A 56,952-nucleotide genomic window follows, 5' to 3' on the forward strand; every position below is an offset into this window, starting at 1 on the left:
TCGGCGCGGTTGCGGGAAGCTGGATCGCGGTGAAGACGCAGGGCACCGACGCCGGCGCCTGGGTGCTGCCGGCCATGCTCGTCCTCGCTGCCGCTGCGGGCGCGCTCTATGCGCTGATCCCGGCGATCTGCAAGGTGAAGTTCGGTGCCAGCGAGATCCTGACCAGCCTGATGCTGGTCTATGTCGCCGACCTCTTTCTCGACTATCTCGTGCGCGGCCCCTGGCGCGACCCCAACGGCTTCAACTTCCCGACCACGGCCGAGTTCGATCCGGTGGCAACCGTCCCGTTGCTGATCGAGGGCGGCCGGCTGCATCTCGGCTCGATCATTGCGCTTCTTGTCGTCGCCGCGGCCGCAATCCTGCTCGGGCGAACCATCAAGGGATTCGAGATCCGCGTTGTCGGCGCAGCTCCCCGCGCGGCACGGTTCGGCGGCTTCAACGCCAACCAGCTGATCGTCCTGACCTTCGCGGTATCAGGAGCGCTCGCAGGCCTCGCCGGCATCATCGAGGTGGCCGGTCCAATCGGACATCTCCAGCCTGGCATCTCCCCGGGCTACGGTTTTACTGCGATCATCGTCGCCTTCCTCGGCCGGTTGAACCCGCTTGGAATACTAATTGCAGGCCTTTTCCTTGCGCTGACTTTTATCGGCGGCGAGCAGGCGCAGATCGCGATGAAGATTCCATTGGATGTCACCAAGGTCTTTCAGGGCATTCTGCTGTTCTACGTGCTCGCCTGCGATTCCCTGATCCTGTATCGCTTCAAGCTGAGCTTCCCGAACCGTCAGGTGGCCCGTGGAACTCATTGAAGCCATCATCCTGGCCGTGCTCGCCGCGTCAACGCCGCTGCTGATCGCCGCGACCGGAGAGCTCGTGACCGAGCGCTCCGGCGTGCTCAATCTGGGCGTCGAGGGCATGATGATCGTTGGCGCGGCCTGCGGCTTTGCCGGCGCCTGGCTCACCGGATCGGTCTTCATCGGCGCGCTGTTCGGCATCATCGCGGGAACGATGATGTCGCTGATCTTCGCACTGATGGCGCTCGGGCTCGCCGTCAACCAGGTGGCGACGGGTCTTGCGCTGACCATCCTCGGCGTCGGGCTGTCCGGACTGATCGGCGCCGGCTTCGTCGGCGAGCGCATCACGCCGGCAGTCCATCTCGCCATTCCGGGCCTAACCGACATCCCGCTGGTCGGGCGCGTGCTGTTCGGCGAGGATGGCTTCGTCTACTTCTCCATTGCACTCATCGTCGGCGTCTGGTGGTTCCTGTACCGCACGCGGGCGGGATTGATCCTACGCGCCTGCGGCGACAACCACGCCTCCGCGCACGCGCTCGGCTATCCCGTGCTGCGCATCCGCACCTTCGCCGTGATGTTTGGCGGTGCCTGCGCAGGCCTTGCCGGCGCTTATCTGCCGCTCGCCTATACGCCGTTCTTCATTCCCGGCATGACCGCGGGCCGCGGCTGGATCGCGCTGGCGCTGGTGGTGTTCTCGTCCTGGCGACCTGGCCGGCTCGTGATCGGTGCCTATCTCTTCGGGGCCGTGACGATCCTGCAGTTGCACGCGCAGGGCTGGGGCGTCGGCATTCCCTCGCAATTCATGTCGGCGCTGCCTTATCTCGCGACTGTCATCGTTCTGATCCTGCTCTCCCGCGCGCGCAGCGGCGGCTCGACCGCCCCGGCCGCGCTCGGCACCGTGTTCGTGCCCGACCGCTGAATTTCATTTCCGCGGCGGGCGCGATGGGGCGCGCGCGTTGCGGATCGTGGCTTTCCCCTGATGTTTGGAGATCGATGATGAGGAAATCACTTCTTGCGCTGGCCGCCGGACTCTTGCTCGCCGGCAGCAGCGTCAGTGCAGCCTCCGCCGCCGACAAGCTCAAGGTCGGCTTCATCTATCTGGGTCCGATCGGAGACCTCGGCTGGACCTATCAGCACGATCTCGCACGGCAAGCGCTGGTCAAGGAACTGGGCGACCAGATCGAGACCACCTATCTGGAGAACGTGCCCGAAGGTCCCGACGCCGAACGCTCCATCGAGCAACTCGTCCGCGCCGGCAACAAGCTGATCTTCACGACGTCGTTTGGCTACATGGACCCGACGCTGAAGGTCGCGAAGAAATATCCGAACGTGCATTTCGAGCACGCCACCGGCTACAAGCGCAACCCGAACATGTCGACCTACTCGGCGAAATGGTTTCAGGGCCGCTACATCCAGGGGCTGATCGCTGCCAAGATGTCGAAGTCCGGCGTGCTCGGCTATATCGGCTCGTTCCCGATTCCGGAGGTCGTCTCCGGCATCAATGCGACGATCCTGGCGGCGCAGACCATCAACCCTGCCATCAAGGTCAAGATCATCTGGGCCAACACCTGGTTCGACCCGGGCAAGGAGGCCGACGCCGCCAAGGCGCTGATCGACCAGGGCGCCGACGTCATCATGCAGCACACGGACTCGCCAGCCGCGATGCAGATCGCCAGCGAACGCGGCAAGCTCGCCTTCGGCCAGGACTCCGAGATGATCAAGTTCGGGCCCAAGACCCAGCTGACCTCGATCCTCGACACCTGGGGCCCCTACTACATCGAGCGGGTCAAGGCCGAGCTTGCCGGCACCTGGAAGTCCCAGGACAGCTGGGGCGGCCTCGACAGTCACATGTTCGCGATGGCGCCCTATACCAACATGCCTGACGACGTGAAAAAATTGGCTGAGGATGCCCAAGCCGCGATCACTGCAGGCAAGCTGCATCCGTTCAAGTGCCCGATCGTTGGGCAGGACGGCAAGACGGTGGAGTGCAAAGGCGGCGATCACCTCGACGACGGCCAGATCCTCGGCATGAATTTCTACGTCAAGGGCATCGACGACAAGCTGCCGGGCAAGTAGCACGCTTCTTGCTTAGTCTAGATCACCTGCTCCTCCCGGAGGAGGTTCGGAGGGGGTGGCCAGAAGCACCCGGCACTTGTGGTCGCCCCCTCTTTCTATCCTGCCATGGCATTATCCGGCCCGCATGGCCTGCGCCGCCGAACTGTGGCGGCGGATGAGGCCTGCCACATCAAGGCCCGGGATCGCACCGTCGATCACGGCCCATTTTCCCGCCACCATCACCCGGTCGGCCCGGTGCGCTCCGCACAGCACCAATGCGGCCAAGGGGTCGCCATGACCGGAGAAGCGCAATTCGTCGAGCCTGAACAGCGCGAGGTCCGCAGCCTTGCCGACGGCGATCTCGCCGAGTTCCGGCCGGCCGACGCAGGCTGCCGACCCCTTGGTGGCCCAGCGCAACGCATCCTTGTGGCTGACCTTGGACACCCCGTAACGCGCCCGTTGCAGCAGGAACGCAGCCCGGACCTCCTGCATCAGGTTCGAGCCGTCGTTCGAGGCTGAGCCATCGACTCCGATCCCGATCCCGACGCCGGCCTCCTCCATCTCGCAGACCGGGCAGCAGCCGGACGCCAGCAGCTGGTTGCTGCACGCGCAATGGCTGATGGTCGTCTTGGCCTTGCCGAGCCGCTTCATCTCATCGGCGTTGAAAAAGATGCCGTGGGCGAGCCAGGTTCGCGCATTGAGCCAGCCGCATTGCTCGAGATAGTCGAGCGGACGGCAGCCAAACATCTGCTGGCAGAACTTGTTCTCGTCCTCGGTCTCGGCGAGATGGGTGTGCAGGCGCACGTCGAGCTTATCCGCGAGATCGGCGGTGGCGCGCATCAGCGACGTCGTCACCGAGAACGGCGAGCACGGCGCCAGCGCGATCTGCACCATCGCATCCTCGGCGCGCTGGTGATGCCTCGCCACCACGCGCGCGCTGTCGGCGAGGATCGTGTCCTCGTCCTGCACCACGCTGTCAGGCGGCAGGCCACCGTCCCGCTGCGACAGGTTCATCGAGCCGCGCGTTAGCAGCACCCGCACGCCGAGACGACTGGCGACGCCGACCTCGATATCGATGGCGTCTTCGAGGCCCGCGGGGAAGACGTAGTGATGATCCGTCGTGGTGGTGCAGCCCGAGAGCAGCAGCTCGGACATCGCCACGGTGACGCCGAGCTCCAGCGCATCGGGCGTCAGCCTCGCCCACACCGGGTAGAGTGCCTGGAGCCAGGGGAATAGCTCGCGGTCCATCGCCGCCGGCAGCGCCCGCGTCAGCGTCTGATAGAAATGATGATGGGTGTTGATCAGGCCCGGCAGCACGACGTGTGCGCTCGCATCGAACACCACGACATCAGCGGTCGCAGGCGTGGCGCCAGCCGGCACGAGCTCGACGATGCGGCCATCCCTGACCACGACCCCGCGCTCGGCACCGTCGGCCAGGATGGCCAGGGGATCCCTGATCCAGATCGGCTTTGCGTCGCTCATGATCCCGCTTCTCCCTCACATCCGCTGACAGGCCAGCCAGGTAAACGTGGCCCAGCCACCCTCGCACCACGACTTGTTTGTTGCGACTTGGCTCCGGTCTTGCAAGACTCGTCGGCGCGATTCACCCGGCGGAAGCGTTGGCGCAGCCATGGATTTGAATACCATCACGACAGTGGCCCGTCCGCAAACACGGACACAATTGCCGGCCTGGACCGCAGGGGACGCCTGGCTCGCGGGCGGCACGTGGTTGTTCTCGGAGCCGCAGGTCCATCTGAAGCGGCTGATCGATCTGACCGACCTGAAATGGCCGGCGCTGACGATCACCGACAACCATCTCAGCATCGCCGCCACTTGCACGGTCGCGCAGCTCGACGGACTTGCCTGCCCGTCCGATTGGCTCGCCGCACCTCTGATCAACCAATGCTGCCGCGCCTTCCTTGCCTCGTTCAAGATCTGGAAGACCGCGACCGTCGGCGGCAATCTCTGCATGTCCCTGCCGGCGGGACCGATGATCTCGCTCACCGCAGCGCTGGGCGGCGTCTGCACCATCTGGAAGGCCGGCGGCGGCGAGCAGAGGATTCCTGTCGTCGATTTCGTCACCGGCAACCAGCGAAATCGCCTGACGCCGGGCGACCTGCTTCGCCAGATCGATATTCCGATTGCCGCGCTGAAACGCCGCACGGCATATCGCCAGATCTCGCTCGCGCCGGTCGGCCGCTCGGCGGCGCTCCTGATCGGCAGCCTCGATGCCGATGGCACGCTCACGCTCACCGTCACCGCCTCGACGGCGCGGCCGATCCAGCTGTCCTTTCGCCGGGCCCCGGAGGCGAGCGTGCTGCGCGATGCGATCGTCCAGCAGATCACGGACGATCTGTACCACACCGACATCCATGGCCAGCCGCTCTGGCGCAAGCATATGACATTGCGGCTTGCCGAAGAGGTTCGCCGCGAGCTGCTGGAGGCCATGCCGTCATGAGCTTCGAGATCAACGGCAAGCCGTTTGCGCAGGAGCCGCGCGCCGGCCAGTGCCTGCGCACGTTCCTGCGCGAGCTCGGCCATTTCGGGGTGAAAAAGGGCTGCGATGCCGGTGACTGCGGCGCCTGCACCGTGCTGCTCGACGGCGAGCCGGTGCACAGCTGCCTGATCCCGGCGTTCCGGGCCGAGGGACGCGCCATCACCACGATCGAAGGTCTTGGCGGAGACCACGGCGCGCATCCGATGCAGCAGGCTTTCCTTGACGCGCAGGGCTTTCAATGCGGCTTCTGCACCGCCGGCATGATCCTGACCTGCGCCTCGCTGAACCAGGCCCAGCGGACCGATCTCGGCGCGGCGCTGAAGGGCAATATCTGCCGTTGCACCGGCTATCGCTCGATCGAGGATGCATTGCTTGGCAAGACCAATGTCGAGGCGAGCGTCGAGCCCGGAGCCGCGTTTGGCCGCAGCCTGCCGGCGCCCGCAGGCCCCGACATCGTGCGCGGCAACGCGCGCTACACTTTCGACACCACCATCGACGGACTGCTCCACGTCAAGCTGGTGCGTTCGCCGCATGCTCACGCCAGGATCGTCGCGATCGACAAGTCGGAAGCGCTGAAAGTTCCCGGCGTGCACGCGGTGCTGACGCATGAAGACGCACCTTCGATGCTGATCTCGACCGCGCGGCACGAGATGGACTGGATGGACCCCGAGGACACCCGCGTTCTCGACGACGTTGTCCGCTTCATCGGCCAGCGGGTTGCCGCCATCGTCGCCGAAAGCGAAGCCGCCGCCGAGGAAGCCTGCCGCCGGCTGAAGCTCGATTACGAGGTTCTGCCTGCGCTGATCGATCCGGAGCAGGCGATGGCGCCCGGTGCGCCCGTCATTCATCCCGATCGCACCACCGCGAACCGCATCGCCGACGCTCAGCGCAACCTCGCTGCGGAGACGCATGGCGAGTTCGGCGACGTCGCGGCGGCGCTCGCAACATCTGCTGTCACCTACGAGGCCATCTTCCACAGTCACCGCGTCCAGCATGCGGCGCTGGAGACCCACGGCGGTCTCGCCTGGCTCGATGCTTCGGGCGTGCTCAATGTCCGCACCTCGACCCAGGTGCCCTTCCTGACCCGGCGCGCGCTGTCGGATATCTTCAAGCTTCCTCCCGACAAGGTCCGCGTGTTCTGCGAGCGGGTCGGCGGCGGATTTGGCGGCAAGCAGGAGATGTTCGTCGAGGACATCCTGGCGCTCGCTGCGCTCAAGACGGGACGTCCGGTGAAGCTGGAGCTCACCCGCGAGGAGCAGTTCATCGCGACCTCGACGCGGCACCCGATGCGGGTCCACATCAAGGCCGGAGCGGACGCCGACGGCAAGCTCACCGCGCTCCAGCTCGACGTGCTCTCCAACACCGGCGCTTACGGCAATCACGCCGGCCCCGTGATGTTCCATTCGCTGTCGGAGTCGATCGCCGTCTACAATTGCCCGAACAAGCGGGTCGACGGCTACGCCGTCTATACCAATACGGTGCCGGCGGGCGCGTTTCGCGGCTATGGCCTGCCGCAGACGCTGATCGCGATCGAGGCCGCGATCGACGAGCTGGGCCAACAGCTCGGCATCGACCCCTACGAGATGCGCCGGCGCAACATCGTGAGGGATGGCGATCCCATGTTGTCGCCGCCGCCGTCCGAACTTCACGACGTGCTCTACGGCTCCTACGGGCTCGACCAGTGCCTCGACCTCGTCGAGCGCGCGATGCAGGCTGACGGCCCGCAGCCGGACCTGTCGCCGGACTGGCTGCTCGGCGACGGCGTCGCGCTGACCATGATCGACACCGCGCCGCCGGCGGGCCACCTCGCCGACGCGACGATCGCGCTCCGTGAGGACGGCGGTTTCGATCTCACCGTCGGCACCGCCGAATTCGGCAACGGCACCAGCACCGTGCACCGGCAGATCGCCGCGACCACGCTGGCGACCACCGTCGACAGAATCCGCTTGCGCCAGTCCGACACCGCCCACGGCGGCCACGACACCGGCGCCTATGGCAGCGCGGGCATGTTCGTCGCCGGCAAGGCGACGCATGCGGCTTCCATGCAGCTCGCGACCGAGCTGAAGGCGGCTGCCGCCGGCGCTTGGCTGTGTGACGTCGGAAGCTGCGTGCTCGAGGACAACGCCGTCGTCAGCGGCGTCCGGCGCATGCCTTTTGCGGAGCTGGTGAAGCTCGCGCGCGAGCGCGGGCAGCCGTTCGCAGGCAGCGGTAATTCCGGGGGAACACCGCGTTCGGTCGGCTTCAACGTCCAGGGTCTTCGTATCGCCGTGAACAAGGCCACAGGCGAGCTCAGGGTTCTCAGGAGCGTCCACGCCGCGGACGCCGGAATCGTCGCCAATCCGATGCAGTGCCGCGGTCAGGTCGAAGGCGGCGTCGCGCAAGCGCTCGGCGCCGCGCTCTACGAGGAGATGGTGATCGACGCGACCGGTCGGGTCACCAACCCGAAATTCCGCGACTACCACCTGCCCTCTTTCGCCGACGTGCCGCGCACCGACGTGTTCTTCGCCGAGACGTCCGACACGATCGGACCGCTGGGGGCGAAGTCGATGAGTGAGAGTCCGTACAATCCGGTCGCGGCCGCACTCGGCAACGCCATCGCGAATGCCACCGGCATCCGCTTCACCGCGCCGCCCTTCAAGCCGGACCGGCTGTTTCCGGCGCTGCACGCGAAGTTCGGCGACTAAAGCGCGATGCGATTAGGATGAATCGTCATCGCGCTTTGGGTGTTTACAGAAAACCGCTGCGCACTTTTTCCGGATCATGCTTTAGCTGCCGCGATAGGTCGAATAGCTCCATGGCGTGACCAACAGTGGCACGTGATAGTGCCCCTCTGGCTCGCTGACGGCGAAGCGCAGCGGGATCTCGTCGAGGAACGGCGGATCCGACAGCGGCACATTGCGCTCGGCGTAATATCTGGCAACGCTGAACTTGAGCTCGTAGCGGCCGATCGGCAGCGGGCGACCGCCGATCAACGGTTGATCAGTGCGGCCGTCCGCATTGGTGACCGCGCGCGCGATCACACGGCTCTCGCCGAGGCTTGCGAGCTCCACGAGCTCGATCGGGATCCCCGGCGCGGGCTTGCCGACGTGGTTGTCCAGCACATGGGTCGAGAGCCGGCCGTGCACCTTCAGCCTGTCATCGGCCATGACGAGCTGATCCAGCCGCAGCGCGGAGATGCGGCCGATCTCCTCGATCGCACGCCGCGTCTCGGTCTTTGCGATATTGCGCAAGCGCGTCTCGAAGTCGCGCAGCACGGAATCCCGGGTGTGACGGCGCACACAGACGATATAGGGGAAGCCGAACTTGTCCCGATAGGCGCTGTTGACGCGCTCGAACGCCGCGTATTCGGCCTCCGACAGCCTATCGAGGCCGGCGCTGTTCTGCTCGTCCGTCGATTCCACCGTCAGCCCCGCCGCGCGCTGGGTCTTGCTGGCGAGATCGGGATGCGCCCGGATCAGCGCCAGCTGGACGTCGGGTTCGGCGCTCTGGATCGCCGCCATCAGCGCTGCGTGCAACTGGTTGATGCCGGCGAACGGCCGCTTGTCGGCAAGCTGCTCAGCGATCCACGGCGAATATTCGACGACATTGGCGAGCGCCGCGACGAAGTCGGCCTGGCTTGCGGCATTGAGATCGGCGAGCGAGATCCGCGACATCGTCCTCAACCGATCTCGAACGCAGTGGCCGCGAGATGCGCATGCTTGTCGTGCCAGTGCTGGGCGATCTGCAATCGCGTCGGCACCCAGACGCGTTCGTGCTTGCCGATATAATCGAGGAAGCGCATCAGGCCCGCAGCGCGGCCGGGCCGGCCGGCGAGACGGCAGTGCAGACCTACCGACATCATCTTCGGCGCCGTTTCGCCTTCCGCATAGAGCACGTCGAAGGCGTCCTTCAGATAGGTGAAGAATTGCTCGCCTTCGGCAAAGCCTTGCGGGTTGATGAATCGCATGTCGTTGGCGTCTAGCGTATAGGGAATGATGAGCTGCTTGCCGCCCGCGACCTTGACCCAATAGGGCAGATCGTCGGCATAGGAGTCGCAGAGATAGAGGAAGCCCCCCTCCTCCATCAGCAGACGGTTGGTGTTGATCGAGGAGCGCCCGGTGTACCAGCCGAGCGGCCGCGATCCAGTGGCCTCAGTGTGGACACGGATCGCTTCTGCGATCTCGGCGCGCTCCTGCGCCTCGGTCATGTCCTTGTGCTCGATCCATTTCAGGCTGTGGCTGGCGATATCCCAGCCCGCCTCCTTCATGGCGGCGACGATCTCGGGGTTGCGCTTCAGCGCGGTGGCGACACCGAACACGGTGGCCGGCCAGTTGCGTTCGCCGAACATCCGCCAGAGGCGCCAGAAGCCGGCGCGCGAGCCATATTCGAACATCGATTCGATATTGGCGTGGCGCTGGCCCGGCCAGGGCTGTGCGCCGAGCACGTCGGACAGGAACGCTTCCGAGGCGCGGTCGCCGTGCAGGATGTTGTTCTCGCCGCCTTCTTCGAAATTGACGACGAACTGCACCGCGACCCGCGCATCGCCGGGCCACTCGGGGTGCGGCGGGTTGCGGCCGTAACCGCGGAGATCGCGCGGGTAGCGTGTGTCAGCCACTCAGACTTCCTCGAAGCGGATCGGCAGCGCGCCCTTCCACAATACGCTCTTGCCCAGCGTCGCCAGATTCTCCAGGCCCGAGGTCAGCGTGATGAAGTGGTTGCCGGCAAGCTGGCCCATCTTGCTGGCGAAGTGAACGCCGCCATAGGCCAGCAGGATCTCGGTCTCGCTGATGCCGCCGGGATAGAGGATGATCTGGCCCGGCGCGGGATAGCTGGTGTGGTTCTCGTAGCCGACGCCGAAATCGAGATCGCCGAGCGGCATCCACACGCCCTCGCCGCTCCAGCGCACATGGATGATGTGGCTTTCGAACGGCAGTGCCTTGCGAAAGGCGGCGACGGTCTTGGGTGCCAGTTGCTCCTCGAAACGGGCATCGAAGGTGAAGTCGCCGGCACGGATAACGAGTTTGCTCATCTCATCTCTCTGGATCGGGGCCGGTGGCCCCACGGATAATTTTCAAGCAAAGAGCACTCCCGACAGTTTCGCGCAAGGGGCGCGGACGCGTCACCTGCGGTCGTAGGACCAGCCGAAAATGCCGCTCCGCCGGGTCTCCGGTTCCGGCTCGGCGGCCGGCGGAGGCGCTTCCTTCAGTTCCGCCCGCGGCGGCGGGGGCGGTGCCGGCAGGGTCTCGCATTTCATGGAGTAGACCAGCTTGCCGTCCGCGGTACGCCCGATCGGGGCACAGGGATCGGGATGTCCGGCCGCGGTCTTCGGCGCCAACTTGACTTGCGCGGCCGCCGGTGACGCCAGCAGCAGCAGGACCAGCAGATATCTCGACATCATTGTCGCCTGAAAGCTCAATTGGCCCATTGAACCGGATTGGAGCGTGCAAGTCCATCGGCGCCGGAGGGCGCGATTGCCGAATATTTAGCCGTGTCCCGGACACGCCGCAGCGCTTCTTGCCGCTGCTGCGCAGAGCTCGGATCCAGATGGTGACACGGTACGACGCGGATGGATGGGCCCCGGCTCTGCAGCGCACCGCCCGGACGATGCTTCGCATCGCCGGCAGCGCTGCGCTGCGTCCGGGGCATGAGAGCGGAGTGTGGCGCGCGCTCTCCACATGATTGCGATGTCCAGTGCAGATCCCATCAGCGCTGCCGTAGGGTGGACAAAGGCGCATAGCGCCGTGCCCACGATCTCCCTGCATAAGCAACAAGGCGTGGGCACGCTGCGCTTTGCCCACCCTACGAGATCGAGATTGTGGCACGCAGTTCAAGTCGCAGACACGCCTTCGCGTCCTCGCGGCGCATTCGCCCGAGCTTTGCTTCGTCTCGCTACCCTCTCATCCAAGAGGGCGCAGGGAAGACCGGGTGCTGGCTCGCACCCGCGGTCCGCTGCGCGAAAAGCGCACGCAGAAAGAACCGCACAGCAGCATACAGGTGGCGCCGATCACTCGGCCTTCCCTGCGCAGTGGTTGGACGGCTTATGCCGTGATCTCCCGGGAGCCGAACTTTCCTTCTGGCCTCCCTCGCCCCGCGAATTGGATGATGCAGTCTGCCCGGTTGGGCTCGCTCGCACCTCCGCGGAAGCTTAACCGTAGCAACGACGGCCAGGACCACACGGTGAAACACGCCGAAACTACGAAAAACCTATGAAATAGCCGCTTTTGCGCTACCTTGATGCGGGCTGTTTCAGCGGGCTTCACCAAAATAAGGGCCCGGCCCTAAGCCTTTCAGCGTCCGCACGACAAACTGAAAGCCTCAAAGCCGAGCCCTTTGGTCCCAAGCCTTAGGAGCCGAAACCACATGGATACTACCACTGTCCCCTCCCCTGCCGGCAAGCGGGGCCGCAACAGCAGCGTCATACTGACCGACCGGCTGTGCGAAAAATTGGTCGCCAAGCGGACCAAGTTCTACGACCGCAAGTGCCCTGGCCTGTACGTCAGCATCACGACAACAGGCGTCGCGACCTTCTCCTTCAAGTTCACCGACCGGCAGACCGGCAAGCAGCGCACCGGCTGGCTCGGGGTCTACAATCCCGAGACCTTCACCGTCGAGGACGCCCGCAGCAAGATCTATGGGCTGAAGGGTATGGGCGGCGACGCCGTCGCCGAGACCTTCCGCGACCAGAAGGTCGCCAAGGCCAGGCGCGGCAAGACCGTCGCCGAGATCATCGACGAGCGCATTGCGTGGATGAAGACGCCGGTCAAGAAGCCCGACGGCGAAATGCGCCCCCGGCTGGAGAGCTGGGAGAACACGGCCAGCCACCTCAACCGCTTTCTCCGTTCCCGCCTCGGCAAGAAGCTGGCCATGGAGGTCACCAAGCACGACATCGCTACGCTGTCGAACGACATCGTTGCCGGCAAGTTCGGCAAGCCCTCGGTCAGCAACGCCCGGCACATGCGCAAGGCGGCCTCGGGCCTGTTCAACTGGGCGGCTGAGGCTGGCCGCGACTATGTGACCGCCAGCCCCTGCGTCAACCTCCCCAAACTGGACCCGGAGCATCCCCGCACCCGCGTCCTGTCCGAGGACGAGATCAGGATCTTCTGGCATGGGCTCGACCGCAACGACCTTCCCTATGACCGCCGCACGCGGCTCGCTCTCAAGTTCGAGCTAGTCACCATGCTGCGCTCCCGTGAATTGCTCGGCGCACGCCGCGACGAGCTGTTTGACCTCGACGGTGAGTATCCCCGCTTTGACGTGCCGCTCAAGCGGGTCAAGAAGCGGCGGGTGATCCAGCAGCCGCTGTCCGATCTGGCGGTTGAGATCATCAAGGAGGCGCTCGCCTCGGACGGTCAGCAGTTTGTGTTCGAGAGCCTTATGTACAAGGGCCAGCCAATCCACCGCAAGGCGATGGCCGACGCGCTTCGCGGCACCAAGCACGAGAAGAATAAGGACAAGACCAAGACCGCGGGCCTCTGCGAGCTGCTCGGCCTCAAACCGTTCACGCCCCATGACCTGCGCCGGACGGCGGCGACACTGGCTGGTGATCTCGGCTTCGACGACGTTTGGATCGCGAAGTGCCTCGATCATGCCGCCAGCAAAAAGGCCGAGCAGATCGTGCCGACCGTCACCGGCAAGGTCTACAATCACTCTAAGCGGATGAAGGAAAAGCGCGCGGTGTTGGATGGAGTCGCGGCGGAGCTGAGGCGGATCACCGTGTCGGCTGTCGCGAACGCTCGGGAACAGATTGACCATGGGCTCGCGGTTTGATCAATTGCCAGCTTCCGGCCAGCCCGCCACCCCGTCACGGATCTTTGCTTTCAGGCTCTGCATTTCCCCCGCGTAGGGCGCGAATAGGGAAAAGGCGCTTAATATCAACGTTGTAGTAGCTCTCTGCACCTCTTTTTGTCTCGGATCGCTGCGCCCCGATTGGCTTCTATTCTGCGATGCAGCGCGGTCAGCCACTTAGAAAACCTGTGCGAATTCTGGGGATGCTCCAATTGAGAAGCATTGCAGCGTAGCTGCAACCGAGGCTGGATGCTGATCGCCCTATCGGACGAGCGCATTTTGCAGCCTCATGAACGATTTTACTGCCGTATCAATTCCCGCCCCAAAGGACTGGCAAGCATTCGAACGGAAGTCACGACTTCTGTTTCAACTCCTGCTTGGTGATCCTCATACGCAGCTCAACGGCCGTGGTGGACAGCCGCAGCACGGCGTGGACATTTTTGGAAAGCGGGGCGGTCCCGAAGGCCATTATGTGGCGTGCAATGTAAAGGTAAGGATCGCGATTACGGGAAAGGCGTCACCGAGCAGGAGCTAAAAGCCGAAGTAAAGAAGTCAGAGGACTTCAAACCACCAATTCGTGAATTCATTCTAATCACGACCGCGCCGGACGACGCCGAAATTCAAAAGACGGCAAGGACGTTGGAGCGGGAGGTGAGATCGGCCGGACGCGATCTTTCGATCTCCGTGTGGGGCTGGGGTCGCATTCAGCAGGAGATCGGCCGCTACGCCGAAGCTGTGAAAGAATTTCACCCGGATGCCTCACCTTTCACTGATAAAATCCTTCAGGCAACCGATCAAATCATCAAGACGGTTCAAGAGCGAGGCGACGCTCAAGCTCTGGCAGTTGCAGCGGGCCAGCGAGAAATTCTGAAGGCGATCGAAAGCCTCGGCATCAAGGTCGCGCAAGAGGGTGCATCGGGTGCTTCAGCTGGGATCGAGCAGCATCTCAATAACGAAATCGACGGTTATCGTGATCTGATCCGTCAGGACAAACCCAAGACGGCGATCGAGCTTCTCACGAAACTTAAGGATCGCGTTTGGAGCTCTGCTTCAACCAAGGTGAAGTTTCGTATCGCAGTAAACATCGGCGTCGCTCTTCACGGGCTGGGTCAATACGACCACGCATCAAGTCACCTAATGGAGGCTGCAGACCTAGACCCGGACGACCCCATAGGCAGAGCGAACAAGATTGCAGCACTCCTGCTGAGGGGGCATCGGAATGAGGCGCACGCTCTTGCCATAGCATCGGTAGCTCAATTTCCAGACAACACACATGTAGCGGCTCAGCGCATGCTCGCAGTGTCGTCGGACGAAGCGGTTGACGACGTGTGGAACGCACTTCCCGTCTCAGTGCGTACTGCCCCTGAACTCTACGTCAATCGCCTTGTTTCTATGCGAGAAGTGGACGATAGCCGCTGGCACCAAGTCGCGGCCGAAGCCCTGTTGGCACATCCAGCGGACTGGCGCTTACAAACTATAAATGCCGAAGCAGTGCTTGAGCGGCTTCTCAAGGGCGACCCAAGCCTTGTTGGGGCAGCGGGAGTAAATCTACCGACCCATGCTGAGCTTGAAGAGGCATCGAAGGTGCTCACAAGCAGCTGGAAGCGGGTATTAAATCCCGAGATCAGGCCGCAAGGGGCATTTGCTCATAACGCCGCTCTCATCAAAGCCTTTTTGGGGCAGCTCGACGCAGCATCGCAGCTGCTTGAGGAAGCCGACGCCTACGGGGTCGCATCGGAAGAATCCAAATTTCTGCGAATTTCCATCTACAGAAAGCAGGGTAAATTGGATGATGCAATCCGCATTGCGGATAGCCTTGCTGAAACGCCGCGAAATCTCATAGTCCGCGCAGATCTGCTCCTCCAAAAGGAGCCCAACAAAGTATTCGACATTTTGCGAGATCGCGACTCATTCACCGATGCCAGAGAGATCGTTGGTTCATCGCTTACGGTTGTTGACGCTCACTGTCGGTTGAAGGACTACCCGCAAGCTCTCGATGAGGCCGACCGGCTAGATCGTCGGCTACCCGATGAGCCGCACGCGCAGCTCGCGATCTATAAGGTCAAGTATGAAGCGGGTAGTTCCGAGGCTGACAAGGCTCTCGATGTTGCGCTCGCTCGCGTGAACGATCGCACCGAATTCCCGACGCGGTTTCTGGTCTGCGAAACATTGGCTACCGCCGGTCGGCACAAGGACGTCGTTGATTTACTCAGGCCTTCGGTTTCCCCTCGCTTTGACTCTCCTGCGCTGCGTTTGCTGGCTGACGCTGAGCTCAAGGCCGACCATCGTGCTGCATTGGCGCAGCTTCTAGGTCAAATGCCTGATGAGGTTCGGAAAGCTCCCTACTACCAGCGAATAGCTATCGGACTAGCGCTGTCGACGGGCGATCTCGCGGCGGCTGAACGCCAGCTGCGGGAGCTACTGCAGATACGGCCAGGAAGTCTTGCGTTGCAACTTCAGTTGATGAGCACGTTATTTCGACAAAACAAGGAGGCCGAACTCCGAGCCGAAGCTGCGCGAGCCGCAAATGAGTTCACGGGGGCACCGGACGACCTCCTAACATTCGCTCAATTCAAAAAGAATTTCGGCGATTGGCGAGAAGCTCACGATCTTGCTTATCAAACGCTTCTCGCGCATCCCGGTGACGAGCGCGTCAATCGTGCCTACGCCGCTATCTTTCTGTTTGAGGCGCGGTCCACGCCCACGATTGATGTTTCGCCACCACATGTAACGCAAGGCATGGCTGTCCGCATCAAACGTGAGGACGGTACCGTGACGGTGTACATTATCGAACCCGACGCAAAGCTGCGCCCGGCAAACACGTATTTGTCACCGGATCATCCGATAGCGAAGGCGATGCTTGGAAAGGCACCGGGAGATCATTTCGATCTGCCCGACCGTACCTCTGCAGATATCGTTTGGATCAAACCAAAAGAACTGCACGCGCTTCATGTTGTCCTTGAGGATTTTAACAATGTTTTTCCAGAAGCTCAAGGCTTGGAAAAAATTTGGGTCGATACGTCGTCTCCCGATGGGCTACAGCCGATGCTTGATCGAGTGCGAGAGCGCCATGATGCGATCGCTTCTGTAGCAAGCAAGTACGATGACAATCTGCTCCCGCTTACCTTCGTGGCTAAGATGCTCGGGTCCGATCCAGTTACCACAGCGTTGGGGTTGGCAAGTGCAGGCCACCGTCTTCGCGTGTGCCATGGAACGGAGTTTGAGAGGCAATCGGCGTTACGAGCCATCGAGGAGAACCATTGTGCCGGATGTGTTGTCGATGCCGTAACTCTTCATTTCATTAGAAGACTTTCGCTTGAGAAAGTAGTTCAGGCTGTATGCGGGCCAATCGGGGTTGTTGAGGGATCAGTGGCCCGAATCCAGCGCCGGATCCATGAACTGGAGGAGCGGCTTGAAGAGCCGTCGATGTCCGTTTTCTATCGAGATGGGCAGTACTTCCGCGAAGAGATTCTGCCCGACCAAAAGCGAGCTGCACTGGAAGTTCAGCGTGCTGACCGAACCTGGCTCGCTGAGCATGCGCAGATCATACCAGCTGAGGGAGCTGATGATCCCAGTGCGGAGGCGGGAAGACTGCTGGAGAAACTAGGTTCCGCTTTCTTTGACGAAGTGCGCGCCGCAAGTAGTTCTGGTCGCATTTTTCTATCAGAAGACCTTCCGATGCGAATGCTCGCGGAATCAGAGTACGGAGTAAGCGGCTGCTGGCTTCAGGTGGTCCTGATGGTGGCCCTCGAACGCGGATACATTCGTGATCGGGAGTATGCGGACGCAATTGTGGCTCTGATCGAGGCAAACGAGGAGTTCATCTCCGTGAGCAGCGCCCTACTCGTGAGTATGCTCACGGGTGAAAAGGGCACTCGCTTGCCGGAGGCGTTCTGCAAGGCATCAACTCGCCTTGGAGGTGCGCAGGCGGACGCCTCTCACTTGTCAGTAGCTCTTGGAGTTGTGCGCAGTACTTGGTACGACATCGCTCTCTCCCCAACTCTCCGGCAGGGCATATTTGGTAATCTCTTGGAGAACCTCACACGAGATCGGACATTAGGCGACGTCGAGCGAATTCTGGCGTTCTTTGATAGGTTCGCTCAAATGGTGGACAGCGGTTCTCTCCGAAGATACTTGCGAAGTTGGCGTCGCGGCCATTTCATCTGAAGTTTCATAGTCGGCGTCTGAGGCATCCCATAGCATGGCATCCTTTGCTATGGCGTTTGCCAGTCGTAGAGCGATTTCCTGCCGTAGTCCGCGCGCAACGGCGCTCGGGGTCCGCAGTCGTCAATATCGGACCTCTCCCGCCCGGGCCCAATCAACTGCAGGGCGTTAGGCGCCGCCCCAAGCGATTAACCGACGGCTGGCACTTTAAAATCCCAATTCCCAGCGGCCTCCCTAGGGCCTCCGCCAGAGCTGACCCGAAAGCTTGGGCTCATCCCCGAACACGGCGATTAGCAGCCCTTCCGATCAGCCTCGGATATCACGGCGAACAAGTGCGCGAACCGCTCGGCCTTCTTGAACAGTTCGGCGAGGATTGCCCGCTGCATGATGGTTGCGATCAGGTGAGCGCGATGCGGTTAGCCGCGCGGGCGGACCCGCGCGGTTTAGCCATTCCGCAGGATGGCCTTAAGCGGCCCTAGATTCGATCTGCGTCACGTTGTTCGGCGCGGGCCGTTGATTGCAATCTGACGCGGCTTCATTGCTTCGGGGATCTCACGCTGTAGGCTGATGACGAGCAAGCCGTTCTCGAAGTTGGCGCCCTTGACCTCGACGTGGTCGGCAAGCGTGAACTGGCGCTTGAAATTGCAAGTCGAGATGCCGCGATGCAAGAAGGTCTTACCCTCCTTCTCGCTCTTGTGGCCTTCCAGCGTCAGGACGTTTTGCTCGACCGTCAGGACGAGCTCCTCCGGGCTGAAGCCGGCGAGAGCGACCGAGATTTGGAAGCGGTGTTCGTCGAGACGCTCGATGTTGTAGGGGGGATAGGTCTCCTCGTCGGCACGCTGGGCGGCTTCGGCGAGATCGAAGACACGGTCAAAGCCGATGGCCGACCGGAAGAGGGCGAAAAATCAACAGTGCGCATAGCCAGATCCTCCTGGGAGCAAAATGGTTACGAGCGGCACCGGACACGACCGGTGCCCGTCTCAGTCGCGGGACCCAAAGCGGCATCCCGATCGTCTTGCGACGACGCCGAAGAAAATTGGAAGCCAGGAACAGTTTCAAGACGTGTGGGGGAAATTTTTCTGCGAGAAAGCGCAACGGTTAATCGGCTCCTCAAGCTAGTCGACCCGGGAAATTTTCGGCGAGCCCCGTTGGTCCCACTCGACTTTTGTTCTCTTTATGTTCCAATTACCGCCATGACCAACCGACCCGCGAGTTGGCGCATGCCCACCCCAAAACAGATGGAAAATCTAGCTGCATCAATGGGTAGAGCGCCCGCGAGGGAGCGTCCGCTCGGGCCCGCCGATGACATGCCGGAAGAGTATTGGCGCGCCCTCCTCGATGATGCCCATGTCCACCCTGCTGATGCCGGACGTTCGAGCGCTGGCCTGCGCCTCAGCCAGATCCCGCAGCACGTCCTGCGCGTTTCGTGCCGCCGGTGCGAGCGCATCGTTGAGATCCAGAAGGTGGACGCAATCCGTCTCTACGGGCAGCAGGCCGGATGGAAGGAGGTCGCGCGGCGATTGCTGGACAACACCTGTCAGAATCGAACTGGCCGCCACGAGGAAGACGGCTGCTGGCCGGCCTTCGGGCCGGTTTGATCACAGCATTCGCTGGCATGGCCCCGAAGCACCACCCAACGCCGCTGTCTGGTGGCGATCGCAAAGCCCTGGGCAAGGAGCTCGGCAAGGCGCGTGCGATGACCGCCATTCTGTCCGCGAAGTCTGCTGCGGCTCGCGCCGAGGGTGAAGCTCTGATCAAACAGGCCGACTGCCTGCTGTGCGAGAGCTGGAACGAGCGCATGTGGGCAAACGGCGAGCCAATCGACCCCTCGCCAACCATCAACCAGGCGATCAACGGCGGCTATCCATGGCTTGAGATCCAATGCTCACGCTGCAAGACACGACGCAATGTGGATCTGGCTGTATTGCCGCACGCCTCCACAACCTTTGTCCACGACCTGTCCGGCAGGCTTCGCTGCAACAAATGTGCTAAGGCGGGTCGTCGTCCCGCCGCGACGTTGCTACAGCTCGCGCACCATGCCCGCCCGACTTCTGCCGAGACGTGACGATCTGCAACCTCTACTCGATCACCACGAACCAGGCCGCCATCAGCGCGCTGTTCCGCGTGGTCAAGCGGTACGTCGGCAACCTTGCGCCGACGCCCGGCGTTTTTCCCGATTACAAGGCGCCAATCGTACGGAACAGCCCAGATGGCCGCGAACTGGCGACCGCGCGCTGGGGCATGCCGTCGTCATCGAAGGCCCTGATGGATGCGACGAAGAAGCGTGCCGAGAAGCTGCAAGCCAAGGGCAAAGAGGTCGATTTCAAGGAATTTGCGGATGGAGCCCGACAGCGGCACCACAAACATCCGGAACGTGAACTCGAAACACTGGACGGTCCGGAGCACCGCTGCGTGGTGCCCTTCAACTCGTTCAGCGAGTTCAACAAGGCCGAGGGCGGCGACATCTGGTTCGCCCTCGACGAGAGCCGTTCCCTCGCCTGCTTTGACGGCATTTGGGCCAACTGGACGTCCGTCCGGAAGGTCAAGGAGGGCGAGACCACCAACGACCTCTACCCCTTCCTGACGACGGAGCCCAATGCCGAAGTTCGGCGCCGTCCATCCCAAGGCTACGCCCGTGATGCTCACGACCGCTGATGAGGTGGAGATCTGGATGAACGCGCCTGCGGATGAGGCGCTAAAGCTCCAGCAGCCTCTACTGGACCGGACACTGCGGATCGTCGCCCGGGGCGCGAAGGAAGATCCCGCTCCACTGACTTAGCGTTCTGCAAGGCCGCGAGAACGCGCCCGCAGACGACAAGAATTTCCACTAACTTGCTTGCAACAGGTGCTGAAGTATTTTTTATGACTTGTTTTCGCGCGAAGTGACTTTATCTCCGCGCCCTGGATCTCAACGACACCCTTTGACTGAGGAACAGCTCGCTCCTCGTCGCCGTACACCTTTTGAGCGGCCGCTTTATGGGGCTTCATATGGTTGAGACTAAATTCGACAGAGCCATGAAGGAATTTGTCTGGAATATATTAGAGATCCAATCCCAATTGGAGGACATTCACTCCGTGTGGGCGCGGCTGCTCGGTATCACCGAGCCGCAGTGGCTCATGTTGATGGCGATAATGGACTTGGACGAAGGACATGGCGTTGCGGGAATTGACGTCGCCAAGAAGCTACGGGTCCATCCTACGTTTGTAGCAAGTCAAACCAAGAGTCTCGCAAAGTTTGGCCTTCTTGATCGCCGAACTCGCTCGGATGATGCCCGCTTCGTGCAGATGTTAGCAACCGAGCAAGCGACGGCTGCAATAGCTAAGCTAGCCGAAAAGAAGGCAAGCCTGAACTCAACGATGTTCGCCGACCTTGATGAAGGTAGGTTGGCTGAGTTGAACACTGCGCTTTTGGCAATTGCCAAGAATGTTCGACTGGCTGTCCGACTGTTGGCGATCGAAGTCTTGTAATCTTACCAAAACACCAAAGCCCTCGGCGGTTTCCCGCCGAGGGCTCTGAGGAGCTCTCGGTAGTTTCCCACCAAGAGCTCCAATGCGAGTTGTTAGACCGAACTTACCAGTTGCGCTGAGCGCGGAGGAGCATGACGACCGAGTCTTGGTCCCTCAGCTCATAGCTCGCGATCGGCTTGGCAGCCGGACCGTTGATGGCCGTGGTGGTCACGACGCCAGCGTACTTCTGGTCAAGGCGGGTCCAGGAGAGGTCGGCCGAGAACGTCAGGTTCTTGACCGGGGTCCAGCGGGTGATGACGCCCACCGTGCCAAGCGCGAAGTCCGGACTGCAGGACGTCACGCCGGCAACACCCGAGATGAGGCCCCCGGGTCCGCAGAGGAAGGTCTTCGCACCGCTGCCGAACTGAGCCTGAGCGTACGAACCGTAGATCGCGGTGTTCCAGTAGGGATCCCAGTTGTGGGTGTAAGCACCGCGGAAGCCCCAGGTCTTGACGGTTTCCTGCTGACCGCCCGTGACGTACACGGTGTCGGGAGCACTCGCCGCGCCCACGCTGGCGTAGGCGACGTTCGAGCTGCCGTAAAGCGCGAACGAGCTACCTGCCAGGTTCTGGAAGTTGTAGCGGGTCGCACCGTCGGTGTAGACGCCCGAAATGTTGATCACGTCACCCGCACCAGTCGGGATATTCTTGATCGACAGAGCGAGCTGAACTGCCCAACCCCACTTGTCGTCGGGGTGACCAGTCGCCTCGGTCGCACCGTAGTAAGCAACGTGGTTGTCATGCGCAGCAACCGACGCCTGGAACAGACCCCAAGCCTGGTCGACACGCACCATACCAACGAGGTTCGGCGAACGCGAGCCACCGATGGCATTCGAACCATAAGCAGCGCCAGTCACGCCGGCGAGGCCGGTCGCACCGCTCAAATTGAGGTTGCCGGCCTGCATGTAGGCCGTCGCGTCTTCCGCCGAGAACGACGCCGTCACGCCCTGACCGAAGTCAGCGGTGTAGGTGAACTGGTTGATACCAGTGACCGTGCCGCTACCGCCGGCGAGACCGTCGAAGTTGTTGCCGGGATAGTTGGTCCAGGGCGCGTCGAACTGCGACACGGCCTTACCCATCGTGAAACCAGCGAACTGGATGAAGGCGTAGTACACGCCGAGCGAGCCGCCCGAGGTACCGCCGTCAGTCGGGTTGATCGACGAACCAACGAGCGCCGGGGTCGCACCCGAGGTGTTCAACGCCAGCGTGCTGCTGTAGGCGGTCGTGCCGAACGCGCTGCCCGTGCCGTTGTAGTTGCCGGTCGTCCAGGAGAAGACGCCGTCGAAGAAGGTACGGACGACGCCGTACTCGGTCGCGGTGCGCGTGTCGATGTTGAGATCTTCACGAGCGCGCATGGTGTAGTAGTTCGTCAGGCGGTTGCGCGCGCCGTTGTTACCGGAAGACTGCCAGTTGATGTCGCTGTTCGTGTTCAGCGCGACTTCAGCACGCAGATAACCACCCAGCTTGATGCAGGTGTCGGTGCCCGGGATGTAGTAGAAGCCCGCGCCGTACAGCGAGCAGATCTTCACGTATTCGACCGCCTTGGCCTTCACGGGCAGATCGGCTGCTTGAGCTCCGCCCACGGCGATCAGACCCGCCGCTGAGCCGAGCAAAAGGCTCTTAACCAACTTCATGTTAAACCTCCAAGTTTGCTCTTCAGGGAAGGTCACTGACCGGACGGCCAATTCCCCAACCCCCTCTAAATCACCGCTCCGGGCTCCTTCGCGTCTTCGGACACACCCGCATGAACGCGAGGGACTTAAGCGAAATGACCTAAACGGGACGACCTCGGGATGCCCCCCTCCGTCGCCCAGTCACCATGATCGATGCCCCATGCACACACAACAAGAGAACGCTCCGAAACGGGCCTATGAAGCTTGTTTTCGGACAGGTGTTGCACAAAAATCACGCAACTTCGTGAGGGCAATTCTTGTATAAGCTATTGTTAAGTATGACAGTTCTGGCACTCACAGCTGCGTGAGGGCTTCGCCCACGAACGAGTCCCCAAGGCGGAACATGCACGTCTAGTGCACCTGAAGGCGGGGAATCCATTGCTCTTGGGGACGAATCGAGTGTCCGTTCCGACGGCGCAGCCAGCCATGCGGACCCAGGATCACTATGACTAAAGAGAGCAGCAAAAAGATCTCAGCGGCGCCAAGCTGGCTTGGCCTCACTCAAAACCGGTCGTCTTTCGTGTTCCTCCAGGACCGGGCCGAAACCGTGCGAAAGATTTTCCAACTCGCGATCGGCGGGATGGGCAGCTACGCCATCGCGAATTATCTCGACGAACAAAAGGTGCCGACCTTCACCCGATCGCTCAACTGGGACAACACCACCATAGACTCCATGCTCCGGAACCGGGCGACCTATGGTGAATACCAGCCGAAGTCCTTCGCCGCAGGTCATAAGAAGGGTATCCCGAGCGGTCCTCCCATTGCCGGCTATTACCCTGCAGTCATAGACAAGGCCACTTTCGATGCTGCGCAGGCGGCACGCCAACAGAATCTGGCGCATCGTGGGCGCAAAGGAAATGACCTCGCGAACATCTTCGGTGGTTTGTGCTCGTGCGCCTACTGCGGTGGCGAGGTCATCTTCCATAGGATCTCAAACGTGCAGGTTCTGGTGTGCGAGCAGGTTTTGAACGACAGCGCATGCAGCCGCTCCGCCTGGACGTACAAGGATTTCGAGACCACCGTTCTCGCCTTTCTAGCTCACCCGGCCTTGCTCGACAAAATGGGGGAGGAGCAAAGGACGTCGCTGCTCGGTCTTGCGGAAGAGATCAACAGCCTCTCGTCAGACGGCGATCGACGTTACACCAGGAGAGTGAATATAACCGTCTTGCTCAAGCAGATTGTCGACAGTCTGATCGTTCATAGCGCCGGCAACTTCAGCCTGCCCAGACACTCCTCAGCTCAAATTCGGAAGGACATGGACGGCAGATTTGTCGAGATTCAATTACGAGATGGCCCATATTACCGCTGTATTTCAATTAACTGAGACGCCGCGGCGGTCATTGGCGCTGAGGAAAGATTTCCCGGGTCCAGAGGGTTTTTTCGATACCCAGGGGGCTGGGGCTGTAGAGCGAAGAGGTCCCCGTAGCTGGCCTTGGCGCATGGCACCGAGCGCACAATGTCAAGAGGGGTCTGGGCGTGGGCTTCCGTCGTCAGGACAGCGGCGAGCACCGACAGGCTCAAGGATAAGTCTCATTCCGCTTGCTTGGAAATGGAGGCACGGATCCATGGCCCGAAATAATTACTTCAGATACCGTGCAGGATCCCATACAGGAGCCTGCACGTCGTATTCGTCCGCTGGTGTCGGCGGCCTGATGGAGGTAAGGTCTTTGAAGAACGGCCTTACCGTCTCCCGGATCCCGCAGCAATTCGGGAATCGCCAACTGGACCTCGACGGCTTCCACAAGCGAGTCTTGGTAATTGTGAGCAGGCATCAACCCTGGCATCCAAGCAATGCCCAGTTCTTCAAAAACCGCCGAGACGTTCATAAACTTGCTTTCGGCGGACGTCCAGGACCGGCCGACTTCCTTGGACAAATCCCGATATCGCTGTCTCTTGTTTGACCTTTTCCTCCGCACTAATTTGCCAAAGCATGAGGAAGTACGCAGCCACGATGACGGCGTTCTGGCCTGCCGTCCGATCTTCGCCCTTCGCCGGTCGCTCGATATCCATTCTGCAGGGAAGGGAAGCGGTCAAGGCCCTGGTCGTACGGTCGACACCTTCGTCCGGAGCTCTTCGAGCTGGGTGTCCAGGAAGTCGTTGGCTACGGCTACGCCCGTGGACGGCTCCCAGGAGCGCGAGAACGCAAGGATGAGGCAGATGGCTGATGTGACCTACTATGTCGCTCTACCGTTCGTTTTCTCCGACGACGGACTAGCCGCCGGCGAGGCGACGGAGCGCCTGAGCGCCAACGGCGCGGTGATGCGGGCCGAGGCGCTGTCCCGGAAGCCCGATCACGCCGGCGCCCTCGCGTTCAGCCGAACCGGCGATCCGTCCAGCGGCGACTTCAGCGATGCCTGGCTGATCCGGAAGTTCGGCGAGGTGCCGGACGATCTCAGCACGCTGTGATGACCTACTCTGAGGTTGTGCTCCATCATGATCTGGCCGACGTCCGGCTCGTCGACCGTTGTGAAGCTCGCCCATCAGCAGATCTTGGTGATATAGCTTTGGATCATCAATGATCACCGCTTCACTTCCATTCCGAAGAGGAACACGTGGCAAAGACCCAGCCCGAACCCGTCCGCGATCCGACGGCCGATCACCTTCTGACCCCGCAAAACTGCGTTCTGGTCCTGATCGACTACCAGCCTGAGCAGTATTCCAGCGTGACTTCATCCTCCCGCGAGGAGATCACCCTCAATACGATTGCGCTGTGCAAACTCGCTCAAGCCTACGGCATCCCTGTGGTGCTCTCGACGGTGGCGGTCGACATGGGCGTGAACGAAGGCACGATTCCGGAGATCCGCGCGGCTCTCCCGGGAGTGGAAGAAATCGACCGCACGGGCGTCAATGCATGGGAAGACGATGACTTCCGCAAGGCGGTCCAGGACACGGGGCGACGCAAGGTGGTCATCGTGGCGCTCTGGACCGAGGTCTGCCTAGCCTATCCGACCCTGGACATGCTGGCCGAAGGCTACGAGGTCTATCCGGTCGCCGACGCCGTAGGCGGCATCTCGCCGGCCGCGCACGAACGCGCGTTCGACCGAATGATCCAGGCTGGGGCAAGGCCGATCACGGCGATCTCCTTCGGTTGCGAGATCATGCGCAACTGGGCGCGGGGAGATTCCGACAAGCTGCGAGAAGTCATGCGATGGTATTTCCCTCAGCATCGCCGTCTGCACAAGCCGGCTTGAGGGACAACGTCGATCCTTTTCGTGGTCAGCCACGCGAAGTCGAGATGCCTCAAAGCGAACGGCGTTCGCGCTCCGGTGCCGTGACGGTTGCGGAGCCCCGGACTCCTAGGCACTCCGGGCTCCGCTCCAACATTTTGCGACCGCAGATACGGCGTCGGCTCCGAAGAGCGACCCACGGGTACGTTCGATGGAACGAAGCCCGGACCTGCGGGTTGGACGGCGAAAGCATTTGGACAGTTTGAGAGCGCGATCGGCCTCGACAGCACGGCTGCCGGGGCCGATCTGTATTCCATCCTATTCCTCGCTCGGCGCGGCGGCATTTCCGGCCTCGAGCACGCTCAGCGCGGTCTCGATCTGCGAGCAGCCGTTCGATTTCCTCACGTTCGTTCGCTCCGGGATCGCTCTCGAGCCGCTCCAGGAGTGCCTCCTTGCGCGCAAGCAGCTTTGCCGCGGTCGACATCGCACCTCCTCGCGTTTGGAACCTACAAACGATCTGGTGCGGCGCCGACGAACTCGAGCCCTTTGTGCGATCGTGGATTTACCGATCAGGCGGAGCGCTGGCGCGACCAGAAGCAAAGCTGCTCTGGCCCGAAGCTGCCTCCGGCTATGTCGGGGCGAGCTTCACTGCTTGACGAGACACGCCAACTTGCCCGTTTAGGGGCCGACGAACTTTCCGGATTGCATGCAGGCGTTCCCGGCGGCGCTACACCATACGAGAACGCTCGTTTGGCAAACGTACCCCTACTTGGCCGGTGCCCGTAGCGGCTATCAGCCCACCTGCGGGCGGCGGGATCGTGCATCGGATCGGTATCACAGTGCGTACAGATATAACGCTACCGCCCCGCTACTACATCGTCGGGGACAGCCGTCATCGGCTTGCCGCACGTCGGACAAAGCTTCCGGCTCGAAAACAGCACAGCCATCGGATTTCCCCTGCCGGCCGGCAGCGTAGGTCCATCTGGGCCGCCGGCGCAACAGTGTCGCCGAAAAATTGTTCGCGCTCCCTCTCGCTTCTTGACCTCTCCGCCGCCCGATATTGAATCGGGCTTTCAGTGCTCGTTGCGGGGGTGGCGTCGTGGAAGAGTTCTACAGAGGCTTCGCGCAGCGGGCGCGCGATCTGGCGGAGAATGCAGACCCGTTCACCCGACGGCGGCTGCTCGACCTGGCCAAACGGTACGACCTCAAGATCAACGGATCTAGCTACGCACGGATACAGTCGCCGCGCGCAACGCCGCCGAATGTGCTGTTCTCCGGCTCAGGAGAGTCCTGACTCAGTCCTTCGCGTCCGGCGAAGCATTGGCCCGGCGTTCGTATTCTTCCGCGAGCGCGGTGAGCCGCTCGATCACCTCCGGATCGGTGATGGAGGCAGCCAAGCGCCGGCACCTTTGGGCTTCCGCGAGCAATCAGGTCTTCTCGTCTTCGATGCCGCATCCAACCCGCTTGCTCCCAGCAGGTTGCGACCTCGGCCACTCTTCAGCCGTCCTTCAATGCTTCTTGACGTCCTTCGCAGGCCAGCTCTCGCCGGCGGGCCTGACACGCACCTTCCCGCCGCCTCCGACCACCTTGTGCGTGTCGACTTCGTCCTCAGCTTGGACGACGGTGAGTTCGGTCTCTGGCTTCCAGTCGAGCGTCAGGTCGAGATCGCCGGGAAAGATCTGCCAGCGCGAGCCGGCTTCGAGTTCGACGATGCGGCTCTCGGAATGGGAGCGAATCTTCATCTCAGGCCGCATCAAGGGTCCAAGGCGGGTCGCGCGGCACGAACGGGCGCCGCAAGCGCCCTGCCTCGTCACCGTGGCACCTTGGGCACCTGAACCGGACATCCGGCTGTGCGGATGACGTCCGCTGCAGGCTCGCGGCCATCGGCCAGGCGCCACAGCGGGGCATTTTTCCAAGAGGTATCGGTTTCGTTGCACACGTTCCAGACTCGGCGCCTCCTCCCGACTACCGCCGTCGTTATAGCCTTGCCCGGCATTCCACACCCGGAAACGCTCGCCATCAATGGCCGCCCCCTGCGCTCGCGGTTCGATCTTCCCTAAGCTCACCCGCTCTCGCCTGTGGCGGTGGCGGACACCAGCGAAGCTAAAGCTTGTGGTAAGTAACATGCGCCGTCGCGAACGGGATGCCAGCACGGCCAGCACGGCCGCGGACTATGCAAGCTCGTTCATCGATTCCATAAAACCAATCGTCGAAATTCAACTTGAACGATTTGCCGTCCCCTTGCGGTGTATCGCGCGTGTATTTCCAATGGAATGCGCAACCGGCTTGCTCCCCAATGGCTTCACCTTCCAGCCGGTTTTCCAGGCCCGTGTACTTGCCTTCCTCACCCTTTCGGATCGTCCAATGCAGAGTGTCGCTATGACCATCGTCAAATGTATAAGCCTCGATGAAAAGCACTGTATCAGTGTCCGCATCTAGTTCGCCGTGACCAGCAATCGTTGCGCGCTTCAGTAGTCCACCCACTAGACTTTCGAGCACTGCCCAACCTTCTAGCCGCCCGATGAAAAAACGTTCAGGAAGAAACAGCGGCGTTGTTCCTGTAAAAGCAGCGATCGCCATCGGTAGCCCTTTCGAAACACACTAGTAAACCAAATCTCCTTTCTGCGAATGGTTCCTAGTTGCCCCTCCGCTACATGCTCCGCTCGGAGCGCTCAACCGTCCACAGCCCGCCCTTCATATTACAATTGGAATCTAAATACCGCTCGGCAGCCGGTTCACTGTTGATGCCGGGCTTATCGCCGCGTCACCGGCATAGCCCTCCATTGGCAAGCCGCGCGTTGCGCCACCTCTTCTCTTGAAACTTCGCGACTTCGGGCGGATACTTGGATCAAGTCCTTAGCCATCATCATTCCGAGGAAGACGATCATGGCGATCCAGATCGTGATGGACAGCACCGGTGACACCCGTCACTTTTTCAATCCAGACGACGCACGAGAACTCGTGAAGGCGGAGCGGCGATTCTACGAACTGACCGGGACCGGCTTTACCGCGGCGGTCCGAACGGGTCCGGGTCAAGTATCGCAAATGCGATCGTTTGACCCGAACGCGGAAGAAACCGTCTTCCTCCCTAGGTTGGTCGGCGGGTGATCGGCCCGCACCATGTTGGGCTTCAGATCATCCCGCCGACATGAACGCCAGCGGGCGAGAGCCATTCGGGCACTCTTCATCAGACACGGCGCCGAGAGAACTCCGGAGGGCCGCTCGCTGCAGCTCTTGCGGGCGTGGCTATCGCCGGCCCAGCGCGCACAATTCGCGGGAAAAGGCTATTTCGAGGTCATCGGTGGCGACACTGGCAGGCAATATCGGATCTACGCGGGCGCGTCGACGAACGTCTGCGAGATCGACGAAAAGGGGCGCCCTACGCGCGGCCTGTGTTTCACGCCGCGTGGTAATCTGCCGGTCGGAGATGTTATGCTTTCCCAAAAGATAGCGCTGGAATGCTGCGAGAATCGCGCGTTGGAGGTAGCAAGAAGGTTCGCACCAACTGGTTTTATGTTTAGGCGAAGCCGGCTCCTTGGATGAGCCGCCACGGTCCTCACTTGGGCATCGGCGAAAGTTGCGCCGTATCAGAGATTCAGGCGGGCCGAATGGATCGGGACACCTGTCTGCAAGGCCCGCATGAAAACAGCTACTAAGCTGCGAGGCTACGTCGCTGTCAGTGCAGAGCGCCGAACTTGCCGAGGCATGAGACGCAGTTCGAATTCTGCGTTTCGGCAGTGCGTAGACCGACGGCCCCCGTTCGCTCGACCGAAGAATCAGCCCCTACCATTGGCGAAGCCAAACCAGGCGAATGGGAGTGCGAGGACGCAGAGCGCCGCCATAGGAAAGAACGCCGCCCCGCCATAAGAAGCATACAGTTCGCCGGACAAGAAGGTTAGTACGGCCGTTAGAACCCCCGAGCCAAACGCATAGAGAGATTGAGCAGTTGCGGCCACGCTTGCTGCCACCAGCGTCCCCATCATTCGCATGCAAGCGAGATGAAGCAGAGCAAACGTTACTCCGTGCAACGGCTGTATCAGCGAAAGCAGCAATACCGACGTGGTCACGCCTGCTATGGACCAGCGGACGATTCCGGCCACAGCTGCCAAGATAGCCGCGCCGCGCACGCCAAACCTGGTCAGCAGCGCTGGACCGGCAAGCATGAACACCAGCACTTCAGCAACCACCGCTTCCGACCAAAGGAAGCTAATCGCCGAGGTGCTGATGTCCGCATCGCTCCACCTGATCACTGCAAATGCATCGTGCACGGCATGACTGCCATAGATCAAAGCTGATGCGATGATCATGATGCGAAACTGGGATACGCTAATCAGGGCTTTCGTCTCTGACACAACAAAGGACGGCGACCCCTGCGATCGGGCTTGCCCAGGTAGCAATGCAGTGGCGCCAGCGGCGGCGATCAGGAAGGCAGCGTTCATCCAGATAACCGGAGTGAGATCGGCTGGGCTTACGAGTTGTCCGGCGATCAGGGTTCCCACAACGAAAGCCGCGGATGCAGTCCCCCGTATCCACCCGTATTCGAATGGCGTTCCTGCGAACCGGGGCCTCGCCGTATTGACAGATAACGCATCGGCGATCGAGGTGGTGGGGGCAAGAGCGGCGGCCTGAACCAACGCGACAAGAAGCAAGAACCAGAATTTATTGGCCCAAAGCAATGCGACGGCTGCTGCGGCCGCCATGGCAGCACAGCCCGCGAGCACGAGGCGCAATGACCCGAGCCGATCCGCCAGCATAGCAACTAACGGTCCGAAAACGAGCCGCGTCAGCATTCCGGCAGCCAGGATCAGACCGATCTGCTGAGACGCCAGAGTTCGCGTTTCGAAAAATTGTGGCCAGAACGGAGATGCGGCGCCGAACGCCGCGTAGAGAGCGACGTAAAAGACTATATAGGCGATTGGTGCGGGAATGCGCACTGGCTCCTTTTTCCTTGCTTTGTAGCCCCTGGATGGTGTGCGAACGCTGGTGCCAATGCGCAAGTCAGATCGGAGCACTGGCTCTGAAAGCTAAGTTTGGTCGCACAGACCAGTCCGGATCAAGTCGATCCGCACGCCCGTGTTCGCGAACTGTCGCCCCCGTCGCTGTTGTGCCAGCGCTCCCCCGAACGGAGTACTGTAGGTCAGTCATGCCGACCAACGGAGGGAAAGGACCAGCTTGAGCCGCTGATCAGGGGCGATTTCGAGCGATGCCGTCCCGGTGACACGCTGGACGACTCTCAAGCGCTTGAAACTCCCGTCCTCTCCGGCCGTTAATTCCGCGGCCTTGCCTACCGGCTAGGCGTTTGTACCTCTGTTGCGTTGGAGTTTCCGGTGCCAGCCTCCCGATCCTACTGGAAGGGCTATCTGAAGCTCTCCTTCGTCTCATGTCCCATCGCGCTCTTTCCCGCAATCTCAGCGGCCGAACGTATCTCATTTCAGCAGATCAGCCGGCGAACGGGCCATCGCCTCAAACACAGACTGATCGATTCTGTCACGGGCCAAACCGTTGATGCTGCAGACAAGGCGCGGGGGTATGAGGTCGGTGAAAACGACTTTCTGGTAGTCGAGGACCGAGACCTTGAGCGCGCCAGACGCGTGCGCGCAGGGCCTGGTGAGGAGGGGCTTGCCCCGCAACCTCACTGGATAAGCCCGCCAACCGTTCCCGCTGACCTTGGCGACATGACCGACGAAGGCGCCTCCGACTATGACGATGAAGACGAGGAGCAGGAGGAAACCGTCCCTCTTCCGCGACCTCAGAATACGCGCACGATCCAGATCGAACGCTTCCTTCCCGCAGGGCAGATCGATGCGCGATATTTTGAGAAGCCGTATTACATCGTGCCGCGCGAGGAGATCAGTCAAGAATCGTTTGCCGTGATTCGAGACGCAATGGGCCGGGAGGACGTTGTCGGACTTGCGCGCGTAGTGCTATCCTCGCGCGAGCGGCCAGTTCTGCTCGAACCGGCAGGTCGCGGCCTTCTCGGCGTGACGCTGCGCTTCGCGCAAGACATCCGAAATGAGGCAGACTATTTCAGCGAAATTCCGGAAATGAAGCTGCCGTCCGAAATGATGAAGCTCGCGCAGCACATCATCCGGACGAGGTCGGCCTGCTATGCTGGAGGATCACTACCGCAGAGCGCTCGCGCGCATCCTGCGCAGCAAGCAGGCGAAACGCCCAGTGCAGCCGCCATCGAGTAAGCCATCACGCGAGAACGTCGTCAACCTCATGGACGCGCTGCGCCGAAGCGTCGCCGCCGAGCGTGCCGTTCAGCCTTCGGGTCAGCGCGGACGGGGCAAACGGACCCCGGCAAAGCGCGGCGCGCGCCACCACAAAACCGGATGACCGGACGCCCGCCGTTGCATCATCCCCGCCGATCGTCGCCTGTTCAATCGGCGACACTTGTCCGGAGTGTCAGTCCGCGCCCCTAAATCGCCTCTTCCGTCACGCCGCGCTCGCGGCGAGCCGGCGCCCGCAGGCGAGTGAGTTCGATCCACGCCAGTGCGGCGTTGATCCATCTCTGCCGTTCAGCTCCATCGGCTGCGGCGGCGAGCTTCATCGCCGCAAACGCCTCCGCTCGGGGTCGTACTCGACGTCCATGGGCCGAAATATAATCGCGGATGGTAAAGGATCACGCATCGATGCGACCGTAGGAATCCGGGGCCCGCCAGGGCGACGGTGGACATCGCGCCTCCCGCATTCTTTCGAAGCTGACTTGGTGCACAGCGTCAAGCTCGCGCCGAGGCACGGGCTCGATTCAAAAGATGCCGAGCAGCGCGAAAACCGCGACCTCTCCCAGGAAGGCCAACGTCATGATCGCGACGGTGAGAAACACGTCGCCTATCGGCATGAGGGGCATGGGTAAGGCCTCGCGTGTCCTGCGCCCTGTCGTGAACACATGAAGCCCGCGAAAAGTTTCGGTTCCGGCTGCCGGGTTCCAGGTATAGGGTCGCCCCAGGGCAGGCCCTTCAACCGGGGCAGATCATGCGAGTCCTTGAACTGTCATGCTGGTGCGTGACCGCGACAGGTCTGATCGTGGTGGTGGCGATCCTGGCGCTGCTCTGAGTTCCGATTGGGCCGGGGTCACACGGGCCCGCCGTGCCCAGAACCTGGAAGACGGCGGCTGCCGGTTTGCTGACGCGATCGCTGTTCGGGGACGAGGACTCGGCGTGGTGCGTCACGTAGACACCGGATGGTTGAGGGCCTCGGGGCCTGAATTGCAAATTGGTCCTCGGGGGACCAAGATGCGGTCGGTCACGGGACGGTGCCGCCGGCAGTCCTGGGTGATGAGCCGTCGCCGGCAGCATCGGGTGCCTCGTCGCCGCGATCGGTCGGCGGATTCTCAGCCTGTTCCTTGAGATCGGCAGCTTTCTCGACCAAGCCGAGGGCGACCATCGGATCGGTGGTCGTCTTCGCGAACTTGAGCAGGGTGGCCGCCTGTCGGTTCAGATACTCTCGTCCCGCCACGTCTTCTTTTTCCCAACAGGCGCTATTCGGATTTCAGCTCCCAATCGAAAAGTACAACCTTAGCGATTCGTTCCGTGGAAATGTTCAAAAGTGAACATTGGCCGGAGACCGCAAATCCCGGTCCGGTACGGCACCAGTCCAAAGCCTAATTTAGTCCAGCGCGCCGCAGCGCTGCCTGAAGCCGCTCTCGTTCCTTTTCCCAGCGGTCGTCCTCGGCCCGAGACCGCTTCTCGATAGCTTCGGCTTCGGCCTGAAAGTCCGCCGCCCTCTTCGCATGTTCGCGCTCGGCCGTGTCCAGCGCCGCCTGCGCCTTCGCCGTCGCCTTCTCGCGCAGTTCTCGGTCCTTTGGCCTGGCGGCCTCCTCGCGCCGGCGCTCGGCTTCGCGCCGCTTCTGCTCCTTGTCGAAATCGGCGGCGGCTTTGCGGGCGGCCGTGTCGCTGATCTTGGGAGCCATCCGCTTCGGCGGTTTCGACCGGCGCTTCTGCGGCCGGGTCCCGCTGTTGCCGGCCCCGAGATCGGACGGCAGATCGGCATGCTCGCCGAAGCGACCGTTCGATCCGGCCGGCCGCTTGAGCACCACGCCAGGCTTGGACATGGTCGCGGCCACCACATCCGGATCGTCCGACTCCTTGGCGACGCCCTGGTGGAAGAGATTGCTGCCGGCGCCCCACGCCTCCAACGCGGCCTTCATCGAGGGCGCCGCTACCGCGAGATCGTAGAAGACCAGCGAGGTCTGAAACGTCTTGAGCTTTCTGGCCATCAGCGTGCCGGTCGCGGACTGCCTAGCGCCGGCGCGCGACCCAGATGCCGAGCAGGAATGCGACGAAGAGCGACTGCAAGGGCGCCTTCACCGTGACCTCTCGCAGCCGCTCGGCCCAGCGCAACGCGACGTCCTGCGAGGGCTGCCGGAGCGGTCGCCGGCGAGCTCCGGAAATCCTATCGCTGCCATCCTGCTCGTCGACCAGCCCGGAGGCTTCCGTCATCGCCGAGGCTTCTTTCATGTCCATGCGGGTCACTCCTCCGAAGATGTCGGCCCGACTCCAACCGCCTCCAGGACATCCCGGTTCCCTCGGAAGAGGCAGCAGGCGCCTGAGCTTGCGGCCGGAAGGTCAGTCCAGTGCCAGTCGCGTCTTGAGGCGCGGCAAACGACGACGCGGATAGAACTATCCGGGTCGCGATCATGCCGCTGTCGGGCAGCGCCCCCGCAATCGCGATATCGATGATCCTGACGATGCCCGCCGAGGTCGAGACCTGATGCCTGCGCTGGCCTACGAGGCGCTGAAGCTGCAGCGGCCGCTTCCGGACGCGACGCTGCGGATCGTTGCCCGCGGCGTGAAAGAAGATGCCGCGCCGGCGACCTAGCATTCTCCACAGGCGCGGCGGAACACGTGGACAATCGCAAGCCCTGCCGATTGCGAATTCCTGCTGCGTGCTAACCGCCCGGAACGAGCGAGGGGCGGAAGGATTCGTCCCGGCAGGAGCGATCTCGATGCTGATGACGAAGGAACGACGGCCGGCGATCCGGACGCTGCGCGGATGGGCGATCGCAGTCACGCAGGAGGCAGGTGCCATCCGCGAGTGCGAAGAACATGGCTGGATGCAGGACCGCGCCGACCCGCACGCCAGGGACCGCGCCTTCCGCCTCGCCCGTCAGAATCCGCCAGCCGGCATCTCCGCCGACGAAGCCTTGGCGGAAGTTCGCGAGGTCCTGGATTCGATCGGCGACACCTGTCCGGAGTGCCCGCCGGAGAGCGTCTAAGCGGCTTCGCCGCTTTTCGGCGCCGCAAGAAAATCGGTTATTTCGGCGGCCTCGTTCATCTGCCGCGCTCTGGCCAACAGCGCCGTCCGCCGCGACCCCGGCGTCATGCCGGCGGCCTTCAGCTTCAACCGCTCGGCTTCTTCGCAGAGGCGCGCTTGCAGGTAAGTCGTTTGCTTGAACCGGCGTCGCTTTTTCACGGTCGCACCTCCGGCGAGTGGCCCCGCGAGCAGGGGCACGGCTGGCAACCCAATAGCGGGCGGGTACCGCGAGTTCCTGGCGCACGGGATGCACTTTCGTCGAACGCCTTTGACCTAGGTCAAAAAACACCCGAGGTGTTCGGCAGGCTCGAATCCCATGCGAGAGGAAACCATTCGCTTCGCCCTTTGCGAGACCTTCGAGCAAGCCGCAATCTGGCGGGCGCTGCGGCCCGGCGAGTGTCAAAGCGCCGAAGCCGTGGAGCATTTCAGGCGGCTGATTGCGACCGTCGGCCAGGTCGACGATGAGCTTCTGCTCGCCTATGCCGAGCTTTGGGAAGGCGAGGCGGACCGGCTGGCCCACCGCGAATTGCTGAAAGCCCTGGGACTCGACTACCAGCCCGCCTCGGCTTCCGAGTTCGTCGCCCGCTTCGTTGCGGAGCGCACGGGAACGATTCCCACCGCGTCACCTTGAATCCGGTGTTGCGTGGAGTTCGCGTGTTGGCGTTTCAGCGTCGAAAACCGGCGGCGATCGGCGTCAAGTCGCCCTTCCCCGGCTTCATCGAACCGGCCTTGGCCACCTCGGTCGAAAAGGTGCCGTCCGGCAGCCGATGGATTCACGAAATCAAGTTCGACGGCTACCGCGTCCAGGTCCACCTGGCCAACGAGGAGGTGAAGGTCTTCACCCGCCGCGGCAACGATTGGACCATTCGCTTCCGGAAGGTCGCGAACGACGCCTGGCACATCAAAGCGGGCTCCGCCATCGTCGACGGCGAGATCGTCGTCCCCGCTGCGGACGGCTCGACCGACTTCTCGGTCCTGCAGAACGAGCTCAAGGGCAGCTCGACCAAGATCGTGCTGATCGCTTTCGATCTGCTCTACCTCAACGGCCGGGACATCCGGAAGCTGCCGCTGTTTCAGCGCAAGGCCGAGCTCAAGAAGATCATTGCCAAGACCGACGTGCAGTTCAGCGAGAGCTTCGAGATCGAGGGACGAGCGATGTTCGTGCACGCCTGCAAGCTGGGGCTGGAGGGCGTGGTGTCGAAGGTCCGAGACAGCGCCTACGCCAGCGGCCGTGGCAACAACTGGGTCAAGAAGACCTGCGCGCAGCGCGAGACCCTGACCATCGCCGGCTTCGCGCTCGACGAGGGCAAATGGGACGGCATCTACCTCCAGCGTTTCGGTCGACGTCCTGCCGGACATCAACCGCCCGACCGTCAACATCCTGCTCGCTCAACGCGCGATGTCTTTGAACAGTCCGATGCTCACGCGCAATCCCTTCCCAAAGGCTGCGAGGGTCCGCGATCTGACCCTGTAGAGAATCGCCAACGAATCTATGCGTCCGGCCAGCCGATCCAGCGCGGCCCGCTCGGCGCTGCTTTGATTGCGGATATCCAGGCGAATGAGGGCGGCGATCAGTTGCAGGTTGTTGAGGACCTTCGCAACACCGTCGTCGTCACCCGCGGAGAGCAGCCGATCCTGCTGAAGCAGGTTGCCTCGGTGGACTTTGCCGCGCGGACCAATCCGGCCAATTTTCCGGAGCCGGCCCGGGTTCATTACGCTCAGCTCTACGCTGCGCCGGGGCGAATGCACGCCGGCTTCCGATGCCCCGCAGTTTTCTTCCCCCCTTCAATGAAGGGACGCTGGTGCTGTCGCTGCAATACAATCCAGGAATTTCGCTCGCGGAGTCGGCCGATTTACTCAACTTCACGCTTCGGTAGCGTTGGTAGGGTGACGGGTCATGGCGCTGGAGCAGAAATTCTACCGGACGGTGGCGCATCGCGTGCGCGAACTCGCCGGAAGAGCCGACCCATTTACCCGAAGGCGATTGCTGGCACTGGCGGAGCGATACGACGCCAACGGCGGCAAGCCTTCACCGGTGTCCCGGTCGAGCGAGCGTCCATTGCCGCCGCTGCGAATCGTCCCACCGGGCACGGCCCTACCCGCGTCGGGCGAGGCCTGACGGGAGTTCACCCGTTCCCGCCCTTGGCGGCTTGTGAAGCGTTGGCACGCCGTTCGTATTCGTCGGCCAGCGCGTTGAGCCGCGCAGCGACGTCCGGATCGTTGATCGAGGCCGCCAGGCGCCGGCACTTCTGGGCCTCCGCGAGCAATCGGGTCTTCTCGTCTTCCATAGCCACTCAACCCGCTTCTCGCGGCGCGGTTGCACCTGGTTAACGGACGATCACCATGACGCGTAAGATCCCAGACACCGCAATGAGACAACGCTTACCCGCTCGCCGCATCCTGCCGTGGCTACAACCGCCATTAACGCGTGCATGGGATCCTGCACGAAAGGGAGCCACGTCAGATGCCAAGCAGCCGCCGCGAAGTCGAGAAAGCTCGCTTCCCGTTGTGGGCGGCGGTATTCGTGGCGCTTGCCTGCGTGGCCATTCTGGCGCTGAGCGGATGGCGCGAGTGGGAGTCCCGCCAGGTCGAGCTGCGCAACGCCGAAGTCGACATGGCCAACCTCGCACAGTCAAGACGCCGCCCAAGGTTCAAGTGGACACGATGTCGGCGGAAAAATACTTTGCCTACGCTGCCGAGCTTCTCAAAACAATTCCCCCGCATATCACCGATCAGCCTATCATCGCCCAATTGAAAAAGGTCGGCTTCGAGCCCGGCAAGAGCTTTGATATTCAGGGGCTCGACCCCACGATTCGCAAAGCTTTCGCAGGTGTCCCCGAGGAAGCCCAGAAACTGATGGCATGGAAGATACCGACGCTCGCTCGCGTCGTTAACGGTTGGTCGATGAACACCGACACCATGGGCGTCTACGGCAACTACTATCTGAAGCGCGCCATCGTCACCCAGGTCGGGCTCGGCGCGAACCTCCCAGAGGATGCCATATACCCGATCAACCTGGCCGACGACAGGGGCAGACCTCTCGACGGAGCGAACAAATACACGCTTAGCTTTGACAAGATGAGTACGCCGCCAGCGTATGCATTCTGGTCGATTACGCTGTACGACGCCGAAGGCCTCCAGGTGGCGAACCCGCTCAATCGGTTCAATCTCAGTAGTTGGATGCCCCTGAAGTACAACGCGGATGGATCACTCGATCTGTACTTCCAGAGCGAAAGTCCCGGCGCAGACAAGGAGGCCAACTGGCTTCCCGCTCCGAAAGGCGCGTTCAACCTGCTGATGCGTTTGTACGCCCCTAAGTCAGAGGCCCTCACCGGCAAGTGGAATCCACCCCCAGTCATGCGTGAGCAATCAACGGCAGGCTTGACCGCTCAATGAATTGACACACAGGCGCCGTGCAAATTTCTCCACGCCTTACAAGATAAAGCGGCGTCCAAGTCCCGCAGTTGGCCCGTTGCCGACCTTGCCCGCTGCCACGCGCGGGGCGTTCGACGAGGGGTCACGATTTTGTGCGGATCAGGTGGGAATAGAAGTACGCCACGACCCGTAGAGCGGCATGACCGCTTCTGGCCCTTGGCTGACCTCAGCCCTGAGCGCGGCGATGTCCGCTTCCCAGAGATGACCTGACCAAGGTCGTGCTGACTGCCGAGGGCAGCCTTTGACCCATAGGAGACAATTTGGCCGGGAGCGTATAGAGTACCGAAAAGGCACAGTTCTCTGCGATTGAACTCGTGAGGTCGCAAATGTCCTTAAAAGCCTTCTTTGCTCTCGTTTCAGTTGTCTCGTTTTTTGGCAGTTTGGCCACGGCTAACGAAGTCAAGCGGGTCTCCGTCAACGGGTATGAAATCGCCTACGTTGAAGCAGGACAGGGCGAGCCCGTCATACTTGTCCACGGCGGTTTGCAAGACTACCGAATGTGGAGCGAGCAGCTTGCAAAGTTCGCAGCCCGATATCGCGCAATTGCTTACAGTCGTCGGAACAATTACCCGAATGAACGAAGCCCGGACGGCATGCCGGATGGCGCGGCGAATGTGCATGGCGAGGACTTAGCCGCCCTCGTGAGTGCTTTGGGATATTCAAAGGCAAGGATCGTGGCGCATTCATCGGGCGCGCATGCGGTCCTTTTCTTCGCGGCTACACACCCGGATATGGTCATCAGTCTTGCACTTAACGAGCCGCCCGCAGTCGGCCTTCTCAACGGCACGCCAGACGGCGCAGACATTTTGCGGGAGTTCGGTGGACGCTTGGCTGCCGTCAGGGAAGCTCTCAAGGCGGGCGACGTGCAGCGGGGTATCCCTCTCTTCGTAGATGGCGTAGGCGGCCCAGGCAACTACGAACGCCGTTCTGACGCAGACAAGAAAATGAATCTGGACAATGTTGCATCTTATCAAGCCGATGCGACCACGAAGCGGCCGCGCGCGGCTTTTTCCTGCGATATGGCGAAGATGATCACAGCACCCACGCTGTTGTCCAATGGCGAACGCAGCCCACGCTTCTTCCATCGGATTGTCGATCAGCTCGAAGTGTGCCTGCCCAACCGTGAGAGAGTGCAGATACCGGCAAGCTCCCATACCGTCTCGTCAGAGAATCCCACCGCCTATGACCAAGCGGTGCTGTCTTTCATGGAGAAGCATTAACAGCATCGCTGATTGCTGAGAAACATCGGCTTCTTGGCCTGTCCGCGAAGTTGCGCCCCGTCTGATGATGGAGGTCCGCTCATCGCGGCAGAGCGGACCAGATATGCTCAACTTGGGTTCTTCGCAGTCTGACCCATAACGGACGTTGAATTTACAGCGCTCGATGTCCGTTACTGGCGCTTTCGGCCCTGTGGGCGGTGGCGGGTAATGCTGGCCCCACTTTGGCGCCGCGCGAAATCGACGAACGCCTTGAACCCGGCGGTCGGGTTGCGTCGGCTCGGATAGTAAAGGCTCAACGGCGGCAGAATCGGCGTCCAATCCTCGAGCACGGGCACAAGGCGACCTGCTTCGATGTCGTCTCGCACGTCGGACTCCATCGCCAGGGTGAGACCGACGGAAGCGAGGGCCGCGGTGCGCGCGAGGCTCGCTTCGTCGAGGGTGATGGGACCCTCAACGTCAATATGGACTGATTGTCGGTCCTTCTCGAACGGCCAGCGGTAGATTGCACCATCGGGAAGCCGGACGCGTAGACAGGAATGCTCGGCGAGATCCTGAGGGATCAGGGGCGTCCCGTGCGCTCTCAAATAGCTCGGTGTTCCGACCACAACATTGCGCCGCGCGGCCCCCAATGGGAGTGCGATCATGTCGGCCGGTACAAGGTCTGAGCTACGGACGCCGAGGTCGAAGCCGCCCGCGACAATGTCCACCAGGCGACCTTCTGTGACGATGTCGATGTGGACCTCAGGATAGACGCGCAGGAACGGTAGGACGAGCGAAGTGAAGATCTCCCGCGCCGCTGTCGGAAAGGCGTTGATGCGCAACGTGCCTGATGGGGTGGCCTGTTGAGAGCGTGCAACCTCCATCGCCTCACGAATGTCCTGCACGGCCGGAGCAACTTGCGCGACGAACCGCTGACCTGCCTCCGTCAACGAGACACTCCGCGTCGTCCGGTTGAAGAGCCGTACGCCGAGCGTGCGCTCGAGCTTTCCGACCGCGTTGCTGAGCGCGGTCGTTGAAACCCCGAGCTCGAGCGCAGCCGTGCGAAACTTCCCCCTGCGCGCGACCATGAGAACTGCGTCTAATTCCGTCAGGCTACTTTGCACGATTATCCCGGCTTTCGTGATGAGACATCCCGAACTGTCCTGATTATCGCACGATCTGTCTACCGCTATCTCGGCCTGCAACCACACTTTGCAGCCGACGCGGCTGCGACCGCAGCAAGCAGGACAAGAACAATGACGCTCGAACTTCCATCTCCGATTGCCGCGTATGTGGCCGCGAACGCCCGTCTCGATGTGGACGAAATGCTGAGTCCCTTCACGCGCGACGCGGTCCTTTTTGCTGATGGACGCCGTCACGAGGGCTACGCGGGCATGCGCGCCTTGTTCGAAGAAGCGGTGATCCCGGTCAAGGCGATCTTCACGCCGGATACCGTTCGCCACGAGGACGGTCAGGTCGTGGTCGAAGGCCCAGCCCATGGAGACTTCAAGGGCAGCCCGATCCGCTTCACCTACCGCTTTACACTCGCAAATGACGCCATCAAAGCCCTGGAGATCACGGCATGAACATCGCAGCTGATCCGACAGAGTTTGCAGGCAAGCGCGTTCTCATCACCGGCGGCACCAAAGGTCTCGGCCGCGCCACCGTCGACCGCTTTCTGGCCGGCGGCGCTCGGGTGATCACGGCCGCCCGCGGAGACCTAGAGCTCATCGATGGCGTCGAATCTGTTAAGGAGGATCTGACGACGGCTGAGGGCGGGGCAAGCCTGGCCAAAGCGGCGGTCGAGCGTCTGGGCGGCGTCGACATCCTGGCCCATGTGCTGGGGGGCTCGGCCACGCCGGGCGGCGGCTTCGTCGCGCTGACGGACGATCATTGGCTGTCCGAGCTCAACTTGAACCTCCTGGCCACAGTCCGTCTCGACCGGCTCCTGATTCCGCAGATGATCGAGCGGGGCAGCGGCGCGGTGGTGCATGTCACCTCGATCCAGTCGGTCCTGCCGCTTCCCGACGCGACCACCGCCTACGCGAGCGCCAAGGCTGCGCTCCGGACTTACAGCAAGTCCATCTCCAAGGAGCTGGGTCCCAAGGGCGTGAGGGTCAACGTCGTCTCGCCCGGCTGGATCATGACTGAGGGGACCGATGTATTTCTCAAGCGCATCCAAGCCGCCAACGGTGGCACTATCGAGGACGCGCGCCAACTGGTACTGGCCGGACTTGGTGGCATTTCCATAGGTCGCGGCGCCGAACCCTTCGAGGTCGCCGACCTCATCGCCTACTTGGCCTCGGATCGCGCTGCCTCGATCCACGGTGCTGAGTTTGTTATCGACGGCGGCACCGTCCCGACCGTCTGATCAAAGGGACTCGTTCACGCTTGGCCGAATTGGCCTAAGCGTGGACAGACGTCATGGCCTGATTGTCCCAACGTCTGCTCTCCGGCCTTAAGGTCCGCTATTGATGCTGTGGACGGCTCCTCCACGGGCACGAGAGTGCCAAGGATGGGGCGCCGTTTGAGGCTCCCACGATTCGGAGGAGCAGCCTATGCAATCAATTTCGACGATTGGTCTGGATATCGCGAAGTCGGTCTTTCAAGTGCATGGCGTCGATGCAGCCGGTCAGGTGGTGATCCGCCGCCAGCTCAAGCGCCGTTTCATGCTGTCGTTCTTTGAGAAGTTGCCGCCGTGCCTGGTGGGGATCGAGGCTTGCGCGTCATCCCACTACTGGTCCCGCGAACTGCAGGCGTTGGGGCATACCGTGCGGTTGATGCCTCCGGCCTATGTGAAGCCCTACGTCAAGCGGCAGAAGAACGACACCTCGGACGCGGAGGCGATTTGCGAGGCGGTCACGAGACCCAACATGCGGTTCGTGCCGACCAAGACGGTCGAGCAACAGAGCTGTCTGATGCTTCATCGCGCGCGCCATCTCTTCATCCGCCAGCAGACTGCCGTCATCAATTCAATCCGCGCCTATCTTGCCGAGTTCGGGATTGTCGCCCCGGTCGGTCGCCGAGGTGTCGAGCAACTGCTGGAAGTCGTCGCCGATACAGCTGACCACCGGCTCCCGGAGGCGGCCCGCGCATGTCTTGCTGCTCTCGGCAGTCAATTGCGGACGCTGAAGGCCCAAATCCTGGAGTTCGACCGACGCATCATCGCCTGGCATCGATCAAGCGCGACGAGCAAACGGCTGGACGCGATCCCCGGCGTCGGGCCGGCGCTGGCAACAGCGCTGGTCGCGAGCGTTGCCGATGCCAAGGCCTTCCGATCGGGTCGGGACTTCTCGGCGTGGATTGGGCTCGTGCCAAAGCAGAACTCGAGCGGAGGCAAGGACAAGCTTGGCAGTATCAGCAAGCAGGGCGATCGCTATTTGCGCAGCCTGTTCACGGCAGGCGCACTCGCCGTGATCCGCTATGCAAAGATCCCTGGCACGGGGCACCGGCCCTGGCTCACCGCATTGCTGGCGCGGCGACCTACCAAGGTCGCCGCCATCGCGCTCGCCAACAAACTTGCCAGGATGGCATGGGCGATGATGGCCAGGAACGAACGCTACAAGGAACCCGCCGCTCTCACGGCGTAAACGAGATCACGCCGGACATGCCGGTGTGACGTAACGGTTGGAAGGGCGAACAGCACTTAATGCAGCGCCGGTCGATCCGGCGATCAGGACAACCCACATGGGCCATGGCATCTTCGAATGCGTGCTTTTGATCGGGACCTGATCCGCGGAGGGCATTATGGCCAGCGGTCACGTGAACCGCGCAAACAGGCCGAACACATGGCCGCTCCGACCAACGCCGCAAAGTGAAGATTCTCCTTGCCAACCAGGAGCCGTCCACACTCGCGCAGCCCGCGGATTTTCTGCTTTTGGCTCACTGGCGACATTCCGGCCCCAAAGAAGAGTCAGTTTATAACTCGTCCGTTCAATCAGGTCGTGCGGCGCGGCTTGAAATATCCAGCTGCAATGGTGATTCGCGTATTGAAAGTTATGGAAGAAGCCGGCCAATGACCGAGTTCTGGGCGGAAGCAAGTTCCGCATCATCTGCTCCTGTAGGCTAGCAATTGCCTAGCGCGCCCGCTGTGCGGGCCGGGCTCTATAAGCTGGGCTCACCGAATCTTCGTCTCGGACCAGGCGCTCGCGGCCGGTCGTTCAAGGGCGTGCAACAAGCAATGGCTGCACGTTTGCACCGCCGGCCATCAGAGGATTCGACGGCTCGAAGTGCTCCCGCAGTTCTCGTTTACGGACGAGCAAGCGCGCATCGAGAAACGCATCCTTCAGGCTTACGGCTCGCCGGAGCGCGACGTTGAAAAAAGGCATCCCCGAAATAGGTCCACTTCGCCTTATCCTGACAGCCGAACGACGGATGATCGGCATCGGCCGCGGTGATGACCAGCACATCGGGGTTCGCGAGACGTGGGATGAAGACCCCGGAATAGCAAGCCGAGATGACCACCACCTTGTATCGCACACCAGTCCTCGCGAGTATGCCAGCGAGACGAGAGGGGGTCAGCGTTTGCGTGAGCCGCCCCGCCTTGATTGCCAGGCCCTCGGGAGAGCCATGGGATGTGAGAATCAGAAAGAGAATGTCTTTCTCGGCATCCAGGCGGTTGGCTGCATCCTGCAAAGACCTAGCCAAGGCTTCGATCGTTGCTGTTCCGCCCTTCTTCGAATTGTACTGTACGTTGATCGCGCCGGCCTCGAAACGGCCCGCTACGACCTGAGCTGCGCCAGTCGCCTCCGCTCTAAACACGCCTTGATCGCCGAAAAGGCCAAAGGACACCACGCCAACCTTTCGAGCAACCTCAACAGCGCATACCGACGAAACCAACGGCCCGACGGTCTACATTAAAGCGATGAGCGGCGCGCAGAGCCGCCTGATCCAAGACTGAGAGGTCATGCAAAACCTCGTTTCGAGATCGCCGCTAAAGAAATGCGGCTCGATACAAAATAGCGGAGGTACAGTGAATTACCATCAGTCCGAGCGTATCTCTCCAGCCACGCTCACGCCTCGCCGATCTGACGCGTCAATTTGAACGATTGATTTGCATCAACGTTGCTTTTGCCGTTGCGCGTGAGCATGTCCGGAAGTTGCCCTAGGCGGGCATATCGCCCGGCCGACCACGTTGCCACTTCAATATAAAAGGTATACTTTGCCACCGCTCAGCCGGTCCAACGCACCGGCCTTTCGCTCGATCCCTGCACCGCCGCGAAAATGAGGAGCATAACCATGCCGATTACGACGCTGAAGGTTTTGGCCAGCCTCATACAATTGCATGGGCCAGGTGCAACAATCCAAAGCGACCATCAGGGTATCGACGCATTGCTGAACGATCTGCGCGGACAGAGTGCGGAGCAAGGCGTTGTCTCCGACGAACCTGTGGCGACCCAAGCCGCGTTCAGACGAGGGGGTTTTGCTAAAGGGGCTAATGCAGGCGCCTTTCGCAGGGCAGCGTACGCCCCGGGCGCGGGCGCGTTCCGCCGCGGGGGATTCGTTCGAGGGTATTAGATAGGTTTCTTCCAGCCCGCCTCGGTATCGGCATGTCGGCTGACGGTTCAGATTTTGCTGCCTTCCAGGATCTGCCGATTGCGCAGTTGCTGGTCAAGGTTGCGACGAGATGTAACATCGATTGCTCCTATTGCTACTGGTTCCGCGACACGTCCGTTTATAGCAAGCCGAAGCTGATGAGTTCTGACGTGCAGCATCAATTGCTGCAGCGCATCGAGGAGCACGTCGTCAGGTACTCCCTCGTCGATTTTCCCATCATTCTGCACGGCGGCGAACCGCTGCTGTGGGGCGTCGAGAATTTCCATCGCTTTGCCGAGGCCTGTGAGGCTATTTCATCGCGGACGGGCTGCGAATTACCCATCGCGGTCACGACCAACGGCGTGTTGATTGATGAGGGATGGCTGGCCTGCTTCGAGGCCCGCAACATTTCGGTTGCGATCAGTCTGGATGGGCCAGCACACATTCATGACATTCATCGCAGAACGTTTCAGGGAACGGGTACCCACGCCGCTGTGGAACGTGCCGCTCGAATGCTGGTATCGCGCAAGATTGGCGTAATTGCCTTGGCAGTCTGCAATCCCGCCCACGCGCCGCAGCATTATGTTGATTTTTTCGCTGCGTGTGGAATCTCCAACTACGACATCATGATCCCCGACGCGACGGTCGATGAGAAACCGCCATCCATTGCCGCGTTCTACAAGGGTCTGTTCGACTTGTGGCTGGAGGCCAATCGTACAACGTCGACGACCAATATTCGCATCATTTCCGACATGATCACTGCCTTGCTTAGCAACAATTCGCCGACCGAGGGCGTGGGCCACAAACCTGTCGAACTTTGCACCGTCATGACCGATGGCACCGTGGAGGCGCACGATGTGCTGCGGATTGCAGGTGACGGCTTCACGAGCACCACGTTCAACATCTTCGATCATGCGATCGACGAGGTCAGGAACGAGCCTCGCTGGAAAGCCGCGCGCGATGCCTCAATCAATCTTTGCGCGAAGTGTCGGCAATGCAAGTTCATGGACGCCTGCGGGGGAGGCTATCTTCCGCATCGTTTCTCCAAAAAGAGCGGTTACGATAATCCTTCGGTCTATTGCGACGATCTCTACGCTATGTTTGAGAACATGCAATCCGTACTGGAGAGCCATCTCTACGTCAGCAAGCCAGACGGGGGGCGCGTCAATGTGCGCGACCCCTTGGCAGGCGCCTAGTCGACTGCACGAACCGCGAGAGGTTCCGCCCACGGCGAGTGGTCCAGGGAGCTGGTGTAGAACAATGCTGACGCAAATCTACGAAGTCGCGACGCCCGCCGAAGCCGAAGCAATATCCTCAATTGGTGTGGATCATGTCGGCGTGCTTGTCGGCGATGGTTCCTTCCCTCGCGAGCTTCCGGTTCACAAAGCAGCTGCTGTTATGAAAGCAATCCGGGCGCCGTCTGTACTTTCAGCGCTGTTCCTCTCGGCCGATGTCGATCTCATCGAACGGATGGCCAGGGAGCTTAATCCCCAGATCGTGCATCTCGGCGCTTCCAACGAATTGCTTACGCCTGATCATGTCGTGGCGCTACGAAAGACTCTGCCAACACTCAAATTCATGCGCAGCGTACCTGTGACGGGACCCGTGGCGGTACGCGTGGCGCGCACTTATGATGGAATTGTTGAGTGGATCCTACTTGATAGTCACCGAATAGGCGATATCCAAATCGGTGCGCAGGGCGTGACGCATGACTGGAGCATCAGTCGAACGATTGTCGAGACCGTTCACACCCCGGTAATACTCGCTGGTGGCCTCGGACCGGACAATGTCGAAGAGGCCATCCGATCGGTCCAACCTGCCGGCGTTGACTCGAAAACGAAGACCGACCGCGAGGGCACTCACTCAAAAGACTGGGCGAAGGTCGAAGCTTTCTATCGCGCCGCGAAGAACTATTAGATCTTCTTTTTTTGCTCTTCTGAGACGTCCGGGTTCGACAGCATGTCCGGTTTGCGCCCTGGAAGAAGTCGGTCAAAGGTCGACGTTTGAATTGATCCGCTTAGCGGACTTATCAGAATCCGGAGCGGACGTCAGCCAGCAATGGGGCCAACAGCCGACATCGCGCACCAACCACGGCTGGCCGCCGGACCGAGATTTCAATCATATCAATCGAGCGTGTGGACGATCGGCCGAAGCTCGCCCCCCTCGCCGATCTCGACGGTCGCAAGCGTGACCGGCAGCCTGAAGCGCCTCGGCCCGGCGCTGCCCGGATTGAGATAAAGGACGTTGTCGACCACCCTCACGCCCGCCCGATGCGAGTGACCACAGATCACTGCATTGATCCCGCTGGGCGCGGGCTTCGCGACCAGCTCCTTCAGATCATGCAAGACATAAAAGTCATGTCCGCCTAGACGAACGGTCGTTGTCTCGGGGTAGTCGTATGCCCAGGCGCCGACGTCGACATTGCCACGGACGGCCGTCACCGGCGCGATCCGGCGTAACTCATCGAGGATTCGCTCGGCACCGATATCGCCGGCATGAATGATATGCGACACGCCGGCGAGGTAGGACGCCACCTCCGGCCTGAGCAGGCCATGCGTGTCCGAAATCACTCCAATCTTCAACGAAGCCCTCCTCTGGGCGGACGGCGGATCCCGAGCAGGATTAGGAACCACCGCCACGCGCTTGCATTCACGCTTATCTAGCCGGAGTTCACAATTGGGCAATAGCGTTGTGGTGGCAACCGCGCTCCCAGGAGCTTGGCCGGCCGGCCCGGAACGCAAAGCTTTGCAACGTCGCGGCGACGACCGGCAGGGCCATCAAGGCGAGGACGACGAATGCTTGAAAACCTGCGTGCGATCATGCAGCCCGGCGCGATCACCGCCGTCCTCCTCGTGCTGGCACTGATGGCAGCAGCCGACGCGGCCATCTTCATCGCGGCCAGAGGATGGCCGTTCTAGTCGGGCTGAAGTTGGGCACATCATCTTCCAGGGTTGGGCACCGATCCTGCGAACCGCCATCGGCACTACGATCACCTATGTCGCCTCGTCATCATGCTCCCCATCGCAGGCCCCAAGACTCTGGCGAATGGGACGCCTTCGACCTGATGGTCGCCGTCGCGCTCGGCTCCACTTTCGCGAACAGGGTCCTATCCGGCAACATCCGTGTTGCACAGTCACTGGTCGGATTTGTTATTTTGATCGGCCTGCAATTCATCATCGCCTTTGCCGTCGCCCACTGGAGCCAGTTGCGGATCATTGTCCATCCGCAACCTGAGCCTCCGCGCTCGCCGATATTCCGGAGCTGGGCGGCTCCAACTCCGCCAACCGCTCCGACGACGAATAGGAACCTTCAAAGGTTTGCCCGGTTCGCTCCCAAAACAGGGGAGCACGGCAAACATTGATGCCTGTCCGGATGCGAACGGCTCTGGTGCCATTTGCGACGTTGCCGCTGGCCGCTTGCGCCGGCCGGCAGTCGGCGCTCGACCCGCAGGGACTTCAATCCAACCACATTCTCCAGACTTTGTTCATCTTCCTGATTGTCGCAGCCGTCGTCTGGACCGCAGTCGTCGTCGTGCTGTGCGTCGGCCTGCTGCGCCGAAAGCGCTCGGCCGACCAGCCCCTCGCGCTGCACCAGGGCTTTGAACGGACCAGCGGTCACGTCGTCTTCGGGTTGGGGCTCGCCACCCTCATCATCGTGCTCGGTCTCTCGATCGTCAGCTACGCTGGCCAGCGCACCGTGTTCGCCAAGGATGAGCATGCGCTCACCCTCAAGATCATCGGGCATCAATGGTGGTGGGAAGTTCGTTACGAGGACGATAGCCCCCATCAGAGCTTCGTTACCGCGAACGAAATCCGCATTCCGACCGGCCAGCCGGTGAAAGTCGAGCTTGAATCCGCCGACGTGATCCACAGCTTCTGGGTGCCGAGCCTGACCGGAAAGATGGATCTGATCACAGGGCAGAAGAACGAGCTTCAATTCACCGCGAAAAACGCCGGCGTCTATCGCGGCCAGTGTGCTGAGTTCTGCGGCCTTCAGCACGCCCATATGGCCTTCGCCGTCTTCGCTTTATCGCCCGATGAGTACGGGCGCTGGCGGGATCATGAAAACCAGAGCGCCACCAGCCCGACCGACCCGCTCGGCAAGCAGGGCGAGCAGCTGTTTCGCGCAAGAGGCTGCGCGCTCTGCCATACGATCCGCGGCACGCTCGCCGGCGGCCAGCTCGGCCCAGATCTCACGCATATCGGCAGCCGGACGACGGTCGCAGCCGGAACGCTGCCGATGTCCTCGGCAACCCTCGGCGCCTGGATTGCCGATCCCCAGCACATCAAGCCCGGAAATAACATGCCGAGGATGCCGCTGCAGTCGGGCGAGCTTATCGCGCTCATTCATTATCTGGAGCAGCTCAAGTGAGCATGGTGGCCGAGCAACGCGAGTTGCGTGATGACGCGCTGAGGCCTTCAGCTTTCGACGCGCATGGAGGGCATCTGGCGCACGCCATCCGGCTTTTTCGGCGCGCTGATGTCGGTAGATCATAAGGTCGTGGGACGCCGCTACATCGTCACGGCATTCGCATTTCTGCTGCTCGGCGGAATTCTCGCGGTGCTCATGCGCGTCCAACTTGCCAAACCCGAGAGCACGTTTCTCTCGGCGGACAAGTACAACCAGATCTTCACCATGCACGGCTCGACGATGATGTTCCTGTTCGCCGTGCCTGTGATGGAGGCCTTCGCCGTCTACCTCGTGCCGCTGATGGTTGGAACCCGGAACATCGCTTTCCCACGTCTGAACGCCTTCAGCTACTGGATGTTCTTGTTCGGAGGCTGCTTCCTCTGGATGTCCTTCGCCCTTAACGTGGGGCCGGATGTCGGCTGGTTCGCCTATGTCCCGCTGTCCTCGTTGCAGTACACACCGACCAAACGGCCCGACGTCTGGGCGCAAATGATCACCTTCACTGAAGTGGCTGCGCTTGCGGTCTCCGTCGAGATCGTCGTGACCGTCTTCAAGCAGCGCGCGCCCGGCATGACGCTCGACCGTATTCCCCTCTTCGTCTGGGCGATGCTGGTCACCAGCTTCCTGGTGATGTTCGCCATGCCATCCATCATGGTCGCATCGACCTCGCTGATCCTCGACCGCCTCGTCAACACGCGCTTTTACGATTCCTCGTCGGGCGGGCATCCCCTGCTCTGGCAGCATCTGTTCTGGTTTTTCGGCCATCCCGAGGTCTACATCATCTTCATCCCCGGCACTGGCATGGTCTCGGCGATCCTCGCAACGTTTGCCCGACGTCCCGTAGTCGGCTACCCTGTCGTCATCCTCTCGCTGATCGCAACGGGCTTCCTGTCGTTCGGCCTGTGGGTCCACCACATGTTTGTCACGGGCTTGCCGCAGCTCGGCGCCGGCCTGTTCACGGCCTCCAGCATGCTGATCGCGGTGCCCAGCGGCCTGCAGATCTTCTGCTGGCTGGCCACGCTCTGGGATGGTCGCCCGGTCTACCGCACGCCGCTTCTGTTCGTGATCGGATTCATCGTGATCTTCGTCATGGGTGGATTGTCGGGCGTGATGGTCGCCTCGGTACCGATCGACACCCAGGTGCATGACACCTATTTCGTCGTCGCCCACTTCCATTATGTCCTAATCGGCGGCGCCGTCTTCCCGCTGATCGGCGCCGTTTATTATTGGTTTCCTAAGATCTCCGGCCGGATGCTCAGCGAGAGGCTGGGACGCTGGAATTTCTGGCTCGCCTTTGTCGGCTTCAACGTCGCATTCTTCCCGATGCACATCCTCGGACTGATCGGGATGCCGCGGCGCGTCTACACTTACACCGCGGATATGGACTGGGCGCATTTGAACCTACTCTCCAGCGGCGGCGCCCTCATATTCGCGCTCAGCTTCGCGCTGCTGCTCGTCAACGTGATCCAGAGTCTTCGCAGCGGCACGCTGGCGGGAGACAATCCCTGGGATGCTTCGACTCTGGAATGGGCGACATCCTCACCCCCGCCGCCGCAGAATTTTGACCGCATTCCTGTCGTCAAGCATCGCGATCCCCTGTGGTTCGACACTGAGAGCATGCCGGTGGTCGGAGGTCTGAGTGTGGAACGCCGTGAGGTGCTGCTGACGTCGCTCGCCGAAGCAGAGCCGCAGGTCCGCGAGGCGTCTCCCGAACCGAGCATCTGGCCTCTGTTGACAGCCATCGCGACGACCGTCTTCTTCATCGGCTCGATCTTTACGCCGTGGGCCGTGCTGTGGGGCACCCCACCAATGGCGGTCGCCTTGATCGGCTGGTTCTGGCCCGCCGGCCACAAGGAGGACGAGGAGTGAGGCAGACCATCGTCCGCAATGTCGGCGACTTGCCGACGTATGGTTACGGTCCCCGAAGCGGTCCGTGGTGGGGCGCCATGGGCTTCATGGCGCTGGAGGGCATGGGGTTCGCCCTCGCCATCGGCGCCTACCTTTATCTCTACGCCGTCAACCCCAACTGGCCGATTGGCGCTACCCCGCCCGATCTCTGGCCGGGCACGGCCGAGGTCATCGTCTATCTCCTCAGCGTCATCCCCAACGAGATGACCAACCGCGCGGCGCACCGGCAGGATCTTGCCAGGGTACGCACAGGCTTGATCGTGATGTCGCTGATCGGTATCGCCCTGCTGGTGTTGCGCGGGTTCGAATTCGCCCATCTCAACACGCGCTGGGACAATTCCGCCTACGGATCGATCGTCTGGCTGATCCTCGGGCTGCACACGACACATCTCGTCACCGATCTCGGCGACACCGTGGTGCTGACGGTGTTGATGTTCACGCGGCACGCGAAGCCACGCAGGTTCAGCGACGTCACCGACAACGTGTTTTACTGGAACTTCGTCGTGCTGGCCTGGCTGCCGCTCTACGCGCTGCTCGACTGGGTACCACGCCTATGACCGATACGGAACGACATACGAAACTGCTTTATTGGACCGGCGTCGCGCTCGGCCCCCTGGCTTGGGGTATCAACCTGCAGGGGATCTACACGCTCGCGCATTTCTCGTGCGAGTCGACCAGGTTCAGCGGTGCGATCATGAGCGCGGTGCTCGCCGGCATCGCCCTGGCCGGCACCGCGATATCCGCCCGTGCCGTCCGTCGTGGCGCCGGTGCGGAATGGAGCGATGCGCATGGCGGTGGCCCCCGGACGTTCATGGCCTGGCTCGGCGTCGGCTCCGGCGTTCTGTTCGCGCTGGTCATCGCGGACCAGCTCGCGGCCTCGCTGTTGATCAGCCCATGCCTGCGCTGAGCCTCTTGGCAATCCTGCTCGGCCTGCTGGCAACGCCTGCGTCAGCGCACGGCATCTCCGAGGTCGACACAGGCTCGCTCTGGAGCTCCGATCCCTGGCTCCTGGCGCCGCTCTACGTCGTTGGTATTTCCTTCTACATCGGCACACAACGGCTCTGGCGCCATGCCGGCGGCGGCCGCGGCGTCAGCTTCCGTCAGGTCGGCGCCTTCTGGACCGGCTGGCTGATCGTCGCGCTCGCCCTCACCTCGCCGCTGCATTGGCTCGGCGAGCGCCTGTTCACCGCGCATATGATCGAGCACGAATTGCTGATGGTGGTCGGCGCGCCGCTGATGGCCTACGCGCGGATCAACGGGCCGGTTATGTGGAGCTTGCCCGCCTCGCTGCGTCCGGCTGCAGGTCGCTTCCTGAATTGGCCAATGGTAGCCAAGCCCTGGGCTGCCGTCAGCCATCCTGTCAGCGCGACGGCCCTGCATGGTTTGGCGCTCTGGGCTTGGCATGCGCCGCCGCTCTATGCATGGGCGCTGGAAAGTACTGCTATCCACCGCCTTCAGCACATCAGCTTCTTTGCCACCGCGCTGTTGTTCTGGTGGGTGCTTTTCCATGGCCGCGGCGTCGGACGCAGCCTGCGGCTGCGGGACGGCATCGCGATCGCTTGCCTGTTCGTCACTGTCCTTCATTCCGGTTTGCTCGGAGCGCTGTTGACGCTGTCGACGCGCACATGGATTCCGGGCCAAGGCGCGCTTGCCGGCGAGTTCGACTTGTCTCCCCTGGAGGATCAGCAGCTCGCGGGCATTTTGATGTGGGTGCCCATGGGGATGCTCTACACCGGCGCTGCGCTGTTCTTCGCCTATCGGTGGCTCATCACGATTCCTGCGCGCTCCTCCGTGCCGGTGGCCCGGCACGCCGGCTGAATCATGGACTCAGGGCGAACATAGGAACCGCAGCTGTGATGCAACGTTCGCCAGTTGACTCTCGACCATCGCGTGGAGGCCATATGGGCAAACCAACCGTCCGAGCGACCGTTATCATCGCGGCCGCCCTTGCGACGCTGCAAGGCGCAAGCGCGCAAGATCAGCCGCGCACAGGAATCACGTGTCCGGTCGACCATGATCAGCTCGCGGACATCTTGAAGAAGAGCGTCAAGCCCGGCGGCGGTCCCAGCAATGGCGGCCTCGACAACAACGAGTGGGCTGCTGTCGTGAACCGGCAAGGCGTGGTTTGTGCCGTAGCCTACAGCGGCAGCAAGGTCGACGAGCAATGGCTCGGCAGCCGCGCCATCGCCGCCGAAAAGGCCAACACGGCGAACGCCTTCAGCCTGAAGGACAAGGCGATGGCGACCGCCAATCTCTACGCGGGCGCCCAGCCCGGCGGCTTCCTGTTCGGTGCGGCTCTCGGTAACCCGCCATCTCCTGAGGTCATTTACGCGGGCACACCGGACGAATTCGGCACCGCTCATGATCCGATGGTTGGCAAGCCGGTCGGCGGCACGATCGTGTTCGGAGGCGGGCTGGCGCTTTACGACGGAAACGGCATCGCCGGCGCGCTCGGCGTCAGTGGCGACAGCTCCTGTGCGGATCACAATGTGGCCTGGCGCGTGCGCCACTTCCTCGGCCTCGATCACGTTCCGGCCGGCGTCAGCCCGAACATGAAAGATGCGATCATCTACGACATCGGTCCGGACGGCAAAAGCCCGTCGGGTTTCGGTCATCCCAAGTGCAATGGCAAGGAGGATCAGATTGCCGTCGACCTCGGCGCGGGCGTATCGGGAAATGTCGTGAGATAGCTCCCTCTCGAGCACTCAGGAACCAAGCACGCCCGCAACGTTTGTACGTTCTGCAATCCGGCCTGCAACGCGGCACGGCCTCCTCAATGCCGTGGAGATCTTCACTTATGTTAATGTTCGGCCTCAGGCGGTTGCTGTGGGGAATACCGAGTACGCTCTGCGTGAGCCTTGCGTTGCTTTCACCAAGCCTTGCGCAGACTGATCTCGCCAGCCGCATGAAGGATCCTGGCCAATGGCCGATGGCTGCGCGCGACTACGCCAACACCCGTTATAGCGAGCTCGACCAGATCAACCCCAGCAACGCCTCAGGCCTGCGGCTCGCCTGGACGTTCTCCGTGGGGGTCGATCGCGGTCAGGAAGCGGCACCTCTCGTCGTCGACGGTACCATGTATGTGGTCAGCCCCTATGCGGGCCCGTACCCGAACCGCGTGTTCGCGCTGGATGCGACGACGGGCGAGCTGAAATGGTCGTATGCACCGAAGCCTGAACCCGCCGCGGCAGGCGTTGCCTGCTGCGACGTTGTCAATCGCGGGCTCGCTTTCGACAACGGTAAGATCTTCCTCAACACGCTGGACAACCACTCGGTCGCACTCGATGCCAAGACTGGCAAGGAGCTCTGGCACACAAAACTGGGTGAGATCAACAAGGGCGAGACCATCACGATGGCGCCCGTCGTCGTGAAGGGCAAGGTGCTCATCGGCAACAGCGGCGGTGAGCTGGGCGTGCGCGGCTGGGTCACCGCACTCGACGAGAACACCGGAGCCATAGCCTGGCGCGCCTATGCCACCGGCCCCGACAAGGACGTCTTGATCGGCGAGGACTTCAAGCCGTTCTACGACAACCTCAAAGGCAAGGATCTCGGCGTCAAGACCTGGCCTGCCGATCGATGGCAGGTCGGCGGCGGCACCATGTGGGGATGGATCTCCTATGACGCCGATCTCAACCTGATCTATTACGGCACCGCCAATCCCAGCCCGTGGAATGCGAACCAGCGTAGCGGCGACAATCTCTGGAGCACCACCATCTTCGCGCGGGATCCCGACAACGGGAACGCGAAATGGGCGTATCAGGTCAATCCGCACGATCTGTTCGACCATGATGAAATCAATGAAAATGTGCTGGTCGACCTCGAACTGAACGGCCAGCCGCGCAAGGTGCTGATCCACCCCGGGCGCAACGGCTACATGTACGTCATGGATCGGGCCACCGGCGAGGTGATCTCGGCGGACGCCTATGAGTTCGTGAATGCCTATAAGGGTGTCGACCTCAAGACCGGCAAGATCATCCCCAATGAGGAGAAGACCCCGCTGGTCGGCAAGACGGTCGAGGATATCTGCCCGACTGCGCCGGGCGCCAAGGATTGGCAGCCCTCAGCCTGGTCACCGCGCACCAAGCTTCTGTACGTTCCGCATCAGCATCTCTGCATGAACTTCAAGGCGTCGCAGGTCGGCTACATCGCCGGCACTCCCTATGTCGGTGCCGATGTCGATATGTATGCCGGCCCGGGCGGCCATCGCGGCGAGTTCATGGCTTGGGACCCGGTCGCGCGCAAAAAGGTCTGGGAGATCCACGAGCAGCTGCCGGTCTGGAGCGGCGCGCTGGTGACGGCGGGTGATGTCGCGTTCTACGGCACGATGGACCGCCTGTTCAAGGCGGTGGACGCAAAAACAGGCAAATTGCTTTGGCAGTTTCGGGCAGGCTCCGGGTTCATCGGCCAACCGATCTCCTACCGCGGCTCGGATGGGCAGCAGTACATCGCAATCCTTTCGGGCGTCGGCGGCTGGCCTGGCGCGGTCGCGAATGCAGAGGTCGATCAGCGGGTGCGCAACGGCGCGCTCGGCTTCGCCGGTGCCATGCAGGACTTGCCGTTCTACACCGCAGGCGGCAGCGAGCTTCTGGTGTTCAAGCTCGGCGGCACCAGCAATCAGGACGGCAGCCATGCGCCTCAGCAGTGATTGGGCCGCCCTCACTGTTGCTCTCGCTCTTGCCCTCGCCGGCTCGATCGGGATCGCCTCGCCGGCATCTGCCGCGCCGAATGGCGAGCTTCGTGTCTGCGCCGATCCGAACAATCTGCCATTTTCCAACAACACGGATGCGGGCTTCGAGAACAAGCTCGCCTCGATGGTGGCTGAGGCGTTGGGGCGGTCGCTATCCTACACCTGGTGGGCACAGCGTCGCGGTTTCGTCCGCAACACGCTGAAGGCCGACAAATGCGACGTCGTGATGGGCGTGCCTGCCGGCTATGAGCTTGTGGAGACCACAAAGCCCTATTATCGCTCGACCTATGTTTTCGTGAGCCGCCAGGACGAGCATCTCGATCTCTCGTCCCTGCTCGACCCCCGCCTGCATCGTCTGACGATCGGCGTCCATCTTGTCGGCGACGACGGCAACAACCCGCCGCCAGCGCAGGCGCTTGGCCAGCTCGGAATCGTCGACAATGTCCGGGGATACTCGATCTATGGCGATTATCGTCAGGCCGATCCGCCTGCGCGCCTGATCGAGGCGGTCGAACACGGCGAGATCGACATCGCCGCCGCCTGGGGTCCGCTGGGCGGCTATTTCGCCGCGCATTCCAAGGTGCCGCTGTCGGTCGCCCCGATCCGGGACGGCGAACGCTTCGCACCTCAACAATTCCAGTTCGCCATTTCGATGGGCGTTCGCAAGGGGGACCACGCACTGCGCGACCAGCTGAACGCGTTCATCGACGCACATCGATCTGACATCGCTGCACTGTTGCGGAGCTACGGCGTACCTCTGTTCGACGAGCGCGTGACGGCCTCGGGAGGACACGAGTGATGTCTGCTTTACCACTGCGCGCGAGCGCGTTATCGCTAATACTGGCGGTGGTGCCGAACACCGCAGTGCTCGCCCAGCAGACCCTGCCGCAATCCCAGGAGGCG

At 61.8% G+C, this 56,952-nt stretch carries 53 protein-coding genes and 4 pseudogenes (2 of these 57 running past the window's edge); 38 read left to right on the forward strand and 19 right to left on the reverse strand.

The features are described from left to right. The 3 genes from GA0061098_RS32775 to GA0061098_RS32785 form a co-directional block, all read left to right on the forward strand. Nucleotides 1–806 carry the 3' portion of an ABC transporter permease gene (locus GA0061098_RS32775; RefSeq protein WP_091965567.1) on the forward strand. The gene continues 286 nt to the left of window position 1, outside the view, so the window shows 806 of its 1,092 coding nt (coding positions 287–1,092); its start codon lies off the left edge, out of view; its stop codon occupies nt 804–806. Beyond that, nucleotides 793–1,710, forward strand: a complete 918-nt coding sequence (locus GA0061098_RS32780) for an ABC transporter permease (RefSeq protein WP_091965568.1) — start codon at nt 793–795, stop codon at nt 1,708–1,710. The genes GA0061098_RS32775 and GA0061098_RS32780 overlap by 14 nt, the downstream gene beginning before the upstream one ends. A 77-nt stretch (nt 1,711–1,787) precedes the next feature. Beyond that, on the forward strand, nt 1,788–2,867 hold the full coding sequence (locus tag GA0061098_RS32785) for a BMP family ABC transporter substrate-binding protein (protein WP_165637747.1): 1,080 nt from the start codon (nt 1,788–1,790) through the stop codon (nt 2,865–2,867). 111 nt (nt 2,868–2,978) lie between these two features. On the opposite strand, the gene GA0061098_RS32790 is transcribed toward GA0061098_RS32785, so the two are convergent. Then, a complete protein-coding gene (locus GA0061098_RS32790; RefSeq protein ID WP_091965570.1) occupies nt 2,979–4,328 on the reverse strand; it encodes an 8-oxoguanine deaminase in 1,350 nt (449 codons plus the stop codon). Nucleotides 4,329–4,476: 148 nt separating this feature from the next. Between GA0061098_RS32790 and GA0061098_RS32795 the strand changes: the two genes are divergently transcribed. Further along, nucleotides 4,477–5,304, forward strand: coding sequence for an FAD binding domain-containing protein (locus GA0061098_RS32795; RefSeq protein ID WP_091965571.1), 828 nt, complete (start codon nt 4,477–4,479; stop codon nt 5,302–5,304). Continuing rightward, nucleotides 5,301–8,027, forward strand: coding sequence for a molybdopterin-dependent oxidoreductase (locus GA0061098_RS32800; RefSeq protein ID WP_091965572.1), 2,727 nt, complete (start codon nt 5,301–5,303; stop codon nt 8,025–8,027). The genes GA0061098_RS32795 and GA0061098_RS32800 overlap by 4 nt, the downstream gene beginning before the upstream one ends. Before the next feature lie 81 nt (nt 8,028–8,108). Here GA0061098_RS32800 and uraD read toward each other — a convergent pair whose 3' ends face one another. From uraD to GA0061098_RS32820, 4 genes are all read right to left on the reverse strand, one after another. Next, entirely contained in the window at nt 8,109–8,996 is an 888-nt protein-coding gene (gene uraD, locus GA0061098_RS32805) for a 2-oxo-4-hydroxy-4-carboxy-5-ureidoimidazoline decarboxylase (RefSeq protein ID WP_091965573.1), read from the reverse strand. Between the two features lie 5 nt (nt 8,997–9,001). Then, nucleotides 9,002–9,937, reverse strand: coding sequence for an allantoinase PuuE (gene puuE, locus GA0061098_RS32810; protein WP_091965574.1), 936 nt, complete (start codon nt 9,935–9,937; stop codon nt 9,002–9,004). Then, nucleotides 9,938–10,351, reverse strand: a complete 414-nt coding sequence (locus GA0061098_RS32815; protein WP_014493672.1) for a DUF3830 family protein — start codon at nt 10,349–10,351, stop codon at nt 9,938–9,940. Nucleotides 10,352–10,441: 90 nt separating this feature from the next. After that, nucleotides 10,442–10,717 carry a hypothetical protein gene (locus GA0061098_RS32820; protein ID WP_183257387.1) on the reverse strand — a complete coding sequence of 92 codons (276 nt, stop codon included), beginning with the start codon at nt 10,715–10,717 and terminating at the stop codon, nt 10,442–10,444. A 965-nt stretch (nt 10,718–11,682) separates the two neighbouring features. Here GA0061098_RS32820 and GA0061098_RS32830 point away from each other — a divergent pair. Together GA0061098_RS32830 and GA0061098_RS32835 are read left to right on the forward strand one after the other, a co-directional pair. After that, nucleotides 11,683–13,089, forward strand: coding sequence for a tyrosine-type recombinase/integrase (locus tag GA0061098_RS32830; RefSeq protein ID WP_165637749.1), 1,407 nt, complete (start codon nt 11,683–11,685; stop codon nt 13,087–13,089). A gap of 495 nt (nt 13,090–13,584) precedes the next feature. Next, nucleotides 13,585–17,274, forward strand: coding sequence for a PIN domain-containing protein (locus GA0061098_RS32835; RefSeq protein ID WP_091965577.1), 3,690 nt, complete (start codon nt 13,585–13,587; stop codon nt 17,272–17,274). Between the two features lie 488 nt (nt 17,275–17,762). Here the strand turns inward: GA0061098_RS32835 and GA0061098_RS47275 are convergent, their stop codons facing one another. Further along, complete coding sequence (locus tag GA0061098_RS47275; RefSeq protein ID WP_347337551.1) at nt 17,763–18,047, reverse strand: Hsp20 family protein; 285 nt, start codon at nt 18,045–18,047, stop codon at nt 17,763–17,765. Between GA0061098_RS47275 and GA0061098_RS47280 the strand changes: the two genes are divergently transcribed. The 4 genes and pseudogenes from GA0061098_RS47280 (at nt 17,934) to GA0061098_RS32865 (ending at nt 20,739) form a co-directional block, all read left to right on the forward strand. Continuing rightward, nucleotides 17,934–18,869 carry a hypothetical protein gene (locus GA0061098_RS47280; protein WP_347337550.1) on the forward strand — a complete coding sequence of 312 codons (936 nt, stop codon included), beginning with the start codon at nt 17,934–17,936 and terminating at the stop codon, nt 18,867–18,869. The genes GA0061098_RS47275 and GA0061098_RS47280 overlap by 114 nt on opposite strands. 17 nt (nt 18,870–18,886) lie before the next feature. Further along, nucleotides 18,887–19,336 carry a hypothetical protein gene (locus GA0061098_RS32850; RefSeq protein ID WP_091965579.1) on the forward strand — a complete coding sequence of 150 codons (450 nt, stop codon included), beginning with the start codon at nt 18,887–18,889 and terminating at the stop codon, nt 19,334–19,336. A gap of 2 nt (nt 19,337–19,338) precedes the next feature. After that, nucleotides 19,339–20,050: pseudogene (locus GA0061098_RS45285) on the forward strand (SOS response-associated peptidase family protein). 236 nt (nt 20,051–20,286) lie between these two features. Then, the gene (locus GA0061098_RS32865; protein ID WP_245323743.1) at nt 20,287–20,739 is read left to right on the forward strand and encodes a MarR family winged helix-turn-helix transcriptional regulator; all 453 of its coding nucleotides are present in this window, start codon (nt 20,287–20,289) and stop codon (nt 20,737–20,739) included. Nucleotides 20,740–20,842: 103 nt separating this feature from the next. On the opposite strand, the gene GA0061098_RS32870 is transcribed toward GA0061098_RS32865, so the two are convergent. Next, complete coding sequence (locus GA0061098_RS32870; RefSeq protein WP_091965581.1) at nt 20,843–22,411, reverse strand: porin; 1,569 nt, start codon at nt 22,409–22,411, stop codon at nt 20,843–20,845. A 484-nt stretch (nt 22,412–22,895) separates the two neighbouring features. Between GA0061098_RS32870 and GA0061098_RS32875 the strand changes: the two genes are divergently transcribed. The 4 genes from GA0061098_RS32875 (at nt 22,896) to GA0061098_RS32900 (ending at nt 26,911) form a co-directional block, all read left to right on the forward strand. After that, nucleotides 22,896–23,774, forward strand: a complete 879-nt coding sequence (locus GA0061098_RS32875; protein ID WP_091965582.1) for a recombinase family protein — start codon at nt 22,896–22,898, stop codon at nt 23,772–23,774. Between the two features lie 833 nt (nt 23,775–24,607). Next, nucleotides 24,608–24,856: a hypothetical protein gene (locus GA0061098_RS32885; RefSeq protein WP_091965584.1), complete on the forward strand. Its 249-nt coding sequence runs from the start codon at nt 24,608–24,610 to the stop codon at nt 24,854–24,856. 146 nt (nt 24,857–25,002) lie between these two features. Beyond that, nucleotides 25,003–25,641, forward strand: a complete 639-nt coding sequence (locus GA0061098_RS32890) for a hydrolase (protein WP_091965585.1) — start codon at nt 25,003–25,005, stop codon at nt 25,639–25,641. A 1,075-nt stretch (nt 25,642–26,716) separates the two neighbouring features. Next, the gene (locus GA0061098_RS32900; RefSeq protein ID WP_091965586.1) at nt 26,717–26,911 is read left to right on the forward strand and encodes a hypothetical protein; all 195 of its coding nucleotides are present in this window, start codon (nt 26,717–26,719) and stop codon (nt 26,909–26,911) included. Between the two features lie 214 nt (nt 26,912–27,125). Here GA0061098_RS32900 and GA0061098_RS32905 read toward each other — a convergent pair whose 3' ends face one another. Together GA0061098_RS32905 and GA0061098_RS32910 are read right to left on the reverse strand one after the other, a co-directional pair. Further along, entirely contained in the window at nt 27,126–27,359 is a 234-nt protein-coding gene (locus GA0061098_RS32905) for a hypothetical protein (protein ID WP_091965587.1), read from the reverse strand. A 361-nt stretch (nt 27,360–27,720) separates the two neighbouring features. Next, nucleotides 27,721–28,197 (reverse strand): DUF3833 family protein, encoded by a 477-nt coding sequence (locus GA0061098_RS32910; RefSeq protein WP_091965588.1) that lies wholly within the window; start codon nt 28,195–28,197, stop codon nt 27,721–27,723. Nucleotides 28,198–28,503: 306 nt separating this feature from the next. Here GA0061098_RS32910 and GA0061098_RS32915 point away from each other — a divergent pair, with 306 nt between their 5' ends. After that, a complete protein-coding gene (locus GA0061098_RS32915) occupies nt 28,504–28,725 on the forward strand; it encodes a hypothetical protein (RefSeq protein WP_091965589.1) in 222 nt (73 codons plus the stop codon). A 668-nt stretch (nt 28,726–29,393) separates the two neighbouring features. Here GA0061098_RS32915 and GA0061098_RS32925 read toward each other — a convergent pair. Continuing rightward, nucleotides 29,394–30,551: an MFS transporter gene (locus GA0061098_RS32925; RefSeq protein ID WP_091965591.1), complete on the reverse strand. Its 1,158-nt coding sequence runs from the start codon at nt 30,549–30,551 to the stop codon at nt 29,394–29,396. Nucleotides 30,552–30,944: 393 nt separating this feature from the next. On the opposite strand from GA0061098_RS32925, the gene GA0061098_RS32930 reads away from it, so the two are divergent. Continuing rightward, a complete protein-coding gene (locus tag GA0061098_RS32930) occupies nt 30,945–31,811 on the forward strand; it encodes a Ku protein (RefSeq protein ID WP_165637751.1) in 867 nt (288 codons plus the stop codon). Nucleotides 31,812–31,815: 4 nt separating this feature from the next. Here GA0061098_RS32930 and GA0061098_RS32935 read toward each other — a convergent pair whose 3' ends face one another. The 5 genes from GA0061098_RS32935 to GA0061098_RS32955 form a co-directional block, all read right to left on the reverse strand. Next, nucleotides 31,816–32,013, reverse strand: a complete 198-nt coding sequence (locus GA0061098_RS32935) for a hypothetical protein (protein WP_091965593.1) — start codon at nt 32,011–32,013, stop codon at nt 31,816–31,818. A gap of 25 nt (nt 32,014–32,038) precedes the next feature. Continuing rightward, on the reverse strand, nt 32,039–32,170 hold the full coding sequence (locus GA0061098_RS47050) for a hypothetical protein (RefSeq protein ID WP_283808018.1): 132 nt from the start codon (nt 32,168–32,170) through the stop codon (nt 32,039–32,041). A gap of 695 nt (nt 32,171–32,865) precedes the next feature. Next, complete coding sequence (locus tag GA0061098_RS32945; protein ID WP_091965594.1) at nt 32,866–33,078, reverse strand: hypothetical protein; 213 nt, start codon at nt 33,076–33,078, stop codon at nt 32,866–32,868. A gap of 145 nt (nt 33,079–33,223) precedes the next feature. Then, the gene (locus GA0061098_RS32950; protein WP_091965595.1) at nt 33,224–33,838 is read right to left on the reverse strand and encodes a cell envelope biogenesis protein TolA; all 615 of its coding nucleotides are present in this window, start codon (nt 33,836–33,838) and stop codon (nt 33,224–33,226) included. A 22-nt stretch (nt 33,839–33,860) separates the two neighbouring features. Next, nucleotides 33,861–34,085 carry a hypothetical protein gene (locus GA0061098_RS32955; RefSeq protein WP_091965596.1) on the reverse strand — a complete coding sequence of 75 codons (225 nt, stop codon included), beginning with the start codon at nt 34,083–34,085 and terminating at the stop codon, nt 33,861–33,863. A gap of 203 nt (nt 34,086–34,288) precedes the next feature. On the opposite strand from GA0061098_RS32955, the pseudogene GA0061098_RS32960 reads away from it, so the two are divergent. Beyond that, nucleotides 34,289–34,440, forward strand: a pseudogene (locus GA0061098_RS32960) (SOS response-associated peptidase); the annotation flags it as partial. Between the two features lie 127 nt (nt 34,441–34,567). Next, nucleotides 34,568–34,837: a hypothetical protein gene (locus GA0061098_RS32965; RefSeq protein WP_091965597.1), complete on the forward strand. Its 270-nt coding sequence runs from the start codon at nt 34,568–34,570 to the stop codon at nt 34,835–34,837. Here GA0061098_RS32965 and GA0061098_RS32970 read toward each other — a convergent pair. After that, the gene (locus tag GA0061098_RS32970) at nt 34,834–35,073 is read right to left on the reverse strand and encodes a hypothetical protein (RefSeq protein ID WP_245323747.1); all 240 of its coding nucleotides are present in this window, start codon (nt 35,071–35,073) and stop codon (nt 34,834–34,836) included. The two genes, GA0061098_RS32965 and GA0061098_RS32970, sit on opposite strands and share 4 nt — an antisense overlap. A 118-nt stretch (nt 35,074–35,191) precedes the next feature. Here GA0061098_RS32970 and GA0061098_RS44195 point away from each other — a divergent pair, with 118 nt between their 5' ends. The 4 genes and pseudogenes from GA0061098_RS44195 (at nt 35,192) to GA0061098_RS32995 (ending at nt 39,530) form a co-directional block, all read left to right on the forward strand. Further along, nucleotides 35,192–35,506 carry a hypothetical protein gene (locus GA0061098_RS44195; RefSeq protein ID WP_129591003.1) on the forward strand — a complete coding sequence of 105 codons (315 nt, stop codon included), beginning with the start codon at nt 35,192–35,194 and terminating at the stop codon, nt 35,504–35,506. 26 nt (nt 35,507–35,532) lie between these two features. Further along, nucleotides 35,533–36,210, forward strand: a pseudogene (locus GA0061098_RS32975) (ATP-dependent DNA ligase); the annotation flags it as partial. A gap of 1,296 nt (nt 36,211–37,506) precedes the next feature. After that, nucleotides 37,507–38,271 (forward strand): annotated as a pseudogene (locus GA0061098_RS32990) (DUF1254 domain-containing protein); the annotation flags it as partial. A 365-nt stretch (nt 38,272–38,636) separates the two neighbouring features. Further along, nucleotides 38,637–39,530, forward strand: coding sequence for an alpha/beta fold hydrolase (locus GA0061098_RS32995; RefSeq protein ID WP_091965600.1), 894 nt, complete (start codon nt 38,637–38,639; stop codon nt 39,528–39,530). Nucleotides 39,531–39,700: 170 nt separating this feature from the next. Here GA0061098_RS32995 and GA0061098_RS33000 read toward each other — a convergent pair whose 3' ends face one another. Next, entirely contained in the window at nt 39,701–40,633 is a 933-nt protein-coding gene (locus GA0061098_RS33000) for a LysR family transcriptional regulator (protein WP_430649283.1), read from the reverse strand. A gap of 132 nt (nt 40,634–40,765) precedes the next feature. Between GA0061098_RS33000 and GA0061098_RS33005 the strand changes: the two genes are divergently transcribed. The 3 genes from GA0061098_RS33005 to GA0061098_RS33015 all read left to right on the forward strand — a co-directional run bounded on the left by GA0061098_RS33005 (nt 40,766) and on the right by GA0061098_RS33015 (nt 43,099). Beyond that, nucleotides 40,766–41,095, forward strand: a complete 330-nt coding sequence (locus GA0061098_RS33005) for a nuclear transport factor 2 family protein (protein WP_091965601.1) — start codon at nt 40,766–40,768, stop codon at nt 41,093–41,095. Beyond that, entirely contained in the window at nt 41,092–41,880 is a 789-nt protein-coding gene (locus GA0061098_RS33010; protein ID WP_091965602.1) for an SDR family oxidoreductase, read from the forward strand. The genes GA0061098_RS33005 and GA0061098_RS33010 overlap by 4 nt, the downstream gene beginning before the upstream one ends. Nucleotides 41,881–42,067: 187 nt before the next feature. Next, nucleotides 42,068–43,099, forward strand: a complete 1,032-nt coding sequence (locus GA0061098_RS33015; protein ID WP_091965603.1) for an IS110 family RNA-guided transposase — start codon at nt 42,068–42,070, stop codon at nt 43,097–43,099. 658 nt (nt 43,100–43,757) lie between these two features. On the opposite strand, the gene GA0061098_RS33020 is transcribed toward GA0061098_RS33015, so the two are convergent. After that, nucleotides 43,758–44,303 (reverse strand): C13 family peptidase, encoded by a 546-nt coding sequence (locus GA0061098_RS33020; RefSeq protein ID WP_245323751.1) that lies wholly within the window; start codon nt 44,301–44,303, stop codon nt 43,758–43,760. A gap of 755 nt (nt 44,304–45,058) precedes the next feature. Here GA0061098_RS33020 and GA0061098_RS33030 point away from each other — a divergent pair. Then, complete coding sequence (locus tag GA0061098_RS33030) at nt 45,059–46,240, forward strand: radical SAM protein (RefSeq protein WP_091965604.1); 1,182 nt, start codon at nt 45,059–45,061, stop codon at nt 46,238–46,240. Nucleotides 46,241–46,304: 64 nt separating this feature from the next. Continuing rightward, a complete protein-coding gene (locus tag GA0061098_RS33035) occupies nt 46,305–46,961 on the forward strand; it encodes a phosphoribosylanthranilate isomerase (protein WP_245323754.1) in 657 nt (218 codons plus the stop codon). A gap of 206 nt (nt 46,962–47,167) precedes the next feature. Here the strand turns inward: GA0061098_RS33035 and GA0061098_RS33040 are convergent, their stop codons facing one another. After that, nucleotides 47,168–47,626 (reverse strand): metallophosphoesterase family protein, encoded by a 459-nt coding sequence (locus tag GA0061098_RS33040; RefSeq protein WP_245323755.1) that lies wholly within the window; start codon nt 47,624–47,626, stop codon nt 47,168–47,170. A 213-nt stretch (nt 47,627–47,839) separates the two neighbouring features. Between GA0061098_RS33040 and GA0061098_RS47055 the strand changes: the two genes are divergently transcribed. The 10 genes from GA0061098_RS47055 to GA0061098_RS33090 form a co-directional block, all read left to right on the forward strand. Continuing rightward, nucleotides 47,840–47,962 carry a hypothetical protein gene (locus GA0061098_RS47055; RefSeq protein WP_283808019.1) on the forward strand — a complete coding sequence of 41 codons (123 nt, stop codon included), beginning with the start codon at nt 47,840–47,842 and terminating at the stop codon, nt 47,960–47,962. 454 nt (nt 47,963–48,416) lie between these two features. Further along, the gene (gene coxB, locus GA0061098_RS33050; protein WP_245323759.1) at nt 48,417–49,415 is read left to right on the forward strand and encodes a cytochrome c oxidase subunit II; all 999 of its coding nucleotides are present in this window, start codon (nt 48,417–48,419) and stop codon (nt 49,413–49,415) included. A gap of 63 nt (nt 49,416–49,478) precedes the next feature. After that, on the forward strand, nt 49,479–51,323 hold the full coding sequence (gene ctaD, locus GA0061098_RS33055) for a cytochrome c oxidase subunit I (RefSeq protein ID WP_430649284.1): 1,845 nt from the start codon (nt 49,479–49,481) through the stop codon (nt 51,321–51,323). Further along, a complete protein-coding gene (locus GA0061098_RS33060) occupies nt 51,320–51,919 on the forward strand; it encodes a cytochrome c oxidase subunit 3 (RefSeq protein WP_091965609.1) in 600 nt (199 codons plus the stop codon). The genes ctaD and GA0061098_RS33060 overlap by 4 nt, the downstream gene beginning before the upstream one ends. Then, nucleotides 51,916–52,269 carry a hypothetical protein gene (locus GA0061098_RS33065; RefSeq protein WP_091965610.1) on the forward strand — a complete coding sequence of 118 codons (354 nt, stop codon included), beginning with the start codon at nt 51,916–51,918 and terminating at the stop codon, nt 52,267–52,269. The genes GA0061098_RS33060 and GA0061098_RS33065 overlap by 4 nt, the downstream gene beginning before the upstream one ends. Then, nucleotides 52,257–53,180: a cytochrome c oxidase assembly protein gene (locus GA0061098_RS33070; protein ID WP_091965611.1), complete on the forward strand. Its 924-nt coding sequence runs from the start codon at nt 52,257–52,259 to the stop codon at nt 53,178–53,180. Before GA0061098_RS33065 ends, GA0061098_RS33070 begins: the two co-directional genes overlap by 13 nt. Before the next feature lie 83 nt (nt 53,181–53,263). Then, the gene (locus tag GA0061098_RS33075) at nt 53,264–54,052 is read left to right on the forward strand and encodes a GlcG/HbpS family heme-binding protein (protein WP_091965612.1); all 789 of its coding nucleotides are present in this window, start codon (nt 53,264–53,266) and stop codon (nt 54,050–54,052) included. 107 nt (nt 54,053–54,159) lie between these two features. Continuing rightward, nucleotides 54,160–56,007, forward strand: a complete 1,848-nt coding sequence (locus GA0061098_RS33080) for a methanol/ethanol family PQQ-dependent dehydrogenase (protein WP_091965613.1) — start codon at nt 54,160–54,162, stop codon at nt 56,005–56,007. Continuing rightward, complete coding sequence (locus GA0061098_RS33085; RefSeq protein WP_091965614.1) at nt 55,991–56,848, forward strand: substrate-binding domain-containing protein; 858 nt, start codon at nt 55,991–55,993, stop codon at nt 56,846–56,848. The genes GA0061098_RS33080 and GA0061098_RS33085 overlap by 17 nt, the downstream gene beginning before the upstream one ends. Further along, nucleotides 56,848–56,952 carry the 5' portion of a c-type cytochrome gene (locus GA0061098_RS33090; RefSeq protein WP_091965615.1) on the forward strand. It continues 531 nt past the right edge of the window, so 105 of the gene's 636 nt are visible here — the first part of the coding sequence; the start codon lies at nt 56,848–56,850; the stop codon falls past the right edge of the window. The genes GA0061098_RS33085 and GA0061098_RS33090 overlap by 1 nt, the downstream gene beginning before the upstream one ends.

The sequence above is a fragment of the Bradyrhizobium shewense genome (assembly GCF_900094605.1).
Taxonomy (GTDB): domain Bacteria; phylum Pseudomonadota; class Alphaproteobacteria; order Rhizobiales; family Xanthobacteraceae; genus Bradyrhizobium; species Bradyrhizobium shewense.

Bases quoted from the DNA above. Each gene is read 5' to 3' on its own strand.
- GA0061098_RS32785 (WP_165637747.1), top strand. From the start codon at position 1,788: ATGAGGAAATCACTTCTTGCGCTGGCCGCCGGACTCTTGCTCGCCGGC.
- GA0061098_RS32790 (WP_091965570.1), bottom strand. From the start codon at position 4,328: ATGAGCGACGCAAAGCCGATCTGGATCAGGGATCCCCTGGCCATCCTG.
- GA0061098_RS32795 (WP_091965571.1), top strand. From the start codon at position 4,477: ATGGATTTGAATACCATCACGACAGTGGCCCGTCCGCAAACACGGACA.
- GA0061098_RS32800 (WP_091965572.1), top strand. From the start codon at position 5,301: ATGAGCTTCGAGATCAACGGCAAGCCGTTTGCGCAGGAGCCGCGCGCC.
- uraD (WP_091965573.1), bottom strand. From the start codon at position 8,996: ATGTCGCGGATCTCGCTCGCCGATCTCAATGCCGCAAGCCAGGCCGAC.
- GA0061098_RS32815 (WP_014493672.1), bottom strand. From the start codon at position 10,351: ATGAGCAAACTCGTTATCCGTGCCGGCGACTTCACCTTCGATGCCCGT.
- GA0061098_RS32820 (WP_183257387.1), bottom strand. From the start codon at position 10,717: ATGTCGAGATATCTGCTGGTCCTGCTGCTGCTGGCGTCACCGGCGGCC.
- GA0061098_RS32830 (WP_165637749.1), top strand. From the start codon at position 11,683: ATGGATACTACCACTGTCCCCTCCCCTGCCGGCAAGCGGGGCCGCAAC.
- GA0061098_RS47280 (WP_347337550.1), top strand. From the start codon at position 17,934: ATGCAAGAAGGTCTTACCCTCCTTCTCGCTCTTGTGGCCTTCCAGCGT.
- GA0061098_RS32850 (WP_091965579.1), top strand. From the start codon at position 18,887: ATGGCCCCGAAGCACCACCCAACGCCGCTGTCTGGTGGCGATCGCAAA.
- GA0061098_RS32865 (WP_245323743.1), top strand. From the start codon at position 20,287: ATGAAGGAATTTGTCTGGAATATATTAGAGATCCAATCCCAATTGGAG.
- GA0061098_RS32870 (WP_091965581.1), bottom strand. From the start codon at position 22,411: ATGAAGTTGGTTAAGAGCCTTTTGCTCGGCTCAGCGGCGGGTCTGATC.
- GA0061098_RS32875 (WP_091965582.1), top strand. From the start codon at position 22,896: ATGACTAAAGAGAGCAGCAAAAAGATCTCAGCGGCGCCAAGCTGGCTT.
- GA0061098_RS32885 (WP_091965584.1), top strand. From the start codon at position 24,608: ATGGCTGATGTGACCTACTATGTCGCTCTACCGTTCGTTTTCTCCGAC.
- GA0061098_RS32905 (WP_091965587.1), bottom strand. From the start codon at position 27,359: ATGAAGATTCGCTCCCATTCCGAGAGCCGCATCGTCGAACTCGAAGCC.
- GA0061098_RS32910 (WP_091965588.1), bottom strand. From the start codon at position 28,197: ATGGCGATCGCTGCTTTTACAGGAACAACGCCGCTGTTTCTTCCTGAA.
- GA0061098_RS32915 (WP_091965589.1), top strand. From the start codon at position 28,504: ATGGCGATCCAGATCGTGATGGACAGCACCGGTGACACCCGTCACTTT.
- GA0061098_RS47050 (WP_283808018.1), bottom strand. From the start codon at position 32,170: ATGAAGCTCGCCGCCGCAGCCGATGGAGCTGAACGGCAGAGATGGATC.
- GA0061098_RS32950 (WP_091965595.1), bottom strand. From the start codon at position 33,838: ATGGCCAGAAAGCTCAAGACGTTTCAGACCTCGCTGGTCTTCTACGAT.
- GA0061098_RS32955 (WP_091965596.1), bottom strand. From the start codon at position 34,085: ATGGACATGAAAGAAGCCTCGGCGATGACGGAAGCCTCCGGGCTGGTC.
- GA0061098_RS32965 (WP_091965597.1), top strand. From the start codon at position 34,568: ATGCTGATGACGAAGGAACGACGGCCGGCGATCCGGACGCTGCGCGGA.
- GA0061098_RS44195 (WP_129591003.1), top strand. From the start codon at position 35,192: ATGCGAGAGGAAACCATTCGCTTCGCCCTTTGCGAGACCTTCGAGCAA.
- GA0061098_RS32995 (WP_091965600.1), top strand. From the start codon at position 38,637: ATGTCCTTAAAAGCCTTCTTTGCTCTCGTTTCAGTTGTCTCGTTTTTT.
- GA0061098_RS33005 (WP_091965601.1), top strand. From the start codon at position 40,766: ATGACGCTCGAACTTCCATCTCCGATTGCCGCGTATGTGGCCGCGAAC.
- GA0061098_RS33010 (WP_091965602.1), top strand. From the start codon at position 41,092: ATGAACATCGCAGCTGATCCGACAGAGTTTGCAGGCAAGCGCGTTCTC.
- GA0061098_RS33015 (WP_091965603.1), top strand. From the start codon at position 42,068: ATGCAATCAATTTCGACGATTGGTCTGGATATCGCGAAGTCGGTCTTT.
- GA0061098_RS33030 (WP_091965604.1), top strand. From the start codon at position 45,059: ATGTCGGCTGACGGTTCAGATTTTGCTGCCTTCCAGGATCTGCCGATT.
- GA0061098_RS33035 (WP_245323754.1), top strand. From the start codon at position 46,305: ATGCTGACGCAAATCTACGAAGTCGCGACGCCCGCCGAAGCCGAAGCA.
- GA0061098_RS47055 (WP_283808019.1), top strand. From the start codon at position 47,840: ATGCTTGAAAACCTGCGTGCGATCATGCAGCCCGGCGCGATCACCGCC.
- coxB (WP_245323759.1), top strand. From the start codon at position 48,417: ATGCGAACGGCTCTGGTGCCATTTGCGACGTTGCCGCTGGCCGCTTGC.
- ctaD (WP_430649284.1), top strand. From the start codon at position 49,479: ATGGAGGGCATCTGGCGCACGCCATCCGGCTTTTTCGGCGCGCTGATG.
- GA0061098_RS33065 (WP_091965610.1), top strand. From the start codon at position 51,916: ATGACCGATACGGAACGACATACGAAACTGCTTTATTGGACCGGCGTC.
- GA0061098_RS33070 (WP_091965611.1), top strand. From the start codon at position 52,257: ATGCCTGCGCTGAGCCTCTTGGCAATCCTGCTCGGCCTGCTGGCAACG.
- GA0061098_RS33075 (WP_091965612.1), top strand. From the start codon at position 53,264: ATGGGCAAACCAACCGTCCGAGCGACCGTTATCATCGCGGCCGCCCTT.
- GA0061098_RS33080 (WP_091965613.1), top strand. From the start codon at position 54,160: ATGTTAATGTTCGGCCTCAGGCGGTTGCTGTGGGGAATACCGAGTACG.
- GA0061098_RS33085 (WP_091965614.1), top strand. From the start codon at position 55,991: ATGCGCCTCAGCAGTGATTGGGCCGCCCTCACTGTTGCTCTCGCTCTT.